Raw genomic sequence first — 56,233 nt, 5'->3', positions numbered from 1 at the left:
CACGTCGTCGCCGGCGCGCTGACCGTCAAGCTGCCGGGCAGCGACAACTGGGAAACCTTCGAAGGCGGCAGCAACTTCACCGTGCCGGCCAACAGCAAGTTCCAGCTGAAAGTCGCCCAGGACACCGCCTACCTCTGCGAATACCGCTGAGTTCGGCGCGTCACGGAAAACCGGCCCTGGTGGCCGGTTTTTTATTGCCCGCGCAAAGCTCTGACGAAACATCGGTGGGGGGAGAGAGGAAAACTCAGGCGCAGGGTCCCAGGAGCCTCCGCTCACGAAATACACCTGTGCAGCCCGGCCTCAAGATCAGCCCGCAACCCCGCATCCTTCTCCGCGATGAACACCAGTCGCGAGCCCTGCGCAGCCTCGGCCGCTGTCGCCGGGCGCAGCTGATAACGCCCGCCCACATACTGCAGCCAGACCGCCTCGCCCTGCCCCGCCAGGCGAATCAGCCCCTTGAGGCGCAACAGGCCGCGCGGCAATGCTTCCAGCCAATGCTTCAATCGCACACCATCGAGAACCGCCTCACCTTGCCAGCTCCAGCTGTCGAACAGCTCGCCATGGTCGATGCCTTCCTGCCCATGGGGTCGCAGCTTGCGCGACGGCTCGCCCAGCAACAGCTCATCGGGAATCTGCGCCTGGATGGTCTCCAGCACCCGCGCGCCACGGCCAAAACGTTCGCGCTGGCTGGCGCGCTCCCCGGCGTCCAGCAGGTCGCATTTGTTCAGCAGCAGCAGGTCGGCGGCTGCCGCCTGCATGCGCTCCAGTCGCGCGTACTCGCCTTCCAGCGGTTCCCGGCGCGCGCCGTCGACAACGGTAAGCACCGCATCCAGATGCAGGCGCCGGCGCAGTTTCGGGTAGCCCAGCGTCTGCACGATGCGTTGCGGGTCGGACACCCCGCTGCATTCGATCACCACCTGTTCCAGGGGCGGGTGCAGGTTCGCCAGCCGTTCAAGTTGCGCCAGCAGGTCGTCCTGCACGCTGCAGCAGATGCAGCCGTTTTCCAGGCTGTACACGGCCTCGGTCTGCTCGGCGATCATCCCGGCGTCGATATTCAGCTCGCCGAAATCATTGACGATCACCGCCAGGCGCCGGCCTTCGCAGCGTTCCAGCAGGTTGCGCAGCAGCGTGGTCTTGCCCGCCCCCAGGAAGCCCGCCACCACGGTCACCGGAATGCTGGCGGCGTTCATGCGTTGACCCCTTCGATGCGCGGCGGCTCGCCCTGCCACACCGCCGCCAGCGCAGTATCGCTGAACTGGCCGAGGCGGTCGTACACCGGGCGGCCCTCGACGAAGGTCAGCTGCACCTCGGTGCGGTGGATGAAGTTGCGCGCCGGCTGCTCGAACAGGTTGCGGTCGAGCACGATGAAGTCCGCCGACTTGCCCGCCTCCAGGCTACCGGTGAGCCTCTCCAGCCCCATGGCGTAGGCGCCATTGAGCGTCGCCACGCGAATCGCCTGTTCCAGGCTGATCGGCTCGCCGAAGCAGGCCGGGTCGTCGTTCCAGGGGTTCTGCCGGGTCACCAGGGTTTCCAGCGCAAGCCAAGGGTCAATCGACGCCACCGGCCAGTCGGTGCCGATTACCGCGATGCCGCCGGCGGCCAGCACTCCTTTGAAGTCATAGATGCGCTTCAGGCGATCCGTGCCGTAGCCCGAGCGCGCGCCGCTGGCGAAGGGTGTCGGGTACCAGGCCGCCGGGGAAAACTCGGCGATCACTTCCAGTTCGCGGAAGCGCTTGAGGTTGCCCGGATGCAGGATGGTGCTGTGCGCGCACTGGTGGCGCACGCCGCTGAAACCATTGCGCCGGCGCGCCTCGGCCACCGCATCGAGGAATACGTCGGACGCCGCGTCGCCGGTGCAGTGGGCGATGACGCGGATGCCGCGGCGATCCATGTCCACCACCATGTCGGTGATGTGCTCGGGCGTCAGGTTGAGTTTGCCGCGCCAGGCGTCCTCGCCCGGCCAAGGCGTAATAAGGAAGGAGGAGCGCGGCTCGACCGTGCCGTCGAAGTGGAACTTCACCGCGTTCGCCGACAGCCGCGCGCTGCGGTAGTAATGGCGCTCGCCGCTGAGCAGCTCCCAGCGGCGACGCACCGGGAAGATGTCGTCCTGCCAGCTGATGGCCGCTTCCACACGCAGGGTCAGTTGCCCGGCGTCGTCGAGGTACTTGAGGGCATCCAGGCGGTTCTCGCAGACATGCAGGTACTTGGCCGCTGTAACGCCGCGCGAGCTCTGGAAGTGCACGCCCTCGCGGTAGGACTGGCGCAACACCTTGGCCGGGGTCGGCGGCATGGCGGCGTGGATCAGCGCATAGGCGCCGTCGATCAACAGGCCGTTGGGCTCGCCGGTCAACTCGTCGCGCTCCAGGTAGCCGTTGCGCGGGTCGGCGGTGCTGGCGTCGATCCCAGCCAGTTCAAGCGCGCGGGAGTTGACCATCATGGTGCCCCACATGCGGTCGAGCAGCGCCACGGGGCGGTCGGGCAGGATGCTGTCGAGCCACTCGCGACCCGGCTTCAGCCCGGCTTCGCGGAACGTATAGCGCACCCAGTACTGGCCGTAGACCCAGCCATCGCCGGGGTGGCTGTCGGCGTAGTCGCGAATGGCCTTCGCCAGTTGATCCGGGGTCGGATCCTCGATGCCAACATCGAGATCGTCGGCATAGCGCGGGTTCAGCGCCAGGTCCGGGTGGGTGTGCATGTCGTGCAGGCCGGGCATGCAGAAGGCGCCTTCGAGGTCGCGCACCAGGGTGTCGGGGCCGATCAGATGCTCCATCTCCTCTCGCCGGCCCACCGCCAGCAGCCGGCCATCGCGGATGGCCACGGCCTCGGCCCAGGGCTGGGCGGGATCGAGCGTATAGAAACGGCCGTTGTGCAGCAGCAGTTCAGCTAAGCGGTCGCTGGGAGAATGGGAGGAGCGGAAGCGGTCCGGAGCGGTCATGGCAGGCCCTTATTGTTCTTGTCCGTGGAGGCAGTATAGGGCTCGGCTTCCAGCCACCGACTAGCATAAGATAACAACTCACTAGCACAACAAGACAGCTTGAGGCTGCGCCATGCCTACCGCGTCCTTCGACATCGATTACGCCTCCCGCCAGCTGTTCCGCCACTTCCTCGACGAGTGGCGCGCCCGCCCCGCCCTGCCGCCCTTGACACCCTTGCTCGGTGGCCTCGGTCTGCCCAGCAGCAGCGAAGCGGCGGCTGCCCGGATGAACTTCGCCCGCTATTACCGGCTGCTGCAGCAAGCCGCCGGGTTGCTCGGCCCGAGCGACTTCTTCCTGCGCCTGGGCCAGCGCTACAACCTCTATGACCTGGGGATGATCGGTTACGCGCTGATCAGCGCGGCCAACCTGCGGCGCTCCTGGGACATTTCGCTCGGCCAGCCGTCGAGCCTGATGCCGCACCCGATCCACACCCACCGCGAAGAAGTTGGCGAGCACATCCGCCTGACGCTCCGACTGCCGCCCTTCAGCGACGTGGAGCGCATCGCCCTTTGCGAGGAATGGCTAAGCAGCACCTGGCGCTGGCTCTGCCAGCGCCTGCCGGACCTGGAGACCTGCCCCGGCATGCAGCTGCACCTGCCCTACCCGCCGCCAGCCCATGCGGCCTTGTATGGCGAACTCTTTCCCGGCCCCTGCCAGTTCAATGCCGGGCAAGCCGAGCTGTGGATACCGAAGGCCTTCCACGACCAGCCCTTCTCCACCGCCAACCCGTCGGTGAGCCGGCTGTGCCAGGCGCAGGGTGCAGCGACCCTGGCCAGCTTCGAGCGTGGGCCAGCGTTACCGGACGATGTGCGCTATTACCTGTTGCAGAACGCGCGCATTCCACTCCCCGACCTGGAGCAGACCGCCGCCTGGCTGCGCCTGCCTCCGCATACACTGCAGCGCCGGCTGCGCGAGCACGGGCTGACCTTCAAGGGAATAGTGCTGGAGGTGCGCATGGCGCTGGCACAGCGCTATCTGCTGGCCAGCCGGATGGCATTGCAGGAGATCGCCTTCCTGCTCGGCTATGAACACGTCACCAGTTTTCACCGGGCATTCCAGCGGTTTACCGGAACGACGCCGGAGCGGTTTCGCGCCAATGGCGGAAAAGAGCAGCCCGAGGGCGGATAACGCTGTCGCGTTATGCGCCCTACGGATTATCGAGGCCCGTTCAAGCCTCCTTCTCGCAATTGATCATCCACGGCACCCCGAAGCGGTCTTCCACGGCGCCGAACAGCTCGGCCCAGAAGGTCTGTTCCAGCGGCATGGTGACCTTGCCGCCCTTGCCCAGGGCGTCGAACAGTCGCCGCGCCTCAGCCTTTGTGTCGACATTGAGGGTGATCGACACGCCCTTCACGCCTTCGTACTGACCGCATTGCGGCGAGGCGTCCGAGCCCATCAGCACATGGCCGTCCACCTCCAGGCGTACGTGGATCACGCGATTCTTCAGCGCCTCGGGCATGTCCTCGCAACCCGGTGCGTCGGAGAAGCGCATCAGAGCCGGCAATTCGGCGCGCAACACTTCGGCGTAGTAACGGAAGGCTTCTTCGCAGTTGCCGTCAAAGACCAGGTAGGCATTCATCAACATGGCGGTGTTCTCCAGATTCAGGATTTGCTGGCGATTTCGGCGCGCAGGCGTTCTTCCTGCTCGCGCAGTTCAGGGGTGAATTCGGCGCCAAAGTCCTCGGCCTCGAAAATCTGCCGGATCTCGATCTCGGACTCGCCGTCGAACGGATTGGGCGAGCGCCTGACCCAGTCGATGCACTCCTGCAGCGAAGCGGTCTGCATGATCCAGAAGCCGGCGATCAACTCCCTGGTCTCGGCGAACGGGCCGTCGATCACCTGCCGCGAAGCACCGTCGAAGCGCACCCGCGCGCCCCTCGAACTGGGATGCAGGCCTTCGCCAGCCAGCATCACGCCAGCCTTCACCAGCTCCTCGTTGTAGGCCCCCATGGCGGCGAGCAGCTCTTGCTTGGGCATCACACCGGCTTCGGAGTCGGCGGTGGCTTTGACGATCACCATGAAACGCATGGTCTTTCTCCTCTTGTTGTCATTCTCAGCGTGGCGGCCGGTTGCTTCCGGTTCCTGACAAGTAGTCGAAGGGCGTGACGAAAGATCGACAGGCCCCGCGAAATTTTTTCCAGCGGTCGTGCGAGGGCTTTGAGCATAGGTCGCTCGGCGGCGCCCAGCCGGCGATATAGGAAAATTCGCTATGGACGCCCCCGGCTGGCGCCATTAGAACGTGCCGCTCAGCAATCGCCGGGCCCTCCCATGCAGGTTCAGCTCATCCCCGTCATCGAATTGTTCTACCTGGTCGACTCCGTTCCGCTTCCCGCCAACGGCCCGTACTGGGAGCACGTCGCAAGCTGGCGGGAATACCATGAGCGCAACCTGCGGGCCAACGGCTTCAGCCCGCGGCTGCGGGCCTACCTGCCGGGCAGTGCGTTCCATCGCATTGCCGACCTGAGCGACGCGGACATTTCGCGTTTGATCCAGCTGCACTGCGCCGAGGGTCTGGAAGGTTCCCGGAACTGGGCCCGCGTACCACCCCTGTCCGGGGGCTATGTGCTGCGGGTCGGCGCCCTCGACGTCCTCTTCCCGCAGTGCTGCAGCGACCTGGGCGACCTGCAAAGCTGGAAGCGCGTCGCCGCCGGCAAAGGCGCCTACCTGTACAGTGGCCACCCCTCGCCCGACATCAACCAGCACAACCAGTCCGCCAGCTTCGACTTCAACGGGCCGGGCGAGGCCTTCGTCCCACCGCCGCCCCTGCATTCGGTGACCGTGCCGCTGTCCGCCCTCACCCGCGCGGTACAGGCAGCCGACCGCGAGCTGAGGATATTCGCGGCCCGCCTGGATCTGCTGAACGCCAACCAGTCCATGGGCATCCCCGATATCGAGAGGCTGCTCATCCACGGACACTGAAAGCGCCCTCTGGACAGCTCCGCCCATGCTCCCTAGATTCAATCCTTTTCGCACGACACGGAGCATCGCCCCATGAGCCTGGAATCGGTTCGCGCCTTCTTTGCCGAAAAGGCCCCCGACATCGCCATCATCGAGCTGCAAACCAGCACCGCCACCGTCGCCCTGGCCGCCGAGGCCCACGGCGTGGAGCCGGGCCGCATCGCCAAGACCCTGTCCTTGCGGGTCGGCGAGCGCACCGTGCTGGTGGTCGCCCGCGGCGATGCAAGACTGGACAACCGCAAGCTCAAGGAAGCCTTCGGCGGCAAGGCCAAGATGCTCGGCGCCGAGGAAGTGGTGGAGCTGACCGGCCATCCGGTGGGCGGCGTCTGCCCGTTCGGACTGGCCACGCCACTGCCGGTGTATTGCGATGTGTCGCTGCAGGCATTCGACGAGGTCCTGCCAGCCGCCGGAGCCGTGCACAGTGCGGTAAGGATCGAGCCGCAGCGCATGGCGCAGCTGGTGGCGGCAGATTGGATCGATGTTTGCCAGGAGCTGGTTGATCAACCGATTTAGTCTTGCCAACCCATGGCGGACGAAGTCCGCTCCTACACCCAATGGGAATTCGCAGTAGGAGCGGACTCTGTCCGCGATTGGCTTCAGCCCACACCGAATCAACAGGTCCTCTGCCCCGCTACAGCACTGCTGCCCCAGCAACACTCGCCCAACACTTTGCTGTTTGCCCAGTTGCGCAACTGTTGGGATAAAAACCTAAGCAACTGATTTTAAAGGTAATTAATTTCCGGCACAGCTTGTGCAATGACCCAATCAGACAGACCCGAACGCCGGGTCGATTCATCTGCCGAGGTCGCTGTACTGCCATGCCCCAACTCCCCCAGTCCGCCCACTACGACATCCGCGAACCCAACGCCCAGCGGATCGTTTCCGATGCGCAAGCCATCGAAGTCGCCCACAAGGTCGCCGCCTTCCTGCTCGAAGGCGCCGCCGAGCGCGACCGCAACCGCGAAGTCCCCCCCGAGGTCGTCGAGGTCTACTCCAACAGCGGCCTGTGGGGCATCACCGTGCCGCGCGAGTTCGGTGGCGCCGAGGTGTCCTACGCCACGCTGGCGGAAGTCATCGCCATCGTCTCCGCCGCCGACCCGTCGCTGGGGCAGATTCCGCAGAACCACTACTGCCTGCTGGAAGACATCCGCCTGCAGGGCAGCGACGAACAGAAGCGCTTCTTCTTCGACCTCGCGCTCAAAGGCAACCGCTTCGCCAACGCCCTGTCGGAAACCGGCGGCAAGAACGTCCAGGACATCCGGACCCGCCTGCGCCATGACGGCGACAGCGTGGTGATCGACGGCCGCAAGGGCTATTGCACCGGCTCGCTCTATGCCCACTGGATCGGCGTGCTCGGTCTGGACGAGCAGAACAACGCCCAGCTCGCCTTCGTCCCGCGCGGCACGCCGGGCCTCGCCATCGTCGACGACTGGGCCAGCATCGGCCAGCGCACCACCTCCAGCGGCACCGTGCTGGTGGAAGGCCTGCGCGTACCGGCGTTCAACGTGTTCCCCACGCACCGTTCCTACGACGTGCCGACCCTCGCCGGCCCGTTCGCGCAGATCACCACTGCCGCCATCGACGCCGGCATCGCCCGCGCGGCGCTGCGCGACACCATCGCCTTCGTCCGCGAGCAGGCGCGCCCCTGGATCGACGCCGGCGTGGAAAAGGCCAGCGAAGACCCCCTGACCATCATCCAGGTCGGTGAACTGGGCATCCGCATCGAAGCCGCCGACGCCCTGCTGGAACGCGCCGGCAAGGTGATGGACGCCGCCCGACCGGCGCCGGACGAGGACAGCGTGGCCCGCGCCTCGGTCGCCGTGGCCAAGGCCAAGGTGCTGACCACCGAGGTTGCCATCGACGCCACCAACAAGCTGTTCGAACTGGGCGGCACCCGCTCCACCCTCGCCCGCCACGGCTTCGACCGCCACTGGCGCAACGCCCGCGTGCACACCCTGCACGACCCGGTGCGCTGGAAGTACCACCTGGTCGGCAACTGGCTGCTCAACGACAAGCGCCCACCGCGCCACGACTGGAACTGAGGACGCGCGATGAGCAAGCAGATCCGCCTCAACGCCTTCGCCATGAACTGCGTCGGCCACCTGTCGCCCGGCCTCTGGCGCCACCCGCGCGACCAGCAGGCCGCGCGCTACACCGACATCCACTACTGGATCGAGCTGGCGAAGACCCTCGAACGCGGCAGGATCGACGGGCTGTTCCTCGCCGATGTGCTGGGCGTTTACGACGTCTACCGCGGCAACGCCGACGCGGCGCTGTCCGCAGGCGCACAGGTGCCGGCCAACGATCCGCTGCAGATCGTCCCGGCCATGGCCGCGGCCACCGAGCACCTGGGCTTTGGCATCACCGCCTCGGTGTCCTTCGAACATCCGTTCCCCTTCGCCCGGCGCATCTCCACGCTGGACCACCTGACCCGAGGCCGCGCCGGCTGGAACATCGTCACCTCCTACTTGAGCAGCGGCGCGCGCAACCTGGGGCTGAAGCAGCAGCTCAACCACCAGCAGCGCTATGCCCTGGCCGAGGAATACCTGGAGGTCTGCTACAAGCTCTGGGAAGCCAGCTGGGACGACGACGCGGTGGTTGCCGATCGCGCCAGCGGCGTCTATGCAGAGCCGCGCAAGGTGCACCCCATCGAGCACAAGGGCGAGCACTTCGACGTGCCCGGCTTCCACCTCAGCCAGCCGTCGCCGCAACGCACCCCGGTGCTCTACCAGGCCGGCGCGTCGAGCCGCGGCAAGGCCTTCGCCGCCGGCAATGCCGAGTGCGTGTTCGTCGCCGCGCCGACTAAGCGCATCCTCCGCGACCAGGTGGCCGACCTGCGCCGCCTCGCCGTGGAGGCCGGACGCCAGGCCAGTGATGTGCTGGTGCTGAACCAGCTCACGGTGATCGTCGCACCGACCGACGAAGAGGCCCTGGCCAAGCTGGAGGGCTACCGCCAGTACAGCGACCGCGAAGGAGCGCTGGCACTGGTCTCCGGCTGGACCGGCATCGACTTCGGCCAGTACGCACCGGACCAGGTGTTGCGCCACGTACAGAGCGACGCCATCCAGTCCGCGGTGGACGCCTTCAGCGCCGCCGACCCGGAGCGCCAGTGGACCGCCGCCGAGATCGCCGACTACTGCGCCCTGGGTGGAGACGGCCCGCTGCTGGTGGGTTCGCCGCAGACCGTGGCGGACCAGTTGCAGGCCTGGGTCGAGGAAACCGACGTCGACGGCTTCAACCTCTCCAGCCTGGTGGCGCCGGAGACCTTCGTCGACATCGTCGACCTGCTGGTGCCGGAACTGCAGGCGCGCGGCCTGTTCAAGCGCGAGTACGAACAGGGCACCTTGCGCCACAAACTGTTCGGCCAGGGCGACCGCCTGCGCGCCCCGCACCGCGCCGCGAAGCTGCGTCGGAGCGCACAGTGATGGACGGCTGGTTCCGCAACCTCGACTGGCATGACCTTGGCCAGGCCTGCCTGGACACCCTGGCCATGCTCGGCGGCGCGCTGGCCTTCACCGTGCTGCTCGGTCTGCCGCTGGGCGTACTGCTGTACCTCACCGGCAAGCGACAGCTGCACGAAAAACCCGGCCTGTACCGCGCGCTTTCCGTGGCGGTGAACATGCTGCGTTCGCTGCCCTTCATCATCCTGCTGATCGTGCTGATCCCGGTCACCACGCTGGTCACCGGCACCTCGCTGGGGGTGCCCGGCGCCATTCCGCCGCTGGTGGTGGGCTGCACGCCGTTCTTCGCCCGCCTGGTGGAAACCGCGCTGCGCGAAGTCGACCGCGGCCTGGTGGAAGCCACCCAGGCGATGGGCGCCAGCACCTGGCAGATCATCTGGCACACCCTGCTGCCGGAGGCCCGCACCGGGCTGATCGCCGCCGTGACCGTCACCGCCATCGTGCTGGTGGACTACACCGCGATGTCCGGCGTGATCGGCGGCGGCGGCCTGGGCGACCTGGCCATCCGCTTCGGTTACCAGCGCTTCCAGACCGACGTGATGATCATCACCGTCGCCCTGCTGATCCTGCTGGTGCAGGCCCTGCAGATGAGCGGCGACCGACTGGTAGCACGCTACACGCGGCGCTGAATTCCCCGCCCACTCCCTCTCCGGGAGCGGCATCCAAAACACCCGCCGGCAGCCGGGCCCCGCTGCCACCAAGGCCCCACGTCCACACCACGACGGCCCACCCACTACTGATACTTTCTAAACCATGCATGGAGCAACACCCATGAAAAAGGCCATCGCCATTCTGGCGGCCGTCGTCGCTTTTTCCGCCCAAGCGGGTGAGAAACTCGTGGTCGGCGCCACCCCGGTGCCCCACGCCGAGATCCTCGAATTCGTCAAACCGGAACTGGCCAAGGAAGGCGTCGACCTGGACATCAAGGTCTTCACCGACTTCATCCAGCCCAACCTGCAGCTCGCGCAGAAGAACCTCGACGCCAACTACTACCAGTACCGCCCCTTCCTCGATGACTTCAACAAGACCCGCCACACCGACCTGGTGCCGGTGGTGGGCATCCACATCGAACCCTTCGGCGCCTACTCCACCAAGTACAAGTCCCTCGCCGAGCTGCCTGACGGCGCCAGCGTGGCCATCCCCAACGACCCGGTGAACACCGGTCGCGCCCTGGTGCTGCTGGCCGAGAGCGGCCTGATCAAGCTCAAGGACCCGACCAACCCGCAGTCCACCGAGCGCGACATCACCGACAACCCCAAGCACCTGAAGATCCGTGAACTCGAAGGCGCCCTGCTGGCCCGCGCAGTGAAGCAGGTGGACCTGGCGTTCATCTTCGCCAACTACGCGCTGGAAGCCGGCATCGACACCAAGAGCGCGCTGATCGTGGAAAAAGGCAAGGACCTCTATGCCGAGTTCCTCGTCGCCCGTCCGGACAACATCCAGGACCCGGGCATCCAGAAGCTGGCCAAGGTGCTGAATTCGCCGGAAGTCCGGCAGTTCATCCTCACCCGCTACAAGGGCGAGATCGCGCCGGCGTTCTGATGCGAGATCGGGCGGGGGCGTTTCACCCTCTCCCCCACCCTCTCCCGCAAGCGGGAGAGGGTGCTGTCCGAGTCGCCTGCGAACGCTGCTATCACCGGTAACTTCAAGCGCGCCGCCAGCAACGGCTGATGGCGCGCTGGCAACACGCCCCGAACGGCCCCCCCTCCCTTCAGGGAGAGGGTTGGGGAGAGGGATTCTCCCGAACAGCGATAACCACAGGAAACCGCATGACCAACGAATCCGCACCCAAGGACCTTCGTGACCAGGCGCCCCGGCTACTCCCGGCGCGCCGCATCGACAACGACGCCCAGGCCATCGAAGCCGCCCACGAAGTGGCACGCCTGGCAAAACCCGGCGCCGCCGCCCGCGACCGCGAGCGCGCCTTGCCCTGGCGCGAGCTGGAGCACTTCACCGCCCTCGGCCTGGGCGGCATCAGCATTCCCCGCGCCTACGGCGGCGCGCAGGTCTCCTACGCCACCTTGGCCGAAGTCTTCCGCGTGATCTGCACCGCCGACCCGGCTCTGGGACAGATTCCGCAGAACCAGTTCGGCCTGCTCAAGGTGATCGACAACGTCGCCAGCGACGCGCAGAAGCGCGTGCTGTTCGGCGGCGTACTCAACGGTCGGCGAATCGGCAATGCCGGCCCCGAACGCAACACCCGCAACACCCTCGAGCTCAAGGCGCGGCTGGTTCGCGACGGCGAACACTTCCGCGTCAGCGGCGAGAAGTTCTATTCCACCGGCGCGCTGTTCGCCCACTGGGTCGCGGTGAAGGCCGTCGATGAAGAAGGCCGCGCGGTGATGGGCTTTGTCGAGCGCGGCGCGGAAGGCCTGCGCATCGTCGACGATTGGTCCGGCTTCGGCCAGCGCACCACCGCCAGCGGCACCGTACGGCTGGACAACGTCCCCGTCGCGGCTTCGCTGGTGATCCACAACGGCCGCCTTGCCGACATCCCGAACATCCAGGGCGCCGTTTCGCAACTGATCCAGGCCGCCATCGATGCAGGCATTGCCGCCAACGCCCTGGAAGACGCCATCGACTTCATCCGCACGCGCACCCGCCCCTTCATCGACGCGAACGTCGAGCAGGCCAGCGAAGAGCCCTTCACCATCGCCGAGATCGGCCGCCTGCAGGTCGAACTGCACGCTGCCGAAGCGCTGCTGGAGCGCGCCGGCCATGTGCTCGACGAAGTCAGCGCGCGGCCCATCGACGACGAGTCCGCCGCCCGCGCCTCCATCGCCGTGGCCGAGGCCAAGGTGCTGACCACCGAGATCAGCCTGGCCGCCAGCGAAAAGCTCTTCGAGCTGGCCGGCAGCCGCGCCACCCTCGCCGAGTTCAACCTCGACCGCCACTGGCGCAACGCCCGTGTGCACACCCTGCATGACCCGGTGCGCTGGAAAGTCCAGGCGGTCGGTGCCTACCACCTCAACGGCGCCCGCCCGGCGCGTCATTCCTGGATCTGAGGAGCGCCGATGAACAGCCTCGTACACTCTCCCCTGCAGAGCAGTCCCATCCACATCATCCGCAGCGACGACGAAGCCCTGGAAGTCGCCCGCGCCCTGGCCGCCGACTTCCGCGAAGGCGCCATCGCCCGCGACCGCGAACGGCGCCTGCCGTGGGACGAGCTGGAACGCTTCAGCCGCTCCGGCCTGTGGGGCATCACCGTGCCGCGCGAGCATGGCGGCGCTGGGGTTTCCCGCGTCACGGTGGCGCGCGTGATCGCGATCATCTCCGCCGCTGACGGCTCGCTGGGGCAGATTCCGCAGAACCATTTCTACGCGGTCGAACTGCTGCGGGTGAACGGCAGCGAAGAGCAGAAGGCCCGCCTGTTCGCCGAGGTCCTGGCCGGTGTGCGCTTCGGCAACGCGCTGGCGGAAATCGGCACGCGCACCGCCCACGACCGCACCACCCGACTGAAGCGCGAGGACGGCCGACTGCGCATTTACGGCCGCAAGTTCTACTGCACCGGCGCGCTCTATGCGCAACGCATTCCGACCCTGGTGATCGACGACGAGGGCGTCCAGCAGTTCGCCTTCATCGCACGCGACGCCAAGGGCGTGGAAGTGATCGACGACTGGTCCGGCTTCGGCCAGCGCACCACCGGCAGCGGCAGCGTGGTATTCGATGGAGCGCCCGTGAGCGCGGACGACATCGTGCCGTTCCAGAGCGCCTTCGAGCGCCCGACCACGGTCGGCCCGTTCGCGCAGATTCTCCACGCTGCCATCGACGTCGGCATCGCCCGCGGTGCCTATGAGGATGCGCTGGTGTTCCTGCGCGAGAAGGCGCGGCCGTGGATCGACGCCGGTGTCGATAAGGCCAGCGACGATCCCCTGGCGATCAACGAAGTGGGCCGCCTGGCGATCCGCCTGCACGCCGCCGAGGCGCTGCTGGATCGCTCCGGCCGCGTGCTCGATGCCGCCACCGCCGAGCCGACGGCCGAGAGCGTCGCCGCCGCGTCCATCGCCGTAGCCGAGGCGCGGGCGATCACCACCGAGGTCTCGCTGCTGGCGGGCTCCAAGCTGATCGAGCTGGGCGGCAGCCGCGCCAGCCTCGCCGAACTGGGCCAGGACCGTCACTGGCGCAACGCCCGCGTGCACACCCTGCACGACCCGGCGCGCTGGAAGTACTTCGCGGTGGGCAACTACTACCTCAACGGCCAGCTGCCGCCACGCCGGGGGACCCTATGAGCCAGAAGCAGATTCTCCTCAACGCCTTCAGCATGAATTGCGTCGGCCACATCAACCACGGCCTGTGGACCCATCCGCGCGACCGTTCCAGCGACTTCAACAAGCTCAGCCACTGGACCGACCTCGCGCGCCTGCTGGAGAAGGGCCTGTTCGACGGCTTGTTCCTCGCCGACATCCTCGGCGTCTACGACGTCTACCAGAACGGCATCGAGCTCACCGCGAAAGAGGCCATCCAACTGCCGGTGAACGATCCGCTGATGCTGGTCTCGGCCATGGCCGGTGCGACGCGGCACCTGGGCTTCGGCGTCACCGCCAACCTGACCTACGAGGCGCCCTACCCGTTCGCCCGCAGGCTCTCCACGCTGGATCACCTGAGCGATGGCCGGGTCGGCTGGAACATCGTCACCGGCTACCTGGAAAGCACCGCCCGCGCCATGGGCCAGGAGCGGCAGATCGACCACGACCGCCGCTACGACCGCGCCGACGAGTACCTGGAGGTGCTCTACAAGCTCTGGGAAGGCAGCTGGGAAGACGACGCCGTAGTCGCCGACCGCCAGCGTCGCGTCTACGCGCAGCCGGGCAAGGTGCACAAGGTCCGTCACCACGGCGAGTTCTTCGATGTCGAGGGTTACCACCTCAGCCAACCTTCGCCGCAGCGCACGCCGCTGCTGTTCCAGGCCGGCGCGTCGAATCGCGGGCTGGCCTTCGCCGCGCGCCACGCCGAGTGCGTGTTCGTCTCGGCGCAGACCCGCGAAGCCACCCGCGTGCTGGTGAACCGCATCCGCCAGGCCGCGATCGATGCCGGCCGCCGGGCGGACGACATCAAGGTGTTCATGGGGATCAACGTGATCGTCGCACCGACCGAGGCCGAGGCCCGCGACAAACTCGCCGAGTACCGCCGCTTCGCCAGCGCCGAGGCCGGGCTTGCGCACTTCGCCAGCACCACCGGCATCGACTTCTCGCGCTATGCACTGGACGAGCCGATCCGCTACGAAAAGACCAACGCCATCGAATCCGCCACCAAGGCCCTGACCGTGGCCCGCACCGACGCCACCGTGCGCCAGTTGCTGGAGCAGCTCGCTCTCGGCGGACGCTACACCACGCTGGTGGGCAACCCGGTGCAGGTGGCCGATGAACTGCTGGGCTGGATCAACGAGGCGGGCCTCGACGGCTTCAACCTCACCCGCACTGTGGAGCCGGAAAGCTACGCCGACTTCATCGAACTCGTGGTGCCCGAACTGCAGAACCGTGGGGCGTACAAAACCACGTACGCGGACGGCACCCTGCGGGAAAAACTCTTCGGCGCCGGCCGCGCCCGACTGCCCGCGCGGCATGTCGGCGCCAGCTACCGCGCACAATCCGCCACTGGAGCGACTCCGGCCCTCTCCCTGTAAAAAAATCAAAAGGACTCGTTGCCATGCATGCACGCTTCAAGCTTTCCCTCGGCCTTTCGCTGAGTCTCCTCGCCGCCGGCCTGGCCCAGGCCGCCGACACCCTGCGCCTGGGCACCACCGCCGCCTTCGCCCCGCCGCTGGAAGTGGCGGTGAAGGAAGCCGCCCAACAGGGCCTGAAGGTCGAACTGGTGGAGTTCACCGACTGGAACGCGCCGAACATCACCCTCGACCACGGCGACATCGACGCCAACTATTTCCAGCACACACCCTTCCTGGAGAACGCCAACCGTGAGGGCGGCCTGCACCTGAAGGCCTTCGCGCCGGGGATCATCAACAACGTCGGCCTGTACTCGACCAAATACAAGGCCATCGCCGACCTGCCAGAAGGCGCCAAGGTCGCCATCGCCAACGACCCGATCAATGGCGGCCGCGGCCTGCAGCTGCTGCAGAAGGCCGGGCTGCTCAAGCTCAAGGATGGAGTGGGCTACAAGGCGACGCTGGACGACATCGTGGCCAACCCGAAGCACATCCAGATCATCGAGCTGGAAGCCGTGCAGCTGGTGCGCGCACTGGATGATGTCGACCTCGCCCAGGGCTACCCGCACTACATCCGCCTGGCCGGGACCATCGACCCGAACAGCGCGCTGCTGTTCGACGGCATCGAGAACAAGGAATACGTCATCCAGTTCGTCACCCGTGACGACTTCAAGGACCCGGACGGCCGGCTGAAGAAGTTCGTCGATCTCTACCAACACTCGCCACAGGTCCGCGCCGCCCTGGACAAGGCCCACGGTTCGCTCTACCAGCCGGGCTGGAATTGACCTTGTAGGAGCGGACTCCGTCCGGGACAGGTTCGCCTCGCGCCGTATGCCATCGCGGACGAAGTCCGCTCCTACGCCAGCTCTCGCTCCCAAACTCAGAACAGGCCCCCACCATGGTCAGCTTCAACCGCAATCTCGAACTCGCCACCCAGCACATTGCCCTGCGCGGCCTGGGCAAGACCTACGCCGGCCACCATGGCCCGGTGCAGGCACTGAGCGACATCGAACTCTCCGTCCGCCGTGGCGAAGTGTTCGGCATCATCGGCCGCAGCGGCGCCGGCAAGAGCTCGCTGATCCGCACCCTCAACCGCCTGGAGCAACCCAGCGTCGGCCAGGTACTGATCGACGGCGAGGACATCGGCGCCTTCGACGCCCAGCAACTGGTCGGCCTGCGCCGACGCGTCGGCATGATCTTCCAGCACTTCAACCTGATGTCGGCCAAGACGGTCGCACAGAACATCGCCCTGCCCCTGCGCGTGGCCGGCATGCCCAAGGCGCGCATTGCCGAGCGGGTGGACGAGCTGCTGCAGCTCGTTGGGTTGGAAGACAAGCGCCACGCCTACCCGGCGCAACTCTCCGGCGGGCAGAAGCAGCGCGTCGGCATTGCCCGCGCGCTGGTGCATCAGCCGGAAATCCTGCTCTGCGACGAAGCCACCTCGGCGCTGGACCCGGAGAGCACCCAGGCCATCCTCGCGCTACTGCGCGACATCAACCGCCGCCTGGGCCTGACCGTCGTGCTGATCACCCACGAGATGGCGGTGATCCGTGAGATCTGTGATCGCGTGGTGGTGCTCGAACGCGGGCGCATCGTCGAGCAGGGCGACGTCTGGGAAGTCTTCGGCAACCCGCAGCACGAAGTCAGCCGCACCCTGCTCGGCTCGCTGCAGCAGCACCTGCCGCCGGACCTGCTGGCCCGACTGGAACATCCCTCGGACAACGAAGTCATCCTCGACCTGCACTACACCGGCGTACGCGAACAGGAGCCGGACCTGCTGGCCATCGCCCAGGCCCTGGGCAGCCGCGTCAGCCTGCTGCATGGGGGTATCGAACGCATCCAGGGCCGCGCCCTCGGCCGGCTTTTGCTGAGCGTTGCCGCGCCCGCCGCCAGCGCCCCGCAACTGCTCGAACGTGCCCGCGACATCGCCGACCGCCTGGAGGTGCTCACCCATGCCTGATCGCCTGCTGCAAGGCCTGCTCGATACCCTGCTGATGATCGGCGCATCCTCGGCCATCGTCCTGCTGGTGGGCATTCCGCTGGCCCTGGTGCTAGTCACCACCGGCCCCGGTGGAATCTTCCAGGCGCGCCTGGTCAACCAGGGCCTGGGCAGCGTGGTCAACGTGCTGCGCTCGATTCCGTTCCTGATCCTGATGGTCGCGCTGATTCCCTTCACCCGCCTGATCGTCGGCACCAGCTACGGCGTGTGGGCCGCGGTAGTGCCGCTGACCATCGCCGCCACGCCGTTTTTCGCGCGCATCGCGGAAGTCAGCCTGCGCGAGGTCGACCACGGCCTGATCGAGGCCGCGCAGGCGATGGGCTGCCGGCCCCGGCACATCATCTGGAACGTGCTGCTGCCCGAGGCGCGACCGGGCATAGTCGCCGGCTTCACCATCACCCTGGTGACCATGATCAACTCCTCGGCCATGGCCGGCGCCATCGGTGCCGGCGGCCTCGGCGACCTCGCCTATCGCTATGGCCACCAGCGCTTCGATACCCAGGTGATGCTCACCGTGATCATCCTGCTGGTGGCGCTGGTGACCCTGATCCAGTTCGGCGGCGACCGCCTGGCGCGCTGGCTCAACAAGCGCCTGTGACGTTCGTCGGCTGAAGCCGCCACGACCCTGCTCCCACGCGGGTTGCGTCTAACCTGACAACACACCCGCCCCTCCGTGCCCCGGCACAGCTCGTGGATGCGTGGCGTCCCTGTGCTCACTGCGGAGGCGTTCGTCATGGCCAACCCCCTTTCCACCCTGGGTATCGTGCATACCGCCATCAGCCTGGTGCCGCTGGTCGCCGGGTTGTGGGCGTTCTACCAGGCGGGGCGCATCGACCCGCGCAGCCCGGTCGGGCGCTGGTATGTGTACGGGATGATCCTTGGCGTGCTTACCGCATTCGGACTCTCCAGCACGGGAGGCTTCAATGCGGGCCACGCCATCGGCATCCTCTGCCTGGTCGCCCTCGCGGTGGGCAGCTATGCGCAAAGGATCAGCGCGCTGGGCGGCCTGGGCGAATACCTGGAAACCGCAGCCATGAGCTTCAGCTTCTTCCTGATGATGATCCCCACGCTCAACGAATCCCTGTCGCGCCTGCCGCCGTCCAACCCCATCGGCCAGGGCCCCGATTCACCGCCGGTGCAGACGGCGGTGATGGTCGCGCTGCTGGTGCTGGTGGTCGGTGTGCTCTACCAGTTCTACCGCATCCACCGCCGCCGCATGCCTCCGGCGCGCCCGGCGCATTGAGAGACTATGCTGGCGGCGTCCCTTCACGGAGCGCCGCCATGACCGTCCGCCGCATCGTCGCCAATCTCGCCACCGGCAAGCCTGCCGACGTCGCGCGCTTCTACCGCGAGCTGTTCGACCTGGACGTGGTGATGGACCACGGCTGGCTGATCACCCTCGCTAGCGGCGACAGCGCGTTGGCGCAAGTGAGCCTGGCCAGCGAAGGCGGCTCGGGAGCTCCGGTGCCGGACCTGTCCATTGAGGTGGACAATCTCGATGAGGTGCACCGGCGCGCTCTCGCAGGCGGCCACGAGATCATCTATGCGCTGACGATCGAACCCTGGGGCGTTCGGCGCTTCTTCCTGCTCGACCCGCTGGGCACAGTGGTGAACGTGCTCGAGCATCGCCAGGGATAAGCCGTCCGTCGCCGCCAGTGCCGCCGCACGCTCTTTCCCGGCAAACCTTCCGGAGCGGCCTAAACTGCATCTGGGCGCCGCCGACCACCGCCGCCCAGCGCCGGATGGAATCGGCTCCCGCCAGCAAGGCAGAAGCCCGGGAACGCACCATGCAGCCCGACGCCCGAGACAGCCCCTGCCTTGAGCCCCGCCCTGCCAGAGTCCGGCATCGGCCAGGCTCCAGGTGCTTTCGCCTTACCCAGGAACAGCCCGGGAGACCCGCATGAGTATTCGCAATTCCAAGGAGCCCGCCGAAGGCGCAGGCCAGCCCAAGCCGCAGCGCCCCTTCGCGCACCCACAGGACCACTTGTCGCAACTCTACGACCTGCCGCCCGGCCAACTGCCGGATGCGCTGGGTGCCGCGCCGAGCCAGGCATCCGCTTATTCGGCCGGCGCTACGGACTACGTCCTGAAACAGCAGCAGAGCGCGCAGCATACCCTGGACCAGCTCGATGAACTGGATGAAGCCCTGCAGCGTGAGGCGAGCCGGCCAACCGCCAATGGCATCGGCACGCCGGATATCTCGTCCGACCCTCCGCTCAGCCAGGCCGATCAGTTGCTGCAGGCGGTTGTCTCGCCAGACGCCAGCGATACCGAGAATGTCCTGCAGGACGTACAAAGCACACTGGATTCCCTCGCCGGCATGGCCCAGGGCCTGTCGCAGCAGCGCCTGGACTCCATCAAGGAGCGCGAGGCGCTGGACGCGCGCCAGGAACAGGCCGATGAACGCGAGCGCCTGCTCAACGAGCGCGAGGAAGCCTTGCGCCAGTGGGAGCAGCGCTTACATCAGGAGAAGGCTGCGCTGGCCCGGCTCGGCGAGCAACAGGCCGCCACCCTCGCCGAGCGCAGCGCCACCCTGCAAGCGCTGGCGGAGACCGTCGACAGCCGCGACCGCGCCACCAGCAAGCGCTGCGAGGTGTTGCAGTCGGAGCAGGAACAGCTGGAGCGCAAGCTGGCGCAGATGCGCATTCGCCATGCCGACCTGGACGGCCGCGAGACGTTGCTGCAGCAAAAGGACAACGAGCTGACCGAACGCTTCAAGCAACTGGTGGATGCCAAGGAACGCTTCGGCGCCATCGTTCGCAGCTTCAACGAAACGGTACGCTTCAACACCGCGCTGAGCGCTATCAACCGCACCGTGGGCGGGCGTTCGGACGGTCACTGACGCACCCGCCATGTGCCGGGGCCCGATGGCCCCGGCATCGGTACCTCAGCGATTGAGGAAGCCCAGCAGGTCCTCGTTCACCTGGTCGGCCAGGGTGGTGCACATGCCGTGCGGGCCGCCCTTGTAGACCTTCAGCTCACCCTTCTGCACCAGTTCCACCGAACGCTGGCCAGCGGCGCCGATGGGAACGATCTGGTCGTCGTCGCCGTGGAGGATCAGCGCCGGCACGTCGATCTTCTTCAAGTCCTCGGTGTAGTCCACCTCGGAGAACTCATGGATGCACAGGTATTGGCCCAGGTGCCCGCCGGTCATGCCCTGCAGCCAGAAGTTGTCGATCACCCCCTGGGACTGCTTCGCGCCCGGCCGGTTGTAGCCGTAGAACGGCACTGCCAGGTCCTTGAAGAACTGCGAACGGTCCTCCTTCACGCCCTTGCGGATGCCGTCGAACACATCGATCGGCAAACCACCGGGGTTGGCCGCAGTCTTGAGCATGAGCGGCGGTACCGCACCGATCAACACCGCACCGGAAAGGCGCTTGGTGCCATGGCGGCCAATGTAGCGCGTCACCTCGCCACCACCGGTCGAGTGTCCGACCAGGGTCGCGCCCTTGAGGTCCAGCGCCTCGATCACCGCCGCCAGGTCGTCGGCGTAGGTGTCCATGTCATTGCCGTTGGCCGGCTGGCCCGAGCGGCCATGGCCGCGCCGGTCATGGGCGATGACCCGGTAGCCCTTCTGCACCAGGAAGAGCATCTGCGCATCCCAGGCGTCGGCATTGAGCGGCCAGCCGTGGGAGAACACCACCGGCTGCCCGCTGCCCCAATCCTTGTAGAAGATCTCAGTGCCATCTTTCGCTTTGACGAAGCTCATTTAGGTCGTTTCCTTCAGGGAGTGGTTGAAAAAGAAACGCCGCGACCTCAGCGATAGCGGACCGCTCTACGGCGGCCTTGAGCATAGCCAGCGCGGTGACGCCGGCAGCCGCTCCCGGCAGCTTTCCGACGAGCGACGGCTCAGTCGATGCCCGCCGCGAACAAACCGCCGAGCCAGTCGGAGAACACCCGCAGGCGCCGCGACATCTGCCGGCGCACCGGGTGCAGCACGCTGACCGGCAGCGGCGGCGGCTGCCAGGCGCGCAGCACCTCCACCAGTTCGCCGCTGGCCAGGCCCTCGCGCAGGTGGTAGCGCGGCGCCTGGATCAGGCCGAAGCCGGCGCGACAGGCGGCGATGTAGGCGTCGGCGTGGTTCACCGACAGGCGGCTGGGCAGCCGCTGCGTCCGTAGCTGGCCGTCGAAGCGGAACTCCAGGTCGAAGATGCGCCCGCTGGAGGCCGACTGGTAATTGACCGCGAAATGTCCTTCCAGGTGATCCGGATGCTCGGGCAATCCGAACTCCCGCACATAGGCGCGGCTCACGCAGGTCAGTTGCTCCAGCTCGGCGATGCGCCGACCGACCAGGCTGGAATCCGGCAGTTCGCCGGCGCGCAGCACGCAGTCCACGCCCTCGCGCACCAGGTCCACCTGGCGGTCATTCAGGCTCAGTTCCAGCTCGATCTGCGGGTAGCGCCGGCAGAACTCCGGCAGCGCCGGGATCACCACCAGCCGCCCCAGCGAGCTGGGCAGGTCGATGCGCAGCTTGCCGCGCGGGTTGTCGGGCGAGTCGGAGAAGCAGTTCTCCGCCTCCTCCAGGTCCTCCAGCAGGCGCACGCAGCGCTCGTAGTAGGCCTGGCCGTCAGCCGTGACGCTGACCTGCCGCGTGGTGCGACGCAGCAGTTGCACCCCCAGGTGCGTCTCCAGTTGCTGGATCAGCTGGGTCACGCTGGCGCGCGGCATCTGCAGGCTGTCCGCCGCCTTGCCGAAGGCCTTGAGTTCGACGATGCGGGTGTAGACCTGCATGGCCTGCAAGCGGTCCATGGCGCGCTCCGATTATTCATCCAGGCCGAATAGTTAAACCGCAATCTGCCAGTTTATCCATGCCTGACAAACAACAAGAATGGTCCTGCCCCTTTCCTCACCCCGGAGAATCCCGCATGAAGACCCGTCGCCTGGGCTCGCAAGGCCCCGTCGTCTCCGCCATCGGCCTCGGCTGCATGGGCATGTCCGACTTCTACACCACCGGCAGCGATGAAGCCGAATCCATCGCCACCCTGCACCGCGCGCTGGAGCTGGGCGTCACCCTGCTCGACACCGCCGACATCGATGGCCCGCATACCAACGAGGAGCTGCTCGGCCGCGCCCTGAAGGGCAAGCGCGAGCAGGTCTTCCTCGCCACCAAGTTCGGCATCGTGCGCACTCCGGACCAGCCGCAGGTGCGCGGGGCCAACGGCAGCCCGGCGTACATCCGCCAGTCCGTGGAAGGCAGCCTGAAGCGCCTGGGCACCGATCACATCGACCTCTACTACCAGCACCGTGTCGATCCCAAGGTGCCCATCGAGGAAACCGTCGGCGCCCTGGCCGAGCTGGTGAAGGCCGGCAAGGTACGCTATCTCGGCCTGAGCGAAGCCTCGGCCGAAACCCTGGAGCGCGCGCACAAGGTCCACCCGATCACCGCACTCCAGAGCGAGTACTCGCTGTGGACCCGCGCCCCGGAAGAGAATGGCGTGCTGGCCGCGTGCGAACGCCTGGGTGTCGGCTTCGTACCCTACAGTCCGCTGGGCCGTGGCTTCCTCACCGGCGCGCTGAAGAGCCCGGATGATTTTGCCGAGGACGATTACCGCCGCTCCAGCCCGCGATTCACCGGGGAAAACTTTGCGAAGAACCTGCGTCTGGTGGACAAGGTCGCCGAGCTGGCCGCCGCCCGCGCAGTGAAGCCCTCGCAACTGGCGCTGGCCTGGGTGCTGGCCCAGGGCGAGCACCTGGTGCCGATCCCTGGCACCAAGCAGCGCAAGTACCTGGAAGAGAACGTTGCCGCCGTGGACCTCGCGTTGACCCAGGCTGAGCTGCTGGAACTGGACGCGATCTTCCCGGCCGGGGCGGCTGCGGGTGGGCGCTACAGCGAACAGGTAATGGCGCTGATCCAGTAAAAGCTCTGCATCGGGGCTCCGGTGGACGCTCGCAGCGGTTATGCTGACAGGGTCTACCGGAGGCTCCATGCGATTCGTTCCCGCCGCCCTGCTCGTACTTTCCTTCCTTCCCCTCGCCGCCCACGCGGATGAGGAATGCCAGGTAACGGCCGTGTTCAGCGGCGACCAGCTGACCTGCCAGCGCGCAGACGGCGGCGATACGACGATCCACCTGCGCGGCGTCACCGCACCGGCACTGGAACAACCCTTCGGCCAGCGCTCCCGTGCGGCCCTGGTGCAACTCGCGCTGGGCAAGAGCGCCACCCTCAAGCACGCCGAGCAGCTCCCTGACGGCAGCCTGCGCGCGGCGGTCTGGGTCACCCCGGCGGAATGCCCGAACTGTGGTCACACGCTGGATATCGGTCGGGCACAGCTGAGCATCGGTCTTGCGCGTTGGCGGCAGAGCGATACGCAGACGCCCGAGGAAGTCGGCCAGTACCAGTTCGAGGAGCACGAGGCCAAGGCGCGCCGCACCAATCTCTGGCGCAAGCCCTGACGCGGGACTCCGTCAGTTGCCGACGTATTGCTGCAGGATGCGCCGGTCCTCGCCCGCATCCACCAGCGCCTTCAGCGTCTGCGCGTAGCGACGGACGAAGTCCTGGTCCTGGGTGCGCTTGCTGAAAGCGACTTCCGCCGACTCCGCTGACACCACCACGCCGGTAGGCTCGATGCGTCCGGCCAGGCCCAGTTGCTGCAGTTCGTACCGGCCACTGTGCTCGTCGGCGATGATGCCGTCGATGCGGCCCTTGTCGACCATCTGCCAGAGGTTGCCGCGGCTGGGGTTGAAGAACACCCGGGCGGCATAATCGGGGTCGGCCATCAGTTGGCGGTAGGGTTCGCCGTAGGACACGTCGATCTGCGCGCCGAGGCGGAAGTCACTGCCCGGCAGGTCGGAAAGCTGCTGCAGGCTGCCCAGCTGAGGCCAGCCGCGACGAACGAAGAGGATATTGCGCGAGGGCGGCAACACGGTGCCGGAGAACCAGGCGTAGGCTTCGCGCTCGGGCTTGCGGAAGGCACCGGGCAGCACGTCGAGACGACCGAGTTCGAGCTCCTTCAGCGCCCGCGCCCAGGGCAGCTTGACCATCCGCACCTCGCAACCCAGGCGCTCCAGCACTTCACGGTTCAAATCGACGTACAGGCCACCGACGCTACCGTCGGGCAGCTGCATACTGAAGGGTGGGTCGTCATCCCAGCGCAGGGTCTTTTCGCAGGCGGCCAGCGGCACGCTGGCCAGCACCAGGCCCAGCAGTGCCAGGCGCTTGAGAGGTGCACGGGAAAACAATGGCAGGCGATGGGCTTGCGAGGGCAAGATCACGACTCACGACAGGAGAAGACGGATGCCGTGAGTGTAGTGAACCCGGTGCTCGCGTGACCAGCGGTAATCCGGTTCGCACGTGGGTTCCGTTTCGCTCATTGCCAGCCATAGCGCCGGGCAAACCAGCCCTTCACCGTCTGGGTCAGCGCCATGTAACCCAGCAGGATTGCCACCAGCCACGGCCAGTAGCCCAGCGGCAGTGCCTGCATGCGGAAGGAATGCGCCAGCGGCCCCATGGGCAGGAAGATCGCCACCGCGACGATCGCCAGGGTCATGCCCAGCAAAGGCCAGGCGGCGCGGCTCTGCAGGAACGGAATGCGCCGGGTGCGGATCATGTGCACCACCAGCAGTTGCGAGATCAGCCCCTCGACGAACCAGCCGGACTGGAACAGCGTCTGCTGCGCCGGCGAATTTGCGCCGAACACATGCCAGAGCACGAGGAAGGTGGCAATGTCGAAGATCGAGCTGATCGGCCCGAAGAACACCATGAAGCGCCCCAGCCCGTCCGGGTTCCACTGCTGCGGCTGGCGCAGCAGCTCGTCGTCGACGTGGTCGAAGGGAATGGCGATCTGCGACAGGTCGTAGAGCAGGTTCTGCACCAGCAGTTGCAGCGGCAGCATCGGCAGGAAGGGAATGAAGGCGCTGGCCACCAGCACGCTGAACACGTTGCCGAAGTTGGAGCTGGCCGTCATGCGGATGTACTTGAGCATGTTGGCGAAGGTGCGGCGCCCTTCGATCACGCCCTCCTCCAGCACCATCAGGCTCTTTTCCAGGAGGATCAGGTCGGCGGCTTCCTTGGCGATGTCCACCGCCGAATCCACCGAGATGCCGATGTCCGCGGTGCGCAGCGCCGGGGCGTCGTTGATGCCGTCGCCAAGGAAGCCGACCACGTGGCCGCGCTGGCGCAGCGCGCGCACCAGTCGCTCCTTGTGGCTGGGAGTGAGTTTGGCGAACAGCGTGGTGCGCTCGGCCAGTTCGCCCAGCGCCACATCATCCAGTTCGTCCAGCTGCGGTCCGAGGAGCACGCCTTCGACCACCAGCCCGACATCGCGGCAGACCTTCAGGCTAACGAGGTCGTTGTCCCCGGTCAGCACCTTCACGGCCACGCCGTTCTCCGCCAGTGCACGCAGTGCCGGGGCGGTGGTTTCCTTGGGTGGGTCGAGGAAGGCGATGTAGCCGGCCAGGCACAGACCACTCTCGTCCGCCACGCCATAGGTATCGCGGGTGGGCGGCAGCTCGCGGGTGGCCACGGCGACTACCCGCAGGCCTTCCTGGTTGAGCCCGTCGGCGACCGCGCGGATGTTCTCCAGGCGCGCCCCGCTGAGCGGCTCGACGCCTTCGACGGTTTCCACCGTGGTGCAGACGGCCAGTACCTCTTCCAACGCGCCCTTGCAGATCAGCAGGTGGTTGTCCTCGCGCTCGCTGACCACCACCGACATGCGCCGGCGGGCGAAGTCGAAGGGAATCTCGTCGAGCTTGCGGAAGCGGCTGTCCACCTTCAGCGCATGGCGCAGTTCGACGTGTTCTAGCACGGCGACATCCAGCAGGTTCTTCAGCCCGGTCTGGTAGTGGCTGTTGAGGAAGGCCAGCTGCAGCACGCGGTCCTGCACCTGGCCGAAGGCGTCGGTGTGGCGTTCGAGGACGATGCGGTCCTGGGTCAGGGTGCCGGTCTTGTCGGTGCAGAGGATGTCCATGGCGCCGAAGTTCTGGATGGCATCCAGGCGCTTGACGATCACCTTGCGCCGGCTGAGTACCACCGCCCCCTTGGCCAGGGTCGAGGTGACGATCATCGGGAGCATTTCCGGGGTCAGGCCCACGGCGATGGACAGCGCGAACAGCGCGGCCTGCAGCCAGTCGCCCTTGGTGAAACCGTTGATCAGCAGGACCACCGGCGCCATCACCAGCATGAAGCGAATCAGCAGCCAGCTGACACGGTTGACGCCGGTCTGGAAGGCCGTTGGCGTCGGGTCGCTGGCAATGACCTTCTCGGCGAGGGAGCCGAAATAGGTGCGCGTACCGGTGCCGATCACCACCGCCAGGGCGGAGCCGCTGACCACGGTGGTGCCCATGAAGCACAGGCTGTCGCGCTCCAGCGGGTTGCCCTGGCGGGCGTCGCGCAGCTGGGCGAACTTCTCCACCGGCAGGGACTCGCCGGTGAGCGCGGCCTGGCCGACGAACAGGTCCTTGGCGCTGAGCAGGCGTACGTCCGCCGGGACCATGTCACCCGCCGACAGCCACAGCACGTCGCCTGGCACCAGCTCGCGGATCGGCACTTCCACCCGCAGCGCAGGGCCTTCGCCTTCGGCACTGCGGAACACCGTGGCGGTGTTGCTCACCATCGCCTTGAGCTTCTCGGCGGCGCGGTTGGAGCGTTTCTCCTGGATGAAGCGCAGCAGCGTGGAAATGCCCACCATGCTGCCGATCACTACCGCAGCCTCGACATCCTCGGTGAACCAGGAAATGCTCGCCAGCACGGTAAGCAGCAGGTTGAAGGGGTTGCAGTAGCAATACCACAGGTGCATCCAGGCACCGATGGGACGGTCCTGGTCCACTTCGTTGAAACCATCGCGCTGGCGGCGCTCGTCCGACTCCACCTCGTTGAGCCCTTCGCGCCGACTCTGCAGGCGGTCGAGCACCGTGGCCGGTTCCAGCGCGGACCACTCCAGCAGGGCTGCCGTCAACGCATGAGGCGGTTGTCTTCCGGCCGCGGAGCCACGCAACAGGTCGCGCGCCGCCAGCCGTCGCAGTTGGCGGGCTGGAAAGCCCTTGTTGATGAATTCGAGCAGGTGGGTCCTGAAGAGGTCCAGGCGCATGATGACTCCCCTTGTGCGCCACATCGTCCGGCGGCGGGGGGAGTCTGTGCCGGGTACCTTAAGGGGTCATGAAGGTTGGCAGACCGTCCAAGCGGAGCGAGTCGGCAGCGAATCGCCGCTGCCGACCGCACTCAGAAGTCGCGCTTGTAGAAGATATCCAGCGAGCTGGCCAGCCCGCTGGCCGCTTCCAGGTAGACCTTCTTGCTCAGCAGGTAGCGCAGTGCGATGGTGTTGGCGGGCTCGAACACACCTACCCCGTAGCGCAGGCTGAGACGGTCGGAGAGCTGCCCGCTGGCGACCACGCTGGTGCTGTTGCCGGTGCCTTCGGTGTCCAGCTGGAAATCCTGAATGCCCAGGCGCTGGGCGACTTCGCCGGTCAGCGGCGCGCTGCCAGCAAGGCCGAGCGCCAGCGCCGCCTCGCCGAGCATGTTGCTGTCCTCACCCGTGGACATCGGCCTGCCCAGCACCAGATAGGACAGCGCCTGCTGCTGGCTCATGGCGGGCTCGGAGAACACCTCGCTGCGCGGCTGCTCGGCGTTGCCGGTCAGGCGCAGGCCGGCGACCACGTCGTCGACCTTGCGGATCGCCTCGACGTCGAGGAACGGCTGGTCGATGGGCCCGGCGAACAGCAGGCGCGCACGGCGGATGGTCAGCTTCTGGCCATAGGCGCGGTAGCGGCCGTTGTTCAGGCGCAGCTCGCCACGGGTGTCCATGTTGTCGCCGATATGCACCTGCCCGGCCAGCTCGGCGTTCAGGCCGAAGCCGCTGAAGGTCAGCTTGTCGCTGCCGACCCTGACGTCGATATCCATGTTCAGCGCCAGAGCGCTTTTCGGCTCCTGCTTCGCCCCGACTATCACGGCATCATCGGACACCTTGATCGTGGACGGCGGCAGTTGGCGGATGGTGATGGCACCGCGTGGCACCTGCACCGAGCCTGAGACGGCGAGCCGTTCACCCGCCATTTGCACCTTGAGGTCGGGCTCGACTTCGAGGTTGGCGTAGGGCTCCACCGTTACCGGCAGGCGACTGCCGCGCAGCTTCACATCGACATCCAGGCCACTGAGCCAGGCGATGCGGCCAGACAGGCTGCCGTTACCGTGTTCGCCCGCCTTCCAGTCACCGCTCAAGTCGACCTGTTCGCCGGCAATTCGCGCGATGACCTGCAACTGCTCGAAGCGGGTCGGCAGGTCGCCACCGGAGATTTCGCCATCGTTCAGGCGCAGCTCGCCGTCCACCCGTGGCGCCAGCAGCCCGCCGGAAATCTGCCCGCTGCCATTGAGGTGGCCTTTGAGGGTTTCCACCATGGGCGCGAAGGGCCGCGCCACGGAGATGTCCAGGCCGTCAAGGCTGAAGGTGCCGTTCACCGGCTTGGCTTTCGGGCGGGGGTCGAGCTGGACCTGGGCCTGCAGGCTGCCGAGCTTGTCGCCGAGGAACTGCAGATGGGTGTCGATGCGCCGGGGCGTAAGGCGGCTCTCCAGTTGCAGACGCTGGTAGGGGAAGTCGACCCACTCCTCCTGTTCCTTGATGCGCAGCGTGCCGTTGTCGGCATTGATCAGGATGGCACCGTTGGGACCGCTGGCGGGCAGGTCGAGCTGCACATCACCGTCGAGCTTGCCCTTCCAGGCGAAGTCGTCGGGTAGCCAGCGCGCCAGGCTGTCCAGCGGGAACTCGCGCAGGTGCATGCGCAGGCGCGGGTCGGGCATCAGCCGCTGGTCTTCCATGCACAGGCTGGCGGGGCCGGAAGCCCAGCAATGGGCGCCGAGGTTGATCCGCCCATCCGCCAGGCGCTCCAGGCGCGCCGGCTGTTGCAGGCGCCAGTCCTGGCCGCCGCTTTGTACATCGCCTTTTGCCAGACGCCCGCGCCAGTCCTTGCCGTTCCAGTCGCCGTCCAGGCCGAGGTCGAGCACGACCGGCTTGCCTTGCAGGTTCAGGGCAAGCTGCTGGCGCTTGAGGTCGCCGCTGCCCTCCAGCTTGAGAGCGCCGAAATCGGTGTCGCCGCTGTGCAGGCCCTGGGCAGTCAGGTTCACCCGGCCGCGCTGGGCGGCATCGAGTGAGGCGCTCAGGTCCAGCGTGCGCAAGCCCTGGTCGCCATAGGCGACGCGCTGGCCGTCGAGCTTCAGTTGCCCTTGCGGCGCCTGCAGCGTGCCGGCCACATCGAGCTGGCCATTGAGACGACCGAACAGCTGCGGCCACAGCTGGCCGAGACGATTCAAGGCGATGTCGAGACGACCGGACAGTCGCTGGTCCAGCGCGGCCTGTCCGCTGATGCGGTTGTCGCCCAGTTGCAGCGCCAGGCCATCGACCTTCCACGCCGGCCCCGCCGCCGTGGCATTCGCCTTGAAGATGGCCGGCTGGCCACGCAGGCGGCCCTGCAGGTCGAGGTTGGCGTCGAGGCTCAGCGCCTCGCCCTTGAGCGAGCCCTTGCTGCGCAGTGGCCCGCCGAGGCGGCCGGGAATCTCTTCGAGCCAGTACGCCGGGTCGAGATCGGACAGATCGAGAGCGGCATCCCAGGTCACCGCATCGGCGAATCCAACCTTCAGGTGCCCTTCGGCCCTGCCCTGCCCCGCCACCAGTTTCAGTGACGGCAGAAAGACTTCGGAGAGGTTGCCCGACACCGGGCTGGCCAGGGTGAAATCACCTGCCGGCCCCTTGAAGGCGCCGTCGAAGTTGCCCAGGTAGGCGCCATCGCTGTAGCTCACTTCAGCCTTGAAGGTGTGCACGCTCACCGGCGGTTCTTCGATCTCCGGGTACAGGCGACGCCAGGGGAAGTCGAGCCAATCGAGTTGGGCGTTGGCGGCGAAGGCGTCCTTCCAGTCCAGGCGGCCGGTCAGCGCCACGCGCTGATCCTTGGCGGCGTTCAGGTCCAGGGCGGCGATGTCCGCGCCCTCGGCGTCGACGCGACCACGCAGGGTCAGCACCACCGGGCTTTCCTCGGCTGGAAGCATGGCAGCGCCAGCGAGCTGGTAACCATCCTTGAGGTTGCCGCTGGCGTTCAGGCGCAGCTGGTTCAGCGTCAGGGTATCGGGCAGCGAGGCATCTGCCTTGAAGCCGTCGGCAGTCACCAGTGCAGTGGCCGGCAGGTTCTCGGCCAGCGGCTGCAGGTCGCCGTCCAGGTTGCCGTTGAGGTAGCCACTGCTCTGCGCCTGTAATTTGAGGTGCCCCATCAGCTCGCCCTTGGCCTGCAATTGCAAGGTCCAGGGCTTCTCGCCCGGCGCGGGCAGTCCAAGGGTACCCTCCGCCTCCAGCGGCCAGCCCTGGGTCGGCTTCAGCAGGCCCTTGAGCGATAGGCTCAAACCATCGCGCGCGAGTTTCACCGAGTCGATGTGCAGGCCTTCATGGTCCCAGTGCGCCGCCAATTCCGCGTCGCGCAGCTGTTCCTGGCCATCAAGCAGGAAGCGGCCGATACGGATATCCCCCAGCTCCAGCGACAGCGGCAGGTTCAGGTCAGGCAGTTCGATGGGGCCGGACGCCTCGCTCGGCTCGCTCGGCGGCAAGGTCAGCAGCACTTCGTTCGCCACGACCTTGTGCAGGCACAGGGTCATACGCAGCAGGCAGGCGGGTGACCAGTCGATCTGCGGCTGGTCCAGCAGCAGATGGGTGGTGCCGTCGGTCCATTCCAGGCGCTTGGCCCTGAAGCCACCGGCGAGGCGACCGTCGAACGCATCGACGCTCAGCCCTGGCACCCAGCCCAGTACGGCGCGACTGCCCAATGGTGTGCCGAGCAAGCCGGCCACGGCGATGACCAGCAGCAGGATCAGCCCGAACAGGCCGCCCAGGCTCCAGCGCAGCGCGCGCATCCAGCCCGCACGGCTCATAGTTCAGGCCCCATGGAGAAGTGCAGGCGGATGCCGCCGTCTTCGTCCAGGCCATCGGCGAGGTCCAGGCGCAGCGGGCCGACCGGGGAAATCCAGCGGATGCCGATGCCGACGCCGGTCTTGATCGAGGGGAAGTCCAGCGAGTCGAACGAGTTGCCCTGGTCAACGAAGGCCGCAACGCGCCAGCGCTCGGCGATGGGGTATTGGTATTCGACGCTGCCGGCGACCATGTAGCGGCCACCGATGCGGTCGCCGTCGGAGTTCTTCGGCGACAGCGTCTGGTAGTCGTAGCCGCGCACGCTCTGGTCACCGCCGGCGAAGAAGCGCAGCGACGGCGGGATCGCGCTGTAGTCGTTGGTGGCGATGCCACCCACCTGGATGCGACCGAGCAAACGTTGCCCTCCCCAGAAGCTGGTCACGCCCTTGGCCATGGCGTTGATATGGGCGACGTCGGCATCCGCCAGCAGCCCTTGCTTGGCGCCTTTCACCTCGAATTGCAGGCGATAGCCCTTGCCGGGATCGATCTTGTTGTCGGCCTCGAGGATCGAGTAGCCGATACCCGGCATCAGGAAGCTGCTGGTGCCGTTGTCGTCGCCCAGTTTGTATTCCTCGCGCTGCCAGTTCAGCGAGACGACCCGCTGCCAGCCGCTGTCGAGCTTGTGGTGCCACTCGCTGCCGAGGGTCAGCAGCTTGCTCTGGGTGTCCACCAGGTCTTCGTACTGGTAACCACTGGTGAAGCGCAGCTTGTCGGTGAGCGGCGGGTCCAGCGGAATCTCGTACCAGGCGCCGACGTTCTGCCGGGGAGCCGAGACCTCCGCTTCGAAGCCCAGGCTGTGGCCCTGCGGGTTGACCCAGTGGCGGGTCCAGGTCGCCCGCGCACGCGGTCCGACGTCGGTCGAGAAGCCCAGGCCCAGCCCCATGGTGCGCGGTTTGCGCGCTTCCAGATGGACGTGCACCGGAACCACTTCACCATCGGCATTGGTCGGCGCGGCATCGACCCGCACGCCATCGAAATAGCCACTGGACTGCAGGGCCTGGTTGAGGTCGGCAATCTGTTCGGAGTCGTAGTCGGTACCCTCCTTGAACGGCACCATGCGCTGCAGCAGGTCCTCGTCGAAGGGGAAATCGCCGGCGAAATCCACCTTGCCCAGCCGGTAGCGCGGCCCGCTGGCGTAAACCAGTTCGATGTCCGCCACACCGGCCTCGGGGTCGATGCGCAACTGCTGCTGGGTGAACTGCCCACGGAAAAAGCCGAAGCGCGAGGCCTGATTCTGAATCAGCCGTTTGGCATCTTCGTAGGCGCCGTGGTTGAGTTGCGCGCCAGGCTTCAGCGAGTCGCCGCCGGGCACCCGGAAGCTCTTGAGACTGGCCGCCGGCCCCTCGACCCGCACGGTGACGTTGCGCAGGTGAATGGGCTCGCCGGGCCGGACATTGATCCGCAGGGTCGGCTCCTTGTCACCCATCACCCGACCGCGGATGCGCGCCTGGTAGTAGCCCAAAGCCTGGGCGGCCTTTTGCGCCTGCTCCACGGCATTGCGCCGGAATCTTTGCAGGGCCGCCTGATCACGCTCGCCAAGGCTGCCCACATAGGCCTCGATATTGGCCTTGAGCGCAGCGTTGGCGGGGGTGATACGAACGTCGAGATGGGCTTCGGCCGCCAGGACCTTCTGCAAGCAGAAGGCCATTACCAGCAGCAGCCCAAGCAATCCTTGGACAACTCTCATGGCGCGAAATGCTAGCACGGGTTTTCCCCGCGCTGCCTTTCTTCAGGCTGTAGGAAGCGTCTGAGGATTCAAAGCGCAGCCTATCCCGCAGACACTTTTACCGCCTCACGTGCATGGACGGGGTGGAAGAGAACGTGCTCGCGGATCGGCCCGAGCGCCACCTCCCCCAGTTCCTCGTATCCGTGACGCCGGTAGAACTCCAGGTAGCGCGCGTTGCCGGTATCCAGCACCAGCCCCTGCGAGCCTCCATCCTCTGCACACCAGGCGTGCAGCGCATCGAGCAATTGCTCGCCCAGGCGCTTGCCCTGGAATTCCGGGTGCACCCCGATCAACGGCAGAATGTGATAAGGCCCTGGCGGCAGGCAGCCGATCACAGCGGCGTGGTAGTCCAGGTAGCGGCGGGTACAGCCCAGGCCAGTGGTGAGCAGCATGCGCATGCGCCAGAACCAGCTCTCTGTAACGTCCAGACGACGTTGCGGTGGGACCACCAGCGCCACGCCCACCAGGCGATCCTCGATCAGCAGGCCCATGGCCGGCAGCTCCTCGAGGAAATGCTGGTTGACCAGTTCACGGACGGTCGCCCGCACGCGCTGGTCAAATCCCGCGCGGTCGGATTCGAACAAATAGGCGAAGGTGGGTTCATGACGATAGGCGTGATAGAGCAACGAACGGACTTCACGGCCGTAATTGCTGTCGAGCAGTCGGACTTCGGCGAGGGTATCAGGCATGCGGACGCCTCTTCTTGTTGTGTGTTCCCAGGGGTTAGCGACCCAGCCAGGAAACCCTAGCAGCGCCTCGCCAGGGTCGCCAGGATCGGCCAGCATGGGCTAGCATCGTGCTTTTGCCAGGGCGCCCCAGGATGAAAATCGTCTCCTTCAATATCAACGGATTGCGCGCACGACCGCACCAGCTCCAGGCGATCATCGAGCGCCACCAGCCGGACGTGATCGGCCTGCAGGAAACCAAGGTCGCCGATGAGCAGTTCCCTCGCGAAGACATCGAAGCCCTCGGTTACCACGTGCATTACCACGGGCAGAAGGGTCACTACGGCGTCGCCCTGCTCTCCCGCCAGGAGCCGCTGGAACTGCAGCGCGGCTTCCCCAACGATGGCGAGGATTCCCAGCGCCGCTTCATCTGGGGCACCTTCAAGGACGCCAATGGCGAGCTGATCACCGTGATGAACGGCTATTTCCCGCAGGGCGAAAGCCGTGACCATCCGGTGAAATTCCCCGCCAAGCAGCGCTTCTACTCCGACCTGCAGGACCTGCTGGAAACCCGCTTCCAACCCGACCAGCAGTTGGTGGTGATGGGCGACATCAACATCTCCCCCGAAGACAGCGATATCGGTATCGGCGAAGAAAACCGCAAGCGCTGGCTGAAATCCGGCACATGCAGCTTCCTGCCGGAAGAGCGCGAATGGCTGGCGCGCCTGAAAGGCTGGGGCCTGCTGGACACTTTCCGCCTGCAGAACCCGAGCGTTGACGACCGCTTCAGCTGGTTCGATTACCGCAGCCGCGGCTTCGAGGACACGCCCAAGCGCGGCCTGCGCATCGACGTCATCCTCGCCTCCGAGGCCCTGCGCGACCGCATCGCCGATACTGGCGTGGATTACGATATTCGCGGCATGGAAAAGCCATCGGACCACGCACCGATCTGGCTGCAACTGAAGTAATCGCCCTGCACGAAAAAGCCCGGTCAATGCCGGGCTTCTTCACTTCTCGGTAACAGCTCAGGCTTCTTCCGTGCCGCTTCCGACCGTTTTGCTGATGGCGCTGTAGGTCGTGTTGAAACGCACGGTCTCGTTGAAGCCCTTTACGATGGCGCCGAAGCGCTCCTTCGCATCGAGCAGTTGCTTGAAGCGGTCGGCCAGTTCCGAGCTCTGGCGTTGCAGGCCGGCCTCGCGATCGTCGAGCTCCTGACCCCGCGCACGCAGCTGAGTCTGCTGGCGGTCGATGCTCTGCTGTTCCTGGCTCAGGACCTCGGCGCGCTTGGTGGTAGCGCGGTCACGGCTGTCGACGGTTTCCGCCAGGGCCTGCAACGCACTGCTGCGCTCCGCCAGCACGGCGGCATTATGCTCGGCGATGCGTTCGATCCCCTGTTTTTCTTCCTGCAGGCGTTGCTCCTGCTGGCTCAGGCGCTCTTCCCGCTCGGCCAGTTGACGCTCACGCTCCAGCGTCGCCAGGCGGCGCTCCTCGAGCGCCTCGCGCATCTTCACAATCTCCAGTTTCTGCTGCGACAGGCCATGGGCCATACCGGCCAGCGAGTCGAGGGTGGACTGTACGTCGTGCAGCACACCATCGGTCTCCAGGGCCGAGGACGGCCGCACGGTGACAGCGGACTCGGCGGACGCGCGGGTGCTGGCGGAATCGGTGGTGGCAGGTTGGGCTTGAGCGTTCATGGCGGAGCGTTCCTCGTGGGAAAAATGAATAGTCGGCTTGAGGTCCGGCGAAACCATTGTCGCCTCAGCCGTGGTGTACTCGCGTTCCTGCGCCTGCTCCGGCAGCCGCAGCGAATCGAGCAGGATGGCGGCCGATTCCGCGTCGGGCCTCGCCATCGGCTCGCTGGACTCGGCGCATCCGGGCTCCTTGGCGCCCAGGCCGGAACAGGCCGAAGCAAGTTCGGCGAGATCGCGCTCGAGGTTTTCGAAAGCCTCGACCGTCTGCGTATCCGCCGGCCCCCCGGCAGGCGAAACCACGCCGCCCTGGATCGATATGTAGCCGGCCGACAGGGCAGGACGGGCGATGCCCTTGGCAGACGCGGACGGGTCCGCCGGGAAGCCGGACAGGTGTTCATCGGTGGCAGAAGAAAGCAGTGCGGTTGCCTGATCGGAGGTCTGGGCCGACGAGCCCTCCTCCTGGTGTTCTTCGAACCGCTTCGTATCTGAAGTCATGAAACGTCCTACCCTGAGGGTGGTCGGCCACCGTCTCCTGCCCGCCGCTCGAAGGCATCGAACGAGGCCGGAGTCGGTGGTGATGCCGCTTCGACTACAAGGGCAATCAGGCCGACGGGAAGAGCCGATGGGATGCCCTACTCTCCCTGGTAGGAAGTGCAGGACAGGTTGCAGGAAGAATTCTTACAACCTGGAGCCATTGTGAATGTCAGTAAATTCCTGCATCGGCGAAGGAAAACCACGCAATGCCAACCGACTTCATCGGCCTCTTTCGGCAGCGCCGGCTGCGCGCAGGACGCAGCGAAGCCAGTTGAACAAGCCGGTACTCAGAGCAGCCCGATTTCCTGGCTGATACTGAACAGCTCCTCCAGGCTGGTTGCCGACAGTTTTCGCATGAGCTGCCGCTTGTGCTGGCCGATGCTCGCCCCTGACAGCGCGAGGGCCTCCGCCAACGAAGCGACCGAACGTCCATGGTGCAGACCGTGCAGGACGGCGACCAGATGAGTCGGCAAGGACAGCGCCGACTCCAGCCTCCTGTCGTCGAGGGGAAGTCGCGCATGCTCGGGAAATACCTTGCCCCCGGCGAGCACCGCATCGACCGCCCTGCCGAGCAGGGTTGGCCGGTCATCCGTCAACAGGAAGCCCGACACGCCGATGCGAATGGCTCGCTGAATATTCATGGGCGATCCCAGCCTCGAGCAGACCAGCACCGGCGTAGAGGGCTTGAGACGGCCATCGCGGCGGAGCATGGTGACCAGTTCCATACCGTGAATGTCCGGCAACTCGAGCGTCACCACCAGCAGGTCGCAGTTGCTGGCGTCCAGGCTGTTCAAGGCCTGGCGGGCATACTTGAAATGCACGTCGCACTGATGGCCGTGGTCCAGCAGAAACCGGCGGATCGTGACGAAGTCCCGCCGTGATGGTTCGATGAGTACTATGCGGGCCATGTTCCTCCTTGCAGCGAAGGCCCCGCGGGCCGGGTGCGACATGGCATATTGAGTACATCCACGACAGCCGTCGTTCCCGCAGAAAGTTCATTGTGTGACTGCCACAGCGGGATACGCCGCTGGCGCAACCAACGAAGCCGGAAGTCCATGTCTCGGCAACGCCCGTTGCGCCAGCGCCCTTCTGCGGCAGGTGTTCTTCGACCAGCGCGTCGATCGACGCGCCAGCCGTTCCGGTCATTCGTTGACCGTCTTGGAAATGGCGGACAGGGTGCTGTTGAACTGCACCGTCTCGTTGAAGCTCTTCACGATGGCGCTGAACTTGTCCTTGGCGCTCTGCAGTTGCTTGAGCCGGACCGACAGTTCCTCGCTCTTGCGCTTGAGCGCGCTTTCCCTCTCGTCCAGCTCGCTGGCGCGGTTGCGCAGGTTGGCGGCCTGTTCGTCGATGCGCTGCTGCTCCAGTTGGATCGCCTCGGCACGCTTGATGGTGGTCCTGTCGCGCAGGTCGACGGTCTGGGCCAGTTCCTTGAGGGCTTCGCTGCGCTCGGCCAGCAGGCGATTGTTCTCGGCAGCCATACGGTCCAGGTTGGTCTTGGCTTCCTTGAGATGGTTTTCCAACTGCTGCAGACGCTCCTCCTTGTCCGCCGCCAGTCGTTCGCGTTCCTGCAACTGGGCGTTCCACTCCTCCAGTTCTTCCTGCAGGCGGCCGGCCGCCTGCTTCTGCTGGGTAAGACCCTGGGCCATGCCTGCCAGGGAGTTCAGCGTGCTCTGCACGTCAGACAGGACATCGTCGGGATCAGCCTCGAGCTGCGGCACGCTCAACGTGGCCGCCACTTCCTGCAACTCCACCGAAGTGATGGGCGCCGTGTTCTGGGCCTCGACTTCGATCGACTCATCGCGCATTTCTGTCATTTCAGTTTCCTTCTGGATAAAGATTCCCTGAAGCGCCGCCGCTTCGGGGATGCTGTGGCCGGTCTGGCAGACCTCGGCAAGGGGTTCGGAAGTGTTGTCCGCTGCCATGGCCGGCTCGACCCGCGCGACGGGCGCCTCGTCGTGGACGGCATTGACCGCGGCCAGCACGGCCAGGGCGTCTTCGAGGTCCGCAATCATCGGCTCGAAGCCGAACTCATCGGCACCGGACGCGCTCAGGGCAGGGCCGAACACCGGCGTGTCGGCCATATCCTGCTCAGGTTGCCGGTACGGCTGCACCGGCTCCCAGTGCATGACCGCTGCGTGGCTATCCACCTCGGCATTCGCTCCAGCTTCAGGCGTCTCAGGCTGCGGCGGTTCGGCAACCGCCTCGACGGGGGGCTCGCTCACCGGGAGGGTATCCAGCGCGCCGGCTTCCGGTGCTTCGGACTCCGCCGGCATTTCCGTGAGGGGTTGCTCGAGGGCCATTGCGACCGCAGGACGGCTTTCCTCAACCGCCGCAGGCATGTCAACCGGCTCCCGTGCCACGGACCGGGGCGCTCGTGCCGCCGGCTTCCGGCCAATTCGCACGCTGCTGACGACGATGGGCGGGGCGACGAATTTCGGCGCCTGCATGACCGGCGCGGGCTCGGGCTCAGGCTCGGGCTCGGGCTCGGGCTCGGGCTCGGGCTGATGGTCGATCGCGCTCTCCGCGACAACCAGCGGAACTTCCGCTATCCGCTCCTCGATAACCTCCTGCACCGTCTCTGGCAGCGGTTCGGCGGCCTCCTCGACCAGATTTTGCGGCAAGGTGGCCTCCGCAATGTCCATTACTTGTTGCGCGGAAACCGACAACGCATCGGCGAAGGACTCCTGCTCAGGTTCAATTGCTGTCGTTACCACAGGCACTTCCATTTCCAGCATATCGTCATGGTGCACTTCCAGTTGCGGCTCGCCCGCTTCTTCCTCCGGCTGCTCGGGTGCAGTCGCCATTTCCACGGACACTGGCAGCTCGACCGGCGCCACGGATTCGGGCGACTTCACTGCCGCCGGCTCGGAATGTTCCATTGCTTCCTGCGCAACCTTCGGCGCGACGGGCTCTTGCGCTTCGGCCATGACCGGCGCCTGCGCCTCCAGCGCGGGGTTCGGCTCGACAATTTCCACAACGGCAGCCGCGACTGCCGGCAAATCGGAAGGCTCCGCTGCGGCCTGCACGACCTTCGGCGCGACGAACTCCTGCGACTCGGCCAGCGGGACGCGCCCATCCAGCGCGGGGTTCGGCTCGGCATCCCGGGCCCGGGAAGCCGGGGCCGGCTCGACGCTTTCCTGCGGCCCTGGCATATCGGCACCGAGGAAGTCCTGGTCGACGGACTCCGAAGCAACGCTTTCGGCCATTCCGATCGCATGCAGATCGTCAATGCCGGCGCTGGAGGCCATGACCGGCGCCTCATCGTTTTCGGCGGTCTCCACTCTCGCCTCCTCGTCGGCGCTGTTGAGCCTCGACTGGCGGGCGAAACTGGCGAAATCGAGGATCATCTCGGTGGCCAGTTCGAAGCCCAGGTCCTCGATCCGGGCCGGTGTGTCCTCGTCATCCTCTTCCGGGCGTCTCAGGACGCTCGCCGCCACCGGCGGGCGTACGCCCAGCATCCCGGCGCGGGACAACAGGTGCAGCCAGGAACGCAACGGCTGCAACGGCAGCTTGATGCCTTGGAAGGTCAGTATCCGCGGGGATGGCAGGCTCAATGCACGGCGCCGCCAAGGACGTCCCCAGGAAGCGGCGGATGCGACGTGCAGGGCCAGGGCGGTCGGTTTGACACGATGCTCGGAACCAGCCGTGGCTGGCGCGCTATGGAATTGGGTCATGATCACTTTCCGACGGGGACGTTGAAACGGCGCAAGTTTCGCTTGGCCGGCATTCCGGCGTTATCAGGCTTTCCTGATGCGCCAGGAGATTTTTCCCATCAATCATCAGTGCCCAGTTGCTTCCGCCTGCTACCGGGGTGGTTTAGTCGTGGCTCGAGCGGGCCGGATTCTTCCTGGCCGCGCGATCCACGGAGAAACGCCGCACCACACCGGCGCAATCCAGCAGCGTCACCAGAACGAACAGCGGGACCACCAGCATGAGCATCGAAGGCGCCGACGCCACTGCCCGTTCCGGCGCCATGACGAGGGAGCCCGCCATCAGCGCAACCAGCAGGATGACCACCAGCTTCATGAGGACCGAGGCAAAATCGAGAATCTCGTCCATTTCCTTCTCCGGCACAGGCAATTCGAGCGTCCGGTATAGCCCTGGCCCAAGGGCAGCGAAATCGGAATTCTCCTGCAATCCACCAGCCATGTCTGAAGCATGGACAAAGCGCCCTGCGCCGCCGCGAGGCGTCACATCGATGCAATGATTCCGACTTAATCTGCCGCGCCAACGATGCCTCAAATGGAAGTTGACCCATGCAGTACAAGTCGAGCCCCAGCGATGCCCAACCCTGGCCCGTCACCATCGCCTGGCTCACCATCGCCTTCATCTGCTATGCGTTCCCCTGGTCGGCATTCGCCGCCCTGCCCTCATCACAGGGTGGTGAGCCGGTATTGCGTATTCAGGGCTCCAACACCATCGGCGCGCACCTGCTGCCTGAACTGGTGAAGGGACTGCTGGTCAGCGAGGGCTACAGCGACGTCAGCGCCAAGCCGGGCAAGGCAGAGAACGAACAGCGCATCATCGGTCGCACAGCCGACGGCAAGGAGGTCATCGTCGACCTGGCAGCCCACGGCTCCAGCACCGGTTTCGTCGCCCTGAAGGACAACACTGCCGAGCTGGCCACCGCCTCGCGGCCGATCAAGGACGCCGAAGTCGCGGGCCTGTCGGCGTCAGGCAACCTGCGCAGCGCCAAGGCCGAACAGGTCATCGGCATCGACGGCCTGGCAATCATCGTCAACACGGCCAACCCACTGGACGAACTGACCACCGATACGCTGGCGAAAATCTTCTCCGGCGAGGTGAAGACCTGGGAGGAAATCGGCGGGCGCGGCGGTGCCATCCGCCTGTATTCCCGCGACGACAACTCGGGCACTTTCGATACCTTCAAGGAGCTTGTCCTTGCGAGTCACGGCAAGGCACTGGCGAGCGGAGTCCAGCGTTTCGAATCCAGCGACCTGCTGTCGGCCGAAGTGAGCAAGGACCCGCAAGGCATCGGCTTCGTCGGCCTGTCGTCGATCCAGCAGGCCAAGGCGCTGCGCATCGCCGACGGCGACTCCCAGGCCATGCCACCATCGACCACGCTGATCGCCACCGAGGACTATCCGCTGTCGCGCCGCCTGTTCCTCTATATGAAGCCCGAGGAACCGAACCGCTGGGCCCGCGCTCTGCTGCAGTTTGCCCAGGGTGACAAGGGCCAGGCCCTGGTCAGCGCCAGTGGCTTCGTCGGCCAGCGCGTGCAGGCGGTGAAGATGGCCCCACGCGCCAGCATGCCGGAGAACTACCAGGCGTTGGCTCGCGACGCCGAGCGGCTGTCGGTGAACTTCCGCTTTCGCGAAGGCAGCGCCACCCTGGACAACAAGGCCCAGCGGGATATTGACCGCCTGCTGGCGTACCTGCAGCAGAACGGCAAGATGAACAAGCAGGCCGTGCTGGTGGGCTTCGGCGATCCGAAACAGGACCCCGCACGCGCCGAGCTGCTGTCCAAGCTACGCGCCATGGCCGTTCGCCGTGAGCTGGCGAAGGAAGGCGTCATGTTCCGGGAGATCAGCGGCATGGGCGACGCACTGCCGGTGGCGGCCAACAATGACAACGATGGCCGGGTGAAGAACCGCCGTGTCGAGGTCTGGGTTTACTGACCGATACTTTCCAGTCAGCGTCTAGACTGTCATCAGGCGCTGATTCCTCATTCCGAATTGATGTAGGAACTTGTTACGTTCCATCGCTTGCCTGAGGCATCGGCTCTGTTATTTTCCCGCCAGTGACGCCGGGCCCCTCTGACGGTTGCCAACCGCCATGTCGGAGTCACTTTTCGACAACGACACTAAGGGAGGGGCCAGATGACAGCTCTGCACGCCTTTTTGACCGAACCATTCCTCGGAACCGCCACCTGGTTCTGGCTGGCCTTCCTGGCCATCGTCATTCTTCTGCTCGTACTCGACCTGGGCGTCCTGCAACGCGATCACCATGAGATCGGCGTGCGCGAAAGCCTGATGCTCTCCGCCGGCTACTTCGCCTGCGGCCTGGCCTTCGGCGGCTGGGTCTGGTACGAGTTCGGCGCCACCAGCGCGGTGGAGTACTACACCGGTTTCCTCGTCGAACAGTCGCTGTCCATGGACAACGTGTTCGTCATGGCGATGATCTTCGGCTTCTTCGGCATTCCCCGCCGCTACCAGCACCAGGTGCTGTTCTGGGGCATCCTCGGCGCCATCGTCATGCGCGCGCTGATGATCGGCCTGGGCGCGGCGCTGGTGAAGGAATTCGAATGGATCATGTACGTGTTCGGCGCCTTCCTGCTGTTCAGCGGCGTGAAGATGCTGCTGGCCAAGCATGAAACCGAGCCGGACCTGGCCAACAACCCGGTGCTGAAGTTCCTGCGCAGGCACATCCGCATGACCGACACCCTTCACCAGCACCACTTCTTCGTGAAGATGCCGGATGCCTCGGGCAAGCTGGTGCGCTATGCCACCCCGCTGTTCCTGGCGCTGATCCTGATCGAGCTGGCCGACCTGGTGTTCGCCGTGGACAGCGTGCCGGCGATCTTCGCCATCACCCAGGACCCGTTCATCGTCTACACCTCGAACATCTTCGCCATCCTCGGCCTGCGCGCCCTGTACTTCTCGCTGGCGGCGATGATCCACCGCTTCGTCTACCTGAAGTACGCCCTGGCGTTGGTGCTGGTGTTCATCGGCACGAAGATTTTCCTGCACGGATTCATCGGCAAGGTTCCCGCCGCCCTGTCGCTTGGCGTAACCTTTGGCCTTTTGGCAGGTGGCATACTGCTATCCTTGCTCAAGACCCGCCGATCCAGCGAGGAGCCGCTGGAAATCGTCAGCCAGGAGAGGACCCATGCAAGCGCTGGAGGTGAGGATCGAAGCCGTTGAGTTTCGCGGCCGGGCCTATTGGCAGGTCCGCCTCGGTCGTCGTGCGCTGCGTTTCCCCCACGAGGCCGCCGCGCGTGCCTTCGCTGCCCAGTTGCATACGCGGCGGGAGTGGCTGATCGAGCAGCAGGCGAAGGCCGACGGGCCGGAGCCCTCGCCGGTAAAATGAATGAACAAGGCCAGCGCAAGCTGGCCTTGTGCTTTGTGCTTTGTGCTTTGTGCTTTGTGCTTTGTGCTTTGTGAGCAGAGCACGACCAGCGCCTGACGGCGAGTGTAGGAGCGGACTTTGTCCGCGATAGGTTTCCGGCGGCTCAGAGCCGGCCTGATGCACATCGCGGACGGAGTCCGCTCCTACCAAAAGCATCACGGAACGCGAATGAAAAGGCCCGCATCAGCGGGCCTTTTCCACGGTTGCCCGGGATCAGCGGCTGCTGCGCAGCGCATCACGCGGCACATACTTCCCAATCTCGTACTTGCCGATGGCCGCGCGGTGCACTTCGTCCGGGCCGTCGGCCAGGCGCAGGGTGCGCTGCATGGCATAGAAGTACGCCAGCGGCGTGTCGTTGGAAACACCGGCGCCGCCGTGCATCTGGATGGCGCGGTCGATCACCTGCAGGGCGACGTTGGGCGCCACGACCTTGATCTGGGCGATTTCGCTCTGGGCGAACTTGTTGCCGGCGGTATCCATCATGTACGCGGCATTGAGGGTCAGCAGGCGGGCCTGGTTGATCTCGATGCGCGAGTTGGCGATGTGGTCGATGTTGCCGCCCAGGCGCGCCAGCGGCTTGCCGAAGGCAGTGCGGCTGACGGAGCGCTTGCACATCAGTTCCAGTGCGCGCTCGGCCATGCCGATGGAGCGCATGCAGTGGTGGATACGGCCCGGGCCGAGGCGCCCCTGGGCGATCTCGAAGCCGCGGCCTTCGCCGAGCAGCACGTTCTCGTAGGGCACGCGGACGTTCTCGAAGAGCACTTCGGCGTGGCCGTGCGGGGCGTCGTCGTAGCCGAACACCGGCAGCGGGCGGAGGATCTTCACGCCGGGGGTATCGGTGGGAACCAGGATCATCGAATGCTGCTGGTGACGCGGCGCGTCCGGGTTGGTCAGGCCCATGAAGATCATGATCTTGCAGCGCGGGTCGCAGGCGCCGGAGGTCCACCACTTGCGACCGTTGATGACCCACTCGTCACCCTCGCGCACCGCATTGGCTTCCATGTTGGTGGCATCCGAGGAAGCCACGCCCGGCTCGGTCATGGCGAAGGCGGAGCGGATCTCGCCGCGCAGCAGCGGCTCCAGCCAGGTGCGCTTGTGCTCTTCGGTGCCATAACGCACCAGCACTTCCATGTTACCGGTGTCCGGCGCGGAACAGTTGAAGGGCTCGGACCCCATCAGCGAGCGGCCCATGATTTCCGCCAGCGGCGCGTATTCCATGTTGGTCAGGCCGGCGCCCAGCTCGGACTCGGGCAGGAACAGGTTCCACAGGCCCTCGGCGCGGGCCTTGGCCTTGAGCTCTTCCATGATGGCCGTGGGCTGCCAGCGGTCACCCTGGGCCACCTGCTCCTCGAACACCTTCTCGGCGGGATAGACATAGGCATCCATGAACGCGGTAACGCGTTCACGCAGGTCCTGAACCTTGGCGGAATAAGCGAAATCCATGGGGGCTAACCTTCTGGCGGCGGTTGTTTGTGTGGTGATGATGCTAGAACAGCCAAGGGCATTTACCCAGCCTATTATCCGAATCAATGAACATTCATAACCCGTATGGACCTGAGCGCAGGTTCGGGTATGATCGGGCCAAAACAATGACAAGCGGGAGCCCTGGAATGAACCTCAGCAAGGTCGATCTGAACCTGTTCATCGTCTTCGACGCGATCTACACCGAAGCCAACCTGACCCGCGCCGGACAGATTGTCGGCATTACCCAGCCCGCCGTTTCCAACGCCCTCGCCCGCCTGCGTGAAACCTTCAACGACCCGCTGTTCGTGCGGACCGCCCAGGGCATGGTGCCCACGCCGATGGCGCAGAACATCATCGGGCCGGTGCGCAACGCCCTGCAGCTGCTGCGCGTCTCGGTGCAGGAAAGCCGCACCTTCACGCCGACCCAGGCGAGCAAGACCTACCGCATCAGCATGACCGACCTCACCGAGGCCATCGTCCTGCCGCCGCTGTTCCAGCGCCTGCGCCGCCTGGCGCCGAACGTGCATATCGAAAGCTTCCTCTCCAAGCGCCGCGAGACCACCAAGGAACTGGCCGCCGGCCGCCTGGACTTCGCCGTGGACGCGCCGCTGAATACCGACCCGCAGGTGCGCCACGTCAAGCTGATGGAGGACCGCTACGTCTGCGCCATGCGCCAGGGCCACCCGCTGGCCAAGGACAAGGTGACGCTGGAGGAATACCTGTCGGTGGCGCACATCCAGATCTCCAGCCGCCGCAGTGGCCTGGGCTACGTCGACCTGTCACTGGGCAAGATGGGCCTGCAGCGCAAGATTGCCCTGCGCTCGCAGCACTACCTGATGGCCTCCACCGTGGTGCAGCAGACCGACATGGTGGTCACCGTGCCCGAGCGCTTCGCCCGCCATCACGGCCTGCATTTCGTCGACCTGCCGGTGAACGACGTGCCCAAGCTGGAAACCCACCTGTACTGGCACGAAAGCACCGACCAGGACCCCGCCAACCGCTGGATGCGCGAGCAGATCATCGAGCTGTGCCAGCAGGTAACGGCGCGGGAAGCCCGCGAGGCGGCGGAGCGGGCATGAGGCTTCCAGCGGTGCCCTGCAATGGGTATCGCTTTGCTCCATCCTACGATTCCTACGACTGGATCGCGTGATGCGGCCGACCTGGTAGGAGCGAGCTTGCTCGCGAACCGCCCAGCCGCAGAATTGCCGGCGAGCATTGTTCGCGAGCAAGCTCGCTCCTACGAAAAACAATCAGTTCCGCCTGACAAGCCACCCGCAGACCCCGCCCTGCCGAAGTGCCTGTCCAACGAACAGGCCGGGGTCTGCCGGCGAACCCTTCAAAGACTGCGCGCGATCACCAGCCGCTGCACGTCGCTGGTGCCTTCGTAGATCTGGCACACGCGCACGTCGCGGTAGATGCGTTCCACCGGATAGTCCTGCAGATAGCCATAGCCACCGAGGGTCTGGATCGCCGCGGAGCACACGCGCTCGGCCATCTCCGAGGCGAACAGCTTGGCCATGGAGGCTTCGGTGAGGCACGGCAGGCCGGCTTCGCGCAGGCTGGCGGCATGGTGGACCATCTGCCGCGCCACGGCGATCTCGGTCGCCATGTCGCTCAAGCGGAAGGCCACCGCCTGGTGCTGGATGATCGGCTTGCCGAAGGTCTCGCGCTCGTGGGCGTAGTCGCGGGCATACTCGAAGGCCGCGCGGGCCATGCCGACCGCTTGCGAGGCAATGCCGATGCGCCCGCCTTCCAGGTTCGCCAGGGCGATGGCGTAGCCCTGCCCCTCCTCGCCCAGCCGGTAGCTGGCGGGGATGCGCACGTCGTCAAAGGCTATCTGGCAGGTGTCGGACGCATGCTGGCCGAGCTTGTCCTCGACGCGCACCACGCGGTAACCGGGGGTATCGGTGGGCACGATGAAGGCACTGATGCCCTTCTTGCCCGCCGCCGCATCGGTCACGGCGAAGACAATCACCACACCGGCATGGCTGCCGGAGGTGATGAACTGCTTGCTGCCGTTGAGCACGTAGTGGTCGCCGTCGCGGCGCGCTCGGGTCTTCAGGAAGCTGGCGTCGGAGCCGGCCTGCGGCTCGGTCAGGGCGAAGGCGCCGATCATCTCGCCACGGGCCAGGGGCACCAGGAACTGGCGCTTCTGCTCCTCGTTGCCGAACTTGGCGATAGGCATGCAGCCCACCGAGTTGTGCACGCTCATGATGGTCGAGCAGGCGCCGTCGCCGGCGGCGATTTCCTCCAGCGCCATGGCATAGGCCAGGTGACCGGTCTGCGCGCCGCCCCACTCTTCCGCCACCAGCATGCCGAGGAAGCCGAGGTCGGCCATTTCCTTCAATGCTTCAGCGGGAAAGCGGTGCTCGCGGTCCCAGTCAGCGGCGAAAGGCCTGAGCCGCTCCTGGGCGAACTGGCGGGCAACGTCGCGGATCTGGATATCTTCTTCGCTGGGAATCATGGCTCGCTCCCTAGGCCAGGCGCTCGACCGCGATGGCCGTGGCTTCGCCGCCACCGATGCACACCGAGGCCACGCCGCGCTTGAGGTCATACTGTTTGAGGGCCGACAGCAGGGTCACGATCACCCGTGCGCCGGACGCGCCAATCGGGTGGCCGAGGGCGCAGGCGCCGCCGTGAATGTTGAGCTTCTCGTGGGGGATATCCAGGTCGCGCATGGCAGCCATGGCGACCACGGCGAAGGCTTCGTTGACCTCGAACAGATCGACATTACCGATCGCCCAGCCGGTGCGCTGCATCAGGCGCTCAACCGCGCCCACCGGGGCGGTCGGGAACAGGTTCGGCGCATCGGCGAAGGACGAATGGCCATGGATCGCCGCCAGCGGCGTGAGGCCGCGCTTCTCTGCTTCGGACAGGCGCATCAGCACCAGCGCGGCAGCACCGTCGGAGATGGAGCTGGCGTTGGCCGCCGTCACGGTGCCGCCTTCGCGGAAGGCCGGCTTCAGGGTCGGAATCTTGTCCAGCTTCGCCTTCGGCGGCTGCTCATCTTCACTGATGGCACGCAGTTCCTTGCCGGACTTGACCGTCACCGCGACGATCTCGTCCTTGAAGCGGCCTTCGCCCATGGCCTTCTGCGCGCGGGTCAGCGAGGTGATCGCATAGGCATCCTGCTGCTCGCGGGTGAAGCCGTATTTCTCGGCGCAATCCTCGGCGAAGGTGCCCATCAGGCGGCCCTTGTCGTAGGCGTCTTCGAGGCCGTCGAGGAACATGTGGTCGAGCACACGACCGTGCCCCATGCGGTAGCCGCTGCGGGCGCGCTCCAGCAGGTACGGCGCGTTGGACATGCTCTCCATGCCGCCAGCCAGGGCGACGCGGGCACTGCCGGCGAGGATGGCGTCGTGGGCCATCATCGCGGCCTTCATGCCCGAGCCGCACATCTTGTTCACCGTGGAGCATGGCGTACCGCGCGCCAGGCCTGCGCCCAGCACTGCCTGGCGTGCCGGCGCCTGGCCCTGGCCGGCAGCGAGCACGCAGCCGAGCACGGCTTCATCCACTTGTTCCGAGCCCAGACGGGCGCGCTCGACGGCCGCGCGGATCGCGGCTGCGCCGAGGGTGGCGGCGGTGACGTCCTTGAAGTCGCCGAGGAAGCCGCCCATGGGAGTACGGGTGGCACTGACGATGACGATGGGATCGTTCATGGCAATTCTCCTGCTTACTTCGCGGCCATGCGGATGGCGCCGTCGAGGCGGATCACCTCGCCGTTGAGCATGCTGTTCTCGATGATGTGGCGGGCCAGCGCGGCGTATTCGTCCGGGCGGCCCAGGCGCGGCGGGAACGGCACGCTGGCGCCGAGCGAATCGCGCACTTCCTGGGGCATGGCGGCCATCATCGGCGTCTCGAAGATGCCGGGGGCGATGGTCATCACGCGGATGCCCGAGCGCGCCAGTTCGCGAGCGATGGGCAAGGTCATGCCGACCACCGCGCTCTTGGAGGCGGAGTACGCGGCCTGGCCGATCTGCCCGTCGAAGGCGGCGACCGAGGCGGTGTTGATGATGATGCCGCGTTCGCCACCGGCGTCAGGCTCGTTGCGGGCCATGGCTTCGGCGGCCAGGCGCAGCATGTTGAAGGTGCCGATCAGGTTGATGTTGATGGTGCGGGTGAAGCTCTCCAGCCCGTGCACGCCGTTGCGGCCTATGACCTTTTCCGCCGGGGCCACGCCCGCGCAGTTGGCCAGGCCGTGGAGCGCGCCGAAGCTGTCCACCGCGAGCTGTACGGCGGCCTTGCCGTCCGCTTCGCTGCACACATCGGTACGGATGAAGCGCGCATTCGGCTCGCCCAGCTCGGCAGCCTGGGCCGCGCCGGCTTCGGCGTTGATGTCCGCCAGCACCACCTTGGCGCCAGCGCTCACCAGCAACTTCGCGGTGGCCGCGCCGAGGCCGGAACCGCCGCCGGTGATGAGGAATACCTTGTTCTGGATCTGCATGGAGTCTCTCCGCTGTACTTAGTGAGCCGCCGCTTTCTCGGCCGCTTCGCGTTGCTTGGCGATCTCCTGGTTGCGCAGGAGGAAGCGCTGGATCTTGCCGCTGGGAGTCTTGGGCAGTTCGTCGACGAACTCCACTTCCCGCGGGTAGCTGTGCGCCGACAGTCGCTTGCGCACGTACTGTTGCAGTTCCTCGGCCAGCTCCGCGCCCGGCCGGTAGGACGAACAGATCACCACGAAGGCCTTGACCAGCTCGGTGCGTTCCGGATCGGGCTTGCCGATCACCGCCGCCTCGATCACCGCCGGGTGTTCGATCAGTGCGCTCTCCACGTCGAACGGGCCAACGCGATAGCCGGAGGTGGTGATCAGGTCGTCGGCGCGGCCGACGAAGCTGATGCTGCCGTCGGCGTTCAACTCCACGGTATCGCCGCTCAGGTAGTAGTCGCCGACGAAGGACTTGGTCTCCATGCCCTGGTAGCCGGCGAACCACATCATCGGCGAACGCTTGCGATCCAGGGCGAGGACGCCCGGCTGGCCGGCGGGCAGTTCGTTGCCCTGCTCGTCCAGCACCACCACGCGGTGGCCGGGAATGGAAAAGCCGGCGGCGCCCAGGTGCACCGGGTGCTGCAGCTCGTGGTGGTTGGCCAGGACCATGCCCAGCTCGGTCTGGCCGTAGTGGTCGTGGATGGTCACACCCAGCTCGCTGGCGAACCAGCGGATGACTTCCGGAGTCAGCGGCTCACCGGCACTGCTCACCGCACGCAGGCGGCCCCTGAGCGGTTTGGACACTGCCTCGCCGGCGGCGATCAGCAGGCGGTACGCGGTCGGCGAGCCGGCCAGGTTGGTGATGCCGTACTTGTGCACGATGCGGCAGGTGCTCTCCACCGTGAACGCGCCTTCGTAGAAGGTGATCGGATGCCCCATGGCCAGCGGCCCGGTGACGCCGTAGTAGAGCCCGTAGGCCCAGCCCGGATCGGCGAGGTTCCAGAACGAGTCCTCCTCGCGCAGCCCCACGGCATCGCGCATGTAGCCGACGAAGGCGACGATGGCCTTCAGCGGCACGGCCAGCGGCTTGGCCAGCCCCGTGGTGCCGGAGGTGAACATCAGCAGGAAGGTGTCCTCGCCGCTGCGCAGTACCGGTTCGAAGTCCGGGGAGTGGCGTTCCAGTTCAGCCCAGAAGCTGTAGTCGCCGTGGCGGATGCCCTGCCCCTTCGGCCCACCGACAGTCACTAGCTTGGGCGCGTCGGGCACCTCGTCGAGCTTGCCGCGGTTGGCGCCGTCTGTGACCACCACCTTGCTGCCGGCCAGCTTGACCCGGTGCTCGATGGCCTTCGGCCCGAAGGCGGTGAACAGCGGCTGGTAGACCGCGCCCAGGCGCCAGGTGCCGAGGACGGCGATCAGCAGTTCCGGGGTGCGCGGCAGCATGCCGGAGACGACATCGCCGGGGCGCACGCCCAGGCTGTGCAGGAAGCTGGCGAAACGGCCGGAGAGCTCCTTGAGCTGGCTGAAGGTGTAGGAAGCGCTGTCGCCGTCCTTGCCTTCCCAGAACAGCGCGATGCGGCCGGGTATGGCGTGACGGTCGCAGCATTCGACACAGGCATTGAGGGCATCGAGGTTGCCGGCAAGGACGGCGTCGACGGAGGCGCGGTAATCGAATTCGGCCGTGGCGGTGGTATGGGAACGCATCGCGGAACTCCTGGGTTTGTTCTTGTCTGGAGTCCCCTGATGTTCCCGCTGCGCTGGCCCGCGGGCAATGTCGAAAGCCGCCAATCTGGATGAGCGGATTGGACAGCCAGTGCCTGGACGTGGGTATCGGCGCAAGAGTTTAAGTCGTCACCCAGCAGGATGGGTGGAGCCCAGGCGATACCCGTGCTGCCGGCACTGGGCCAATGGGTATCGCTGCGCTCCACGCCATCCTACGATTCGAGCGCCTGCTAAGAACTGGCGCTCGATGTTGGCTTCCTTAGACCCTGAACTGATCCATCAGCCCCTGCTGGTGGTTGGCCAGCTTGTTCAGCGACTGGCTGACCTGCGCCGACTCCTGCGCCTGGCTCGACAGCGATTCGGTCACGTCACGGATGCCAGCGACGTTGCGGTTGATCTCCTCGGCCACCGCGCTCTGCTCCTCGGCGGCGCTGGCGATCTGCAGGTTCATGTCGGTGATCACACCCACCGCGTCGCCGATGCGTTTGAGCGCAGCCACGGCCTGTTCGACCTGGCTCACGCTGTCCTGCGCCTGGCGGTGGCTGTTGCTCATGGCGCCGACCACGTCGCGGGTGCCGTTCTGCAGGCCTTCGATGACCTGGCGGATTTCCTCCACCGAATCCTGGGTGCGCCTGGCGAGGTTGCGCACTTCGTCGGCGACCACCGCGAAGCCGCGGCCGGCTTCACCAGCGCGCGCTGCTTCGATGGCGGCGTTGAGCGCCAGCAGGTTGGTCTGCTCGGCGATGCCCCGGATCACTTCCAGTACCGAACCGATCTGCTCGCTGCTCTGCGCCAGCCCTTCCACCTGGCGCATGGCGCTGCTCATGTCGCTGGCCAGTTCGTCGATCAGGCGGGTGGTGTTGTCGATCACGCTCAGGCCATCGCGGGTCGCGCCGTCGGCGCCACGGGCAGCGTCGGCGGCCATGGCGGCGCTGTTGGCGACGTCGTGGGCGGTGGCGCTCATTTCCTGGGAGGCGGTGGCGACCTGGTCGACTTCGCGGAACTGCTGCTGCATGCCGGCGCTGGTCTGGCTGGCGATTTCCGAGGACTGGTCCGCGGTGGCGCGGGCATCCTGCACCGAGGATTTCACGTCACGGATGATCGGCTGCAGCTTGTCGAGGAAGCGGTTGAACCAGCCGGCCAGCTCGCCCAGCTCGTCCTTGCCGCTGTAGTCCAGTCGCCTGGTCAGGTCGCCTTCGCCACTGGCGATGTTGCGCAGCATGGCGGCGACGTTGAGGATCGGCCGGGTCACGCCGCGGGCGGTAAGCCAGACCAGCAGCAGGCCGACAACGGCAGCGGCGAGGCCGAAGAGGGTCTGCCACAGCGCGCCGCTGGAGTTGCGTTCGTCCAGTTGCTTCTGCAGTTCCAGCGCGGGGGCCAGGAGCACGTCCTGCGGCACGTCGAGCACCACGGCCCAGGGCTTGGTGGCGTCCGGGATCGGCAGCAGCGGTTCGACCACACGCAGTTGGCCGTCCTTCTCCAGCACCTGCGGGCGACCGCTGGCTTGTAGCGAAAGCAGTTCGCCGGACTGGCCGGGAATGGCTTTTTCCAACGGTTGGCCGAGCAGCGCTTCGTCGCTGCTGTAGCCGGCGAGCAGGCCAGCGGGGCTGACGATGCTGACGCTGCCGGCACCGTCGTAGAGTTGGCGGTCGCCATCGGCAGCCAGCTGCTGCAGACGGCTCAGGCTGATATCGATGCCGATCACGGCGATCACCTTGCCCTGATCGATCAGCGGGAAGGTCACGGTGGTCATCAGCACCTTGGTGCCCGAGGCGCTGTCGAAGTAGGGGTTGAGCACGCAGGCCTTGCGCGTCTGCAGCGGGCACAGCTGCCAGGTGTTGAACGGGCTGCCGTCAAGCATGACGGAGGTGTCGGCGATCATGTCCTCGGTCACCGCCAGGCCGGTCATCTCGCCGGAGGCCTTCTGCGCCCAGTAGGCGCCGAAGCGGCCCTTCTCGTTGCTGCCCGCGTCCGCCTGGTCATGGAAGGCGGCATCCTGGCCGTCCAGCGCATCGGGCTCGAAGACCACGTAGAGGCTGAGCAGGTTGGGGTTGCTCTTGAGGCCGTCGCGCACCAGCAGGTTGAGGTCCTTGCGTACGGCCGCAGTGTCCGCCCCATGTTTGGTGGATTGATCGCGCAGCTGGGCGACCTGCCGCGAGAACTGGTTGCCAAAGTGGTACACGTCGGTGAAGAAGCGCTGGATGATCTCCGCCTGCTGCTCGCTGCGCGCCTGCATCCGCGACTTGGCCGCGTCCTTGAGCATGTCGGCGTTGGCCGCCTTGATCAGCTCGGCGTCATGGTTCATCCGGAACAGCGAGAGGCCGACCAGCAGGCAGACGATGCAGAGCAGGCACAGGCCGGTCAGCAGCGTGATCTTCCACTGGATCGAGAGGCGGGACAGGGGCATGGAGTGGCGTCCTTGGGCAAGAGCGGTTCTGTGTTGTTCTATCGGCTACAAGGGCGGCTACTTGAGCCGAGCCCTTAAATTTCAGGGCTCCTGGCGGATCAGCGCGCGGTATTGCCCCGGCGTGGAGCCGGTCCATTTGCGGAAAGCCTTGTAGAAGGCGCTGGTGTCGGCAAAACCCAGTTCCTCGGCGAGATCGGCGAAGTTGCCGTCACCGCTGTCCAGCCGCGCGATGGCGAGGTCGCGGCGCAACTGGTCCTTGAGCGCCTGGTAGGACTGCCCCTCGGCGGCGAGCTTTCGGCGCAGGGTCGAGGGCGCCATGTAGAAGTGGCTGGCCAATGCGTCGAGATCCGGCCAGCGTTCGAACTTGAGGCTGCGCAGGTAGGCCTTGGTGCGCGCGGCGAGGCTCTGCGGATCGCGGTAGCGCACCAGGATGTTGGCCGGCGCGCCATTCAGAAAGCGCCGAAGTTCGCGCTCATCCCGGCGCACCGGCAGATCCAGCGCCTCGGCGTTGAACAACAGGCGCGACTGGCGCCGGGCGAAGTTAAGGTTCTCGGTGAACATCACCCGGTAGTCGGCGATGAAGTCCGGTTGCGGGCAGCGCAGCTCGACGGCCAGGATCGGAATCCGCCGCCCCACCAGCCAGCAGGCCAGGCCGTGCAGCATCAGCCACAGGGTGAAGTAGCAGAAGGCGCGCGGCGCCGGGCCTTCGGGTTCGTCGAGGACGATGGCGGCAAGGCCGTCCTGGCGCGTCAGGCGCGGAGTGAAGTCATCGAAGACCAGGCCTATGAAGCGCAGCGCGGCGTTCATCGCGGCTTCCAGAGTGGGTTCGCGGACCGCGGCGGCCGCCATGAAGTTGAAGCTGCCGGACTTCATGCGCCGGGCGTTCATACCGAAGAATTCGTCGTCCATCTCCTTGGCCAGGCGCAGCCAGAGCCGCGCGTAGAGCTGGCAGGAAACCCGCGCATAAGGCTTGCCGAACAGCTCAGGGGCAATGCCGGCGGCAGCCAACAACGGCCCGTCGTCACCGCCGGCGCGACGAAACTCGGCCAGCGCTTCGCTGACCAGACGGATGGAGATGGTGCCCTTCTCTACGCCCATGGCGCCCCGGCAATCCGGGCGCGCGTCAGGGCGCAGGACGGCGTCGAGCGATCAGCCACGCTTGCTGCACACCTCTTCGATGCTGATTTCGCGCATGCGGAACTTCTGGATCTTGCCGGTCACCGTCATCGGGAATTCGTCGCAGAATCGGAAGTGACGCGGCACCTTGAAGTGGGCGATGGCGTTCTTGCAGAAGGCGCGCAGTTCGTCTTCGGCGACGCTGTGGCCGGGGTGGAACTTGACCCAGGCCACCAGTTCCTCGCCGTACTTCTCGTCGGGAATACCGATCACCTGGGCGTCGGCCACGGCATGGTGGGTGTAGAGAAACTCCTCGATCTCGCGCGGATAGATGTTCTCGCCGCCACGGATGATCATGTCCTTGCTGCGCCCGACGATGCGCACATTGCCGGCTTCGTCCATCTCGGCGAGGTCGCCGGTGAGCATCCAGCGCGCCGGGCTGATGGCTTCCAGAGTCGCCTGCGGGTTGTTCCAGTAGCCGAGCATCACGCTGTAGCCCCGGGTACACAGCTCGCCGATGGTGCCACGCGGGACGATGCGGCCGTCGGCGTCGATGATCTTGCTCTCCAGGTGCGGCTGGGTGCGGCCGACGGTGGTGACGCGGGTGTCCAGGTCGTCTTCCGGGCCGGTCTGCAGCGACACCGGGCTGGTCTCGGTCATGCCATAGGCGATCTGCACCTCGGCCATGTGCATCTCGTCGATGACCCGACGCATCACTTCGATCGGGCAGGTGGCGCCGGCCATGATGCCGGTGCGCAGGCTGGAGAGGTCGAAGTCGCGACGGGTCGGGTGGTCCAGCTCGGCGATGAACATGGTCGGTACGCCGTAGAGCGCGGTCGCCTTCTCTTCCGCCACCGCCGCCAGGGTCGCCTCGGGCTCGAAGCTGGGCGCGGGGTAGATCATGGTGGAGCCGTGGGTCAAGCAGCCGAGGTTGCCCATCACCATGCCGAAGCAGTGGTACAGCGGCACAGGGATCACCAGGCGGTCGTGCTCGGTGAGGCCGAGGCTGTCGCCGACCATCAGGCCATTGTTGAGGATGTTGTAGTGGCTGAGCGTGGCGCCCTTGGGGAAGCCGGTGGTGCCGGAGGTGTACTGGATGTTGATCGGCTCGTCGAACTGCAGCAGCGCCTGGCGCTCGGTGAGTTCGGCGGCGGCGATGCCACGGCCCAGCGGCTCCAGCTGGCTCCAGCGCAGGAAGCCGGTGGGCGCGCTGTCGGACAGGCTGATCACCCCGCGCAACTCCGGCAGGCGATCGCTGGACAGCTCGCCCGGCCTGCCCTGCCCCAGTTCGGGCAGCAGGTCGGCAAGCATGCCGTGGTAATCGGAAGTCTTGAAGGCATCCGCGCAGACCAGCCAGCGGCAGCCGGACTGCTTGAGCGCGTATTCGAGTTCGTTCACCCGGTAGGCCGGGTTGATGTTGACCAGCACGGCACCGACCTTGGCGCTGGCGAACTGGGTGATACACCACTGCGCGCAGTTGGGCGCCCAGATGCCCAGGCGGTCACCGGGACGCAGGCCGAGGGCGAGGAAGGCGCGGGCGATGCCATTGACTACCTCGGCCAGTTCGGCCCAGGTGTAGCGCAGGTTCTGGTGACGCACGACCAGGGCCTCGCGCGCGGCAAAACGCTCGACGGTGGCATCGAAGGCGGCGCCGATGGTCATGGCCAGCAGGGGTTTGTCCTGGGGGCCGCGGGTGTAACTCAGGTGGTTCATGGCTTTCCCTTGTTGTGCTTGTTCTGGGATCAACGCTGAACGATCGGCCTGGCAGCGGTGCGCGAGGCACCAAGGGCCGACCTGCTCGCCCGCATGACTGGCCGGTCGCGGGCTGCGAACCATGTTTACGTTAACGTAAAGGTAAACGCAACCCCGACCATCGGCCACACGGCAAACCGGGCGCCTGCGTTCGATTCAGGATAGTCACTCACAAAGCGTGCCACCCAGCCTGAACGCCATATGTGGCGCGGCTTTGAGAAGGTTTTCAGCCGTCCAGTGCAAAGCCGTCCCGGTTGCATTTCGCAACAGCTCGGGCAAGCTGCCGCGCCGCGGCTTCCAGCACGACTCACGGTCTCTGCGCAGCCAGGGCCGCTACGTCTCAACATGTCGCAATCTGAGACGCGCCACGCCGCGTGCGCTATGGCGGGTGTTGCATTAGAATTCGCCGAAAATGCCTACATGGATGTAGACACATTCCCACCTCATGCTTGCGAATCACATCCATGCCTAGTCGTCGTTCGATACTGAGCCTGCTGTTTGCCTGTGCCGCTGTTGTCTGTTCATCGAACACCTTCGCCGCCTCCCCCGCCAAGCCGGCTTCGCCCAAGGAGCTGGTGCTCGCATCCGGCAGCGCCCTGGTGGTCGACATGGAGAACGGCAAGACCCTCTATTCCAGCAATCCCAACCTGGTGGTGCCCATCGCCTCGGTGACCAAGCTGATGACCGCCATGGTCACCCTGGACGCCAAGCT

General features: G+C 66.1%; 48 protein-coding genes (2 of these 48 running past the window's edge). 25 read left to right on the top strand and 23 right to left on the bottom strand.

From position 1 onward, the window contains the following. On the top strand, positions 1–150 hold the 3' portion of the coding sequence (locus MJ122_RS11160) for a pyrimidine/purine nucleoside phosphorylase (protein WP_088417293.1). 132 nt of this gene lie to the left of the window's left edge; only the last 150 of its 282 coding nucleotides appear in the window; its start codon lies off the left edge, out of view; its stop codon occupies positions 148–150. A gap of 122 nt (positions 151–272) precedes the next feature. Here the strand turns inward: MJ122_RS11160 and MJ122_RS11155 are convergent, their stop codons facing one another. Both MJ122_RS11155 and MJ122_RS11150 read right to left on the bottom strand, forming a co-directional pair. After that, on the bottom strand, positions 273–1,190 hold the full coding sequence (locus MJ122_RS11155) for a GTP-binding protein (protein WP_239744203.1): 918 nt from the start codon (positions 1,188–1,190) through the stop codon (positions 273–275). After that, entirely contained in the window at positions 1,187–2,935 is a 1,749-nt protein-coding gene (locus tag MJ122_RS11150; protein ID WP_239744202.1) for an amidohydrolase, read from the bottom strand. The genes MJ122_RS11155 and MJ122_RS11150 overlap by 4 nt, the downstream gene beginning before the upstream one ends. 112 nt (positions 2,936–3,047) lie before the next feature. On the opposite strand from MJ122_RS11150, the gene MJ122_RS11145 reads away from it, so the two are divergent. Next, positions 3,048–4,103 carry an AraC family transcriptional regulator gene (locus MJ122_RS11145; RefSeq protein ID WP_239744201.1) on the top strand — a complete coding sequence of 352 codons (1,056 nt, stop codon included), beginning with the start codon at positions 3,048–3,050 and terminating at the stop codon, positions 4,101–4,103. A gap of 40 nt (positions 4,104–4,143) precedes the next feature. On the opposite strand, the gene MJ122_RS11140 is transcribed toward MJ122_RS11145, so the two are convergent. Next, on the bottom strand, positions 4,144–4,560 hold the full coding sequence (locus MJ122_RS11140; RefSeq protein WP_138216635.1) for a VOC family protein: 417 nt from the start codon (positions 4,558–4,560) through the stop codon (positions 4,144–4,146). A gap of 17 nt (positions 4,561–4,577) precedes the next feature. Continuing rightward, positions 4,578–5,003, bottom strand: a complete 426-nt coding sequence (locus tag MJ122_RS11135; RefSeq protein ID WP_088417298.1) for a YciI family protein — start codon at positions 5,001–5,003, stop codon at positions 4,578–4,580. Between the two features lie 240 nt (positions 5,004–5,243). On the opposite strand from MJ122_RS11135, the gene MJ122_RS11130 reads away from it, so the two are divergent. From MJ122_RS11130 to MJ122_RS11060, 15 genes are all read left to right on the top strand, one after another. Then, positions 5,244–5,894: a hypothetical protein gene (locus tag MJ122_RS11130; protein ID WP_239744200.1), complete on the top strand. Its 651-nt coding sequence runs from the start codon at positions 5,244–5,246 to the stop codon at positions 5,892–5,894. Positions 5,895–5,966: 72 nt separating this feature from the next. Then, entirely contained in the window at positions 5,967–6,446 is a 480-nt protein-coding gene (locus tag MJ122_RS11125; RefSeq protein ID WP_088417300.1) for a YbaK/EbsC family protein, read from the top strand. A 305-nt stretch (positions 6,447–6,751) separates the two neighbouring features. Then, a complete protein-coding gene (locus MJ122_RS11120) occupies positions 6,752–7,975 on the top strand; it encodes an SfnB family sulfur acquisition oxidoreductase (RefSeq protein WP_239744199.1) in 1,224 nt (407 codons plus the stop codon). Positions 7,976–7,984: 9 nt separating this feature from the next. Next, on the top strand, positions 7,985–9,358 hold the full coding sequence (locus tag MJ122_RS11115) for an LLM class flavin-dependent oxidoreductase (RefSeq protein ID WP_239744198.1): 1,374 nt from the start codon (positions 7,985–7,987) through the stop codon (positions 9,356–9,358). After that, positions 9,358–10,023 carry a methionine ABC transporter permease gene (locus MJ122_RS11110; protein ID WP_239744197.1) on the top strand — a complete coding sequence of 222 codons (666 nt, stop codon included), beginning with the start codon at positions 9,358–9,360 and terminating at the stop codon, positions 10,021–10,023. The genes MJ122_RS11115 and MJ122_RS11110 overlap by 1 nt, the downstream gene beginning before the upstream one ends. 142 nt (positions 10,024–10,165) lie before the next feature. Continuing rightward, positions 10,166–10,936 carry a MetQ/NlpA family ABC transporter substrate-binding protein gene (locus tag MJ122_RS11105; protein WP_088417304.1) on the top strand — a complete coding sequence of 257 codons (771 nt, stop codon included), beginning with the start codon at positions 10,166–10,168 and terminating at the stop codon, positions 10,934–10,936. A gap of 227 nt (positions 10,937–11,163) precedes the next feature. After that, on the top strand, positions 11,164–12,399 hold the full coding sequence (locus MJ122_RS11100) for an SfnB family sulfur acquisition oxidoreductase (protein ID WP_239744196.1): 1,236 nt from the start codon (positions 11,164–11,166) through the stop codon (positions 12,397–12,399). Positions 12,400–12,408: 9 nt separating this feature from the next. After that, positions 12,409–13,623, top strand: coding sequence for an SfnB family sulfur acquisition oxidoreductase (locus MJ122_RS11095; protein ID WP_239744195.1), 1,215 nt, complete (start codon positions 12,409–12,411; stop codon positions 13,621–13,623). After that, positions 13,620–15,017 (top strand): LLM class flavin-dependent oxidoreductase, encoded by a 1,398-nt coding sequence (locus tag MJ122_RS11090; RefSeq protein WP_239744194.1) that lies wholly within the window; start codon positions 13,620–13,622, stop codon positions 15,015–15,017. The genes MJ122_RS11095 and MJ122_RS11090 overlap by 4 nt, the downstream gene beginning before the upstream one ends. 23 nt (positions 15,018–15,040) lie before the next feature. Beyond that, positions 15,041–15,838 (top strand): MetQ/NlpA family ABC transporter substrate-binding protein, encoded by a 798-nt coding sequence (locus tag MJ122_RS11085; protein ID WP_239744193.1) that lies wholly within the window; start codon positions 15,041–15,043, stop codon positions 15,836–15,838. A gap of 113 nt (positions 15,839–15,951) precedes the next feature. Beyond that, the gene (locus MJ122_RS11080; RefSeq protein ID WP_239744192.1) at positions 15,952–17,013 is read left to right on the top strand and encodes an ATP-binding cassette domain-containing protein; all 1,062 of its coding nucleotides are present in this window, start codon (positions 15,952–15,954) and stop codon (positions 17,011–17,013) included. Further along, on the top strand, positions 17,006–17,650 hold the full coding sequence (locus MJ122_RS11075; protein ID WP_239744191.1) for a methionine ABC transporter permease: 645 nt from the start codon (positions 17,006–17,008) through the stop codon (positions 17,648–17,650). Before MJ122_RS11080 ends, MJ122_RS11075 begins: the two co-directional genes overlap by 8 nt. A 135-nt stretch (positions 17,651–17,785) precedes the next feature. Continuing rightward, the gene (locus MJ122_RS11070; RefSeq protein WP_239744190.1) at positions 17,786–18,295 is read left to right on the top strand and encodes a hypothetical protein; all 510 of its coding nucleotides are present in this window, start codon (positions 17,786–17,788) and stop codon (positions 18,293–18,295) included. 38 nt (positions 18,296–18,333) lie between these two features. After that, a complete protein-coding gene (locus MJ122_RS11065; protein WP_239744189.1) occupies positions 18,334–18,690 on the top strand; it encodes a VOC family protein in 357 nt (118 codons plus the stop codon). Positions 18,691–18,952: 262 nt separating this feature from the next. After that, a complete protein-coding gene (locus MJ122_RS11060; RefSeq protein WP_239744188.1) occupies positions 18,953–19,894 on the top strand; it encodes a hypothetical protein in 942 nt (313 codons plus the stop codon). Positions 19,895–19,939: 45 nt separating this feature from the next. Here MJ122_RS11060 and MJ122_RS11055 read toward each other — a convergent pair whose 3' ends face one another. Further along, positions 19,940–20,761 carry an alpha/beta hydrolase gene (locus MJ122_RS11055; protein ID WP_088417314.1) on the bottom strand — a complete coding sequence of 274 codons (822 nt, stop codon included), beginning with the start codon at positions 20,759–20,761 and terminating at the stop codon, positions 19,940–19,942. 140 nt (positions 20,762–20,901) lie between these two features. Continuing rightward, entirely contained in the window at positions 20,902–21,801 is a 900-nt protein-coding gene (locus tag MJ122_RS11050) for a LysR family transcriptional regulator (protein WP_088417315.1), read from the bottom strand. A gap of 116 nt (positions 21,802–21,917) precedes the next feature. Here MJ122_RS11050 and MJ122_RS11045 point away from each other — a divergent pair, with 116 nt between their 5' ends. Both MJ122_RS11045 and MJ122_RS11040 read left to right on the top strand, forming a co-directional pair. Further along, on the top strand, positions 21,918–22,910 hold the full coding sequence (locus MJ122_RS11045; RefSeq protein WP_239744187.1) for an aldo/keto reductase: 993 nt from the start codon (positions 21,918–21,920) through the stop codon (positions 22,908–22,910). Positions 22,911–22,977: 67 nt separating this feature from the next. Further along, positions 22,978–23,445 carry a thermonuclease family protein gene (locus MJ122_RS11040; RefSeq protein WP_239744186.1) on the top strand — a complete coding sequence of 156 codons (468 nt, stop codon included), beginning with the start codon at positions 22,978–22,980 and terminating at the stop codon, positions 23,443–23,445. Between the two features lie 12 nt (positions 23,446–23,457). Here the strand turns inward: MJ122_RS11040 and MJ122_RS11035 are convergent, their stop codons facing one another. The 5 genes from MJ122_RS11035 to MJ122_RS11015 form a co-directional block, all read right to left on the bottom strand. Further along, the gene (locus tag MJ122_RS11035; RefSeq protein ID WP_239744185.1) at positions 23,458–24,264 is read right to left on the bottom strand and encodes a transporter substrate-binding domain-containing protein; all 807 of its coding nucleotides are present in this window, start codon (positions 24,262–24,264) and stop codon (positions 23,458–23,460) included. Positions 24,265–24,359: 95 nt separating this feature from the next. After that, on the bottom strand, positions 24,360–27,077 hold the full coding sequence (mgtA, locus tag MJ122_RS11030; RefSeq protein WP_239744184.1) for a magnesium-translocating P-type ATPase: 2,718 nt from the start codon (positions 27,075–27,077) through the stop codon (positions 24,360–24,362). A gap of 131 nt (positions 27,078–27,208) precedes the next feature. Then, a complete protein-coding gene (locus MJ122_RS11025) occupies positions 27,209–30,874 on the bottom strand; it encodes a translocation/assembly module TamB domain-containing protein (RefSeq protein ID WP_239744329.1) in 3,666 nt (1,221 codons plus the stop codon). Between the two features lie 14 nt (positions 30,875–30,888). Next, a complete protein-coding gene (locus MJ122_RS11020) occupies positions 30,889–32,577 on the bottom strand; it encodes an autotransporter assembly complex family protein (protein ID WP_239744328.1) in 1,689 nt (562 codons plus the stop codon). Positions 32,578–32,696: 119 nt separating this feature from the next. Continuing rightward, complete coding sequence (locus tag MJ122_RS11015) at positions 32,697–33,344, bottom strand: GNAT family N-acetyltransferase (protein WP_239744183.1); 648 nt, start codon at positions 33,342–33,344, stop codon at positions 32,697–32,699. Between the two features lie 131 nt (positions 33,345–33,475). Between MJ122_RS11015 and xthA the strand changes: the two genes are divergently transcribed. Next, a complete protein-coding gene (xthA, locus tag MJ122_RS11010) occupies positions 33,476–34,288 on the top strand; it encodes an exodeoxyribonuclease III (protein WP_239744182.1) in 813 nt (270 codons plus the stop codon). A gap of 57 nt (positions 34,289–34,345) precedes the next feature. On the opposite strand, the gene MJ122_RS11005 is transcribed toward xthA, so the two are convergent. The 4 genes from MJ122_RS11005 to MJ122_RS10990 all read right to left on the bottom strand — a co-directional run bounded on the left by MJ122_RS11005 (position 34,346) and on the right by MJ122_RS10990 (position 39,607). Next, positions 34,346–35,506, bottom strand: a complete 1,161-nt coding sequence (locus MJ122_RS11005; RefSeq protein WP_239744181.1) for a hypothetical protein — start codon at positions 35,504–35,506, stop codon at positions 34,346–34,348. Positions 35,507–35,832: 326 nt separating this feature from the next. Continuing rightward, positions 35,833–36,453, bottom strand: coding sequence for a response regulator transcription factor (locus MJ122_RS11000; RefSeq protein ID WP_088417325.1), 621 nt, complete (start codon positions 36,451–36,453; stop codon positions 35,833–35,835). A 234-nt stretch (positions 36,454–36,687) separates the two neighbouring features. Further along, positions 36,688–39,222 (bottom strand): hypothetical protein, encoded by a 2,535-nt coding sequence (locus tag MJ122_RS10995; RefSeq protein WP_239744180.1) that lies wholly within the window; start codon positions 39,220–39,222, stop codon positions 36,688–36,690. A gap of 142 nt (positions 39,223–39,364) precedes the next feature. Further along, entirely contained in the window at positions 39,365–39,607 is a 243-nt protein-coding gene (locus MJ122_RS10990; protein WP_239744179.1) for a hypothetical protein, read from the bottom strand. A 197-nt stretch (positions 39,608–39,804) separates the two neighbouring features. On the opposite strand from MJ122_RS10990, the gene MJ122_RS10985 reads away from it, so the two are divergent. From MJ122_RS10985 to MJ122_RS10975, 3 genes are all read left to right on the top strand, one after another. Further along, positions 39,805–41,187, top strand: a complete 1,383-nt coding sequence (locus tag MJ122_RS10985; RefSeq protein ID WP_239744178.1) for a phosphate ABC transporter substrate-binding/OmpA family protein — start codon at positions 39,805–39,807, stop codon at positions 41,185–41,187. Between the two features lie 201 nt (positions 41,188–41,388). After that, positions 41,389–42,432 (top strand): TerC family protein, encoded by a 1,044-nt coding sequence (locus MJ122_RS10980; protein WP_239744177.1) that lies wholly within the window; start codon positions 41,389–41,391, stop codon positions 42,430–42,432. Further along, on the top strand, positions 42,398–42,598 hold the full coding sequence (locus MJ122_RS10975) for a hypothetical protein (RefSeq protein WP_239744176.1): 201 nt from the start codon (positions 42,398–42,400) through the stop codon (positions 42,596–42,598). Before MJ122_RS10980 ends, MJ122_RS10975 begins: the two co-directional genes overlap by 35 nt. A 252-nt stretch (positions 42,599–42,850) precedes the next feature. Here MJ122_RS10975 and MJ122_RS10970 read toward each other — a convergent pair whose 3' ends face one another. Further along, positions 42,851–44,080, bottom strand: a complete 1,230-nt coding sequence (locus MJ122_RS10970; protein ID WP_017518017.1) for an acyl-CoA dehydrogenase — start codon at positions 44,078–44,080, stop codon at positions 42,851–42,853. Positions 44,081–44,247: 167 nt separating this feature from the next. On the opposite strand from MJ122_RS10970, the gene MJ122_RS10965 reads away from it, so the two are divergent. Continuing rightward, a complete protein-coding gene (locus tag MJ122_RS10965) occupies positions 44,248–45,180 on the top strand; it encodes a LysR family transcriptional regulator (RefSeq protein WP_017518016.1) in 933 nt (310 codons plus the stop codon). 257 nt (positions 45,181–45,437) lie between these two features. On the opposite strand, the gene MJ122_RS10960 is transcribed toward MJ122_RS10965, so the two are convergent. The 7 genes from MJ122_RS10960 to MJ122_RS10930 all read right to left on the bottom strand — a co-directional run bounded on the left by MJ122_RS10960 (position 45,438) and on the right by MJ122_RS10930 (position 55,482). After that, a complete protein-coding gene (locus MJ122_RS10960) occupies positions 45,438–46,565 on the bottom strand; it encodes an acyl-CoA dehydrogenase family protein (protein ID WP_088417331.1) in 1,128 nt (375 codons plus the stop codon). A 10-nt stretch (positions 46,566–46,575) separates the two neighbouring features. After that, the gene (locus tag MJ122_RS10955; RefSeq protein WP_239744327.1) at positions 46,576–47,766 is read right to left on the bottom strand and encodes an acetyl-CoA C-acyltransferase; all 1,191 of its coding nucleotides are present in this window, start codon (positions 47,764–47,766) and stop codon (positions 46,576–46,578) included. Between the two features lie 8 nt (positions 47,767–47,774). Continuing rightward, entirely contained in the window at positions 47,775–48,545 is a 771-nt protein-coding gene (locus tag MJ122_RS10950) for a 3-hydroxyacyl-CoA dehydrogenase (protein WP_239744175.1), read from the bottom strand. A gap of 18 nt (positions 48,546–48,563) precedes the next feature. Continuing rightward, positions 48,564–50,228 carry an acyl-CoA synthetase gene (locus MJ122_RS10945; protein WP_239744174.1) on the bottom strand — a complete coding sequence of 555 codons (1,665 nt, stop codon included), beginning with the start codon at positions 50,226–50,228 and terminating at the stop codon, positions 48,564–48,566. 277 nt (positions 50,229–50,505) lie between these two features. Next, positions 50,506–52,653, bottom strand: coding sequence for a methyl-accepting chemotaxis protein (locus tag MJ122_RS10940; RefSeq protein WP_239744173.1), 2,148 nt, complete (start codon positions 52,651–52,653; stop codon positions 50,506–50,508). Between the two features lie 81 nt (positions 52,654–52,734). Next, the gene (locus MJ122_RS10935) at positions 52,735–53,751 is read right to left on the bottom strand and encodes an AraC family transcriptional regulator (protein ID WP_239744172.1); all 1,017 of its coding nucleotides are present in this window, start codon (positions 53,749–53,751) and stop codon (positions 52,735–52,737) included. A gap of 51 nt (positions 53,752–53,802) precedes the next feature. Then, positions 53,803–55,482 (bottom strand): AMP-binding protein, encoded by a 1,680-nt coding sequence (locus tag MJ122_RS10930; protein WP_239744171.1) that lies wholly within the window; start codon positions 55,480–55,482, stop codon positions 53,803–53,805. 503 nt (positions 55,483–55,985) lie between these two features. Between MJ122_RS10930 and pbpG the strand changes: the two genes are divergently transcribed. Then, positions 55,986–56,233, top strand: the start of a protein-coding gene (pbpG, locus tag MJ122_RS10925) for a D-alanyl-D-alanine endopeptidase (protein ID WP_088417338.1). The gene runs 685 nt beyond the window's last position; the window shows 248 of its 933 coding nt (coding positions 1–248); its start codon is at positions 55,986–55,988; its stop codon lies off the right edge, out of view.

Origin of the sequence: Pseudomonas sp. DP-17 (genome assembly GCF_022380625.1) — a bacterium.
GTDB classification, from domain to species: domain Bacteria; phylum Pseudomonadota; class Gammaproteobacteria; order Pseudomonadales; family Pseudomonadaceae; genus Pseudomonas; species Pseudomonas nitroreducens_A.
The sequence above is the reverse complement of the archived record's forward strand: the minus strand, read 5'-3'. Positions and strand labels throughout refer to the sequence as shown.

What these genes read in the sequence shown, in the direction of transcription:
- MJ122_RS11155 (WP_239744203.1), bottom strand. Translation starts at nt 1,190, where the DNA reads ATGAACGCCGCCAGCATTCCGGTGACCGTGGTGGCGGGCTTCCTGGGG.
- MJ122_RS11150 (WP_239744202.1), bottom strand. Translation starts at nt 2,935, where the DNA reads ATGACCGCTCCGGACCGCTTCCGCTCCTCCCATTCTCCCAGCGACCGC.
- MJ122_RS11145 (WP_239744201.1), top strand. Translation starts at nt 3,048, where the DNA reads ATGCCTACCGCGTCCTTCGACATCGATTACGCCTCCCGCCAGCTGTTC.
- MJ122_RS11140 (WP_138216635.1), bottom strand. Translation starts at nt 4,560, where the DNA reads ATGTTGATGAATGCCTACCTGGTCTTTGACGGCAACTGCGAAGAAGCC.
- MJ122_RS11135 (WP_088417298.1), bottom strand. Translation starts at nt 5,003, where the DNA reads ATGCGTTTCATGGTGATCGTCAAAGCCACCGCCGACTCCGAAGCCGGT.
- MJ122_RS11130 (WP_239744200.1), top strand. Translation starts at nt 5,244, where the DNA reads ATGCAGGTTCAGCTCATCCCCGTCATCGAATTGTTCTACCTGGTCGAC.
- MJ122_RS11125 (WP_088417300.1), top strand. Translation starts at nt 5,967, where the DNA reads ATGAGCCTGGAATCGGTTCGCGCCTTCTTTGCCGAAAAGGCCCCCGAC.
- MJ122_RS11120 (WP_239744199.1), top strand. Translation starts at nt 6,752, where the DNA reads ATGCCCCAACTCCCCCAGTCCGCCCACTACGACATCCGCGAACCCAAC.
- MJ122_RS11115 (WP_239744198.1), top strand. Translation starts at nt 7,985, where the DNA reads ATGAGCAAGCAGATCCGCCTCAACGCCTTCGCCATGAACTGCGTCGGC.
- MJ122_RS11110 (WP_239744197.1), top strand. Translation starts at nt 9,358, where the DNA reads ATGGACGGCTGGTTCCGCAACCTCGACTGGCATGACCTTGGCCAGGCC.
- MJ122_RS11105 (WP_088417304.1), top strand. Translation starts at nt 10,166, where the DNA reads ATGAAAAAGGCCATCGCCATTCTGGCGGCCGTCGTCGCTTTTTCCGCC.
- MJ122_RS11100 (WP_239744196.1), top strand. Translation starts at nt 11,164, where the DNA reads ATGACCAACGAATCCGCACCCAAGGACCTTCGTGACCAGGCGCCCCGG.
- MJ122_RS11095 (WP_239744195.1), top strand. Translation starts at nt 12,409, where the DNA reads ATGAACAGCCTCGTACACTCTCCCCTGCAGAGCAGTCCCATCCACATC.
- MJ122_RS11090 (WP_239744194.1), top strand. Translation starts at nt 13,620, where the DNA reads ATGAGCCAGAAGCAGATTCTCCTCAACGCCTTCAGCATGAATTGCGTC.
- MJ122_RS11085 (WP_239744193.1), top strand. Translation starts at nt 15,041, where the DNA reads ATGCATGCACGCTTCAAGCTTTCCCTCGGCCTTTCGCTGAGTCTCCTC.
- MJ122_RS11080 (WP_239744192.1), top strand. Translation starts at nt 15,952, where the DNA reads ATGGTCAGCTTCAACCGCAATCTCGAACTCGCCACCCAGCACATTGCC.
- MJ122_RS11075 (WP_239744191.1), top strand. Translation starts at nt 17,006, where the DNA reads ATGCCTGATCGCCTGCTGCAAGGCCTGCTCGATACCCTGCTGATGATC.
- MJ122_RS11070 (WP_239744190.1), top strand. Translation starts at nt 17,786, where the DNA reads ATGGCCAACCCCCTTTCCACCCTGGGTATCGTGCATACCGCCATCAGC.
- MJ122_RS11065 (WP_239744189.1), top strand. Translation starts at nt 18,334, where the DNA reads ATGACCGTCCGCCGCATCGTCGCCAATCTCGCCACCGGCAAGCCTGCC.
- MJ122_RS11060 (WP_239744188.1), top strand. Translation starts at nt 18,953, where the DNA reads ATGAGTATTCGCAATTCCAAGGAGCCCGCCGAAGGCGCAGGCCAGCCC.
- MJ122_RS11055 (WP_088417314.1), bottom strand. Translation starts at nt 20,761, where the DNA reads ATGAGCTTCGTCAAAGCGAAAGATGGCACTGAGATCTTCTACAAGGAT.
- MJ122_RS11050 (WP_088417315.1), bottom strand. Translation starts at nt 21,801, where the DNA reads ATGGACCGCTTGCAGGCCATGCAGGTCTACACCCGCATCGTCGAACTC.
- MJ122_RS11045 (WP_239744187.1), top strand. Translation starts at nt 21,918, where the DNA reads ATGAAGACCCGTCGCCTGGGCTCGCAAGGCCCCGTCGTCTCCGCCATC.
- MJ122_RS11040 (WP_239744186.1), top strand. Translation starts at nt 22,978, where the DNA reads ATGCGATTCGTTCCCGCCGCCCTGCTCGTACTTTCCTTCCTTCCCCTC.
- mgtA (WP_239744184.1), bottom strand. Translation starts at nt 27,077, where the DNA reads ATGCGCCTGGACCTCTTCAGGACCCACCTGCTCGAATTCATCAACAAG.
- MJ122_RS11025 (WP_239744329.1), bottom strand. Translation starts at nt 30,874, where the DNA reads ATGCGCGCGCTGCGCTGGAGCCTGGGCGGCCTGTTCGGGCTGATCCTG.
- MJ122_RS11020 (WP_239744328.1), bottom strand. Translation starts at nt 32,577, where the DNA reads ATGGCCTTCTGCTTGCAGAAGGTCCTGGCGGCCGAAGCCCATCTCGAC.
- MJ122_RS11015 (WP_239744183.1), bottom strand. Translation starts at nt 33,344, where the DNA reads ATGCCTGATACCCTCGCCGAAGTCCGACTGCTCGACAGCAATTACGGC.
- xthA (WP_239744182.1), top strand. Translation starts at nt 33,476, where the DNA reads ATGAAAATCGTCTCCTTCAATATCAACGGATTGCGCGCACGACCGCAC.
- MJ122_RS11005 (WP_239744181.1), bottom strand. Translation starts at nt 35,506, where the DNA reads ATGACTTCAGATACGAAGCGGTTCGAAGAACACCAGGAGGAGGGCTCG.
- MJ122_RS11000 (WP_088417325.1), bottom strand. Translation starts at nt 36,453, where the DNA reads ATGGCCCGCATAGTACTCATCGAACCATCACGGCGGGACTTCGTCACG.
- MJ122_RS10995 (WP_239744180.1), bottom strand. Translation starts at nt 39,222, where the DNA reads ATGACCCAATTCCATAGCGCGCCAGCCACGGCTGGTTCCGAGCATCGT.
- MJ122_RS10990 (WP_239744179.1), bottom strand. Translation starts at nt 39,607, where the DNA reads ATGGACGAGATTCTCGATTTTGCCTCGGTCCTCATGAAGCTGGTGGTC.
- MJ122_RS10985 (WP_239744178.1), top strand. Translation starts at nt 39,805, where the DNA reads ATGCAGTACAAGTCGAGCCCCAGCGATGCCCAACCCTGGCCCGTCACC.
- MJ122_RS10980 (WP_239744177.1), top strand. Translation starts at nt 41,389, where the DNA reads ATGACAGCTCTGCACGCCTTTTTGACCGAACCATTCCTCGGAACCGCC.
- MJ122_RS10975 (WP_239744176.1), top strand. Translation starts at nt 42,398, where the DNA reads ATGCAAGCGCTGGAGGTGAGGATCGAAGCCGTTGAGTTTCGCGGCCGG.
- MJ122_RS10970 (WP_017518017.1), bottom strand. Translation starts at nt 44,080, where the DNA reads ATGGATTTCGCTTATTCCGCCAAGGTTCAGGACCTGCGTGAACGCGTT.
- MJ122_RS10965 (WP_017518016.1), top strand. Translation starts at nt 44,248, where the DNA reads ATGAACCTCAGCAAGGTCGATCTGAACCTGTTCATCGTCTTCGACGCG.
- MJ122_RS10960 (WP_088417331.1), bottom strand. Translation starts at nt 46,565, where the DNA reads ATGATTCCCAGCGAAGAAGATATCCAGATCCGCGACGTTGCCCGCCAG.
- MJ122_RS10950 (WP_239744175.1), bottom strand. Translation starts at nt 48,545, where the DNA reads ATGCAGATCCAGAACAAGGTATTCCTCATCACCGGCGGCGGTTCCGGC.
- MJ122_RS10945 (WP_239744174.1), bottom strand. Translation starts at nt 50,228, where the DNA reads ATGCGTTCCCATACCACCGCCACGGCCGAATTCGATTACCGCGCCTCC.
- MJ122_RS10940 (WP_239744173.1), bottom strand. Translation starts at nt 52,653, where the DNA reads ATGCCCCTGTCCCGCCTCTCGATCCAGTGGAAGATCACGCTGCTGACC.
- MJ122_RS10935 (WP_239744172.1), bottom strand. Translation starts at nt 53,751, where the DNA reads ATGGGCGTAGAGAAGGGCACCATCTCCATCCGTCTGGTCAGCGAAGCG.
- MJ122_RS10930 (WP_239744171.1), bottom strand. Translation starts at nt 55,482, where the DNA reads ATGAACCACCTGAGTTACACCCGCGGCCCCCAGGACAAACCCCTGCTG.